This is a genomic window from Azospirillum himalayense (assembly GCF_042657465.1).
GTDB lineage: Bacteria > Pseudomonadota > Alphaproteobacteria > Azospirillales > Azospirillaceae > Azospirillum > Azospirillum himalayense.
In genome coordinates, this window is the sequence record NZ_JBHSLC010000109.1 from 2,520 (window position 1) to 60,190 (window position 57,671).

General features: G+C 68.9%; 44 protein-coding genes (1 of these 44 only partly in view). 25 read left to right on the top strand and 19 right to left on the bottom strand.

The genetic code is table 11. The annotated features are described in order from the left end of the window. Window positions 1-9,474 (bottom strand): SwmB domain-containing protein (locus ACFPMG_RS28770; protein ID WP_376998613.1); only part of this gene is annotated, 9,474 nt, incomplete at its 3' end. Window positions 9,475-9,581: 107 nt separating this feature from the next. Here ACFPMG_RS28770 and ACFPMG_RS28775 point away from each other — a divergent pair. Next, window positions 9,582-10,478, top strand: coding sequence for a LysR family transcriptional regulator (locus ACFPMG_RS28775; RefSeq protein WP_376998615.1), 897 nt, complete (start codon window positions 9,582-9,584; stop codon window positions 10,476-10,478). Window positions 10,479-10,737: 259 nt separating this feature from the next. Here the strand turns inward: ACFPMG_RS28775 and ACFPMG_RS28780 are convergent, their stop codons facing one another. Continuing rightward, the gene (locus ACFPMG_RS28780; RefSeq protein WP_376998616.1) at window positions 10,738-11,973 is read right to left on the bottom strand and encodes an amidohydrolase family protein; all 1,236 of its coding nucleotides are present in this window, start codon (window positions 11,971-11,973) and stop codon (window positions 10,738-10,740) included. A 79-nt stretch (window positions 11,974-12,052) separates the two neighbouring features. Here ACFPMG_RS28780 and ACFPMG_RS28785 point away from each other — a divergent pair, with 79 nt between their 5' ends. Then, window positions 12,053-12,451 carry a nuclear transport factor 2-like protein gene (locus ACFPMG_RS28785; protein WP_014198525.1) on the top strand — a complete coding sequence of 133 codons (399 nt, stop codon included), beginning with the start codon at window positions 12,053-12,055 and terminating at the stop codon, window positions 12,449-12,451. An 18-nt stretch (window positions 12,452-12,469) separates the two neighbouring features. Here ACFPMG_RS28785 and ACFPMG_RS28790 read toward each other — a convergent pair whose 3' ends face one another. Then, window positions 12,470-13,174, bottom strand: coding sequence for a GntR family transcriptional regulator (locus tag ACFPMG_RS28790; RefSeq protein ID WP_376998619.1), 705 nt, complete (start codon window positions 13,172-13,174; stop codon window positions 12,470-12,472). Between the two features lie 233 nt (window positions 13,175-13,407). Here ACFPMG_RS28790 and ACFPMG_RS28795 point away from each other — a divergent pair, with 233 nt between their 5' ends. The 3 genes from ACFPMG_RS28795 to ACFPMG_RS28805 are packed head-to-tail and all read left to right on the top strand — an operon-like array spanning window position 13,408 to window position 16,091. After that, complete coding sequence (locus ACFPMG_RS28795; RefSeq protein WP_137140062.1) at window positions 13,408-14,250, top strand: ABC transporter ATP-binding protein; 843 nt, start codon at window positions 13,408-13,410, stop codon at window positions 14,248-14,250. A 3-nt stretch (window positions 14,251-14,253) separates the two neighbouring features. Next, window positions 14,254-15,027 carry an ABC transporter permease gene (locus ACFPMG_RS28800; RefSeq protein WP_376998621.1) on the top strand — a complete coding sequence of 258 codons (774 nt, stop codon included), beginning with the start codon at window positions 14,254-14,256 and terminating at the stop codon, window positions 15,025-15,027. A gap of 26 nt (window positions 15,028-15,053) precedes the next feature. After that, complete coding sequence (locus tag ACFPMG_RS28805) at window positions 15,054-16,091, top strand: ABC transporter substrate-binding protein (protein ID WP_376998623.1); 1,038 nt, start codon at window positions 15,054-15,056, stop codon at window positions 16,089-16,091. On the opposite strand, the gene ACFPMG_RS28810 is transcribed toward ACFPMG_RS28805, so the two are convergent. After that, window positions 16,076-16,606, bottom strand: coding sequence for a hypothetical protein (locus ACFPMG_RS28810; protein WP_376998625.1), 531 nt, complete (start codon window positions 16,604-16,606; stop codon window positions 16,076-16,078). The genes ACFPMG_RS28805 and ACFPMG_RS28810 overlap by 16 nt on opposite strands. A gap of 116 nt (window positions 16,607-16,722) precedes the next feature. On the opposite strand from ACFPMG_RS28810, the gene ACFPMG_RS28815 reads away from it, so the two are divergent. Continuing rightward, entirely contained in the window at window positions 16,723-17,043 is a 321-nt protein-coding gene (locus ACFPMG_RS28815; protein WP_376998627.1) for a FadR/GntR family transcriptional regulator, read from the top strand. A 77-nt stretch (window positions 17,044-17,120) separates the two neighbouring features. Here the strand turns inward: ACFPMG_RS28815 and ACFPMG_RS28820 are convergent, their stop codons facing one another. From ACFPMG_RS28820 to ACFPMG_RS28835, 4 genes are all read right to left on the bottom strand, one after another. After that, window positions 17,121-18,242 carry an ABC transporter permease gene (locus tag ACFPMG_RS28820; RefSeq protein WP_376998629.1) on the bottom strand — a complete coding sequence of 374 codons (1,122 nt, stop codon included), beginning with the start codon at window positions 18,240-18,242 and terminating at the stop codon, window positions 17,121-17,123. 3 nt (window positions 18,243-18,245) lie between these two features. Continuing rightward, entirely contained in the window at window positions 18,246-20,996 is a 2,751-nt protein-coding gene (gene rbbA, locus ACFPMG_RS28825) for a ribosome-associated ATPase/putative transporter RbbA (protein WP_376998631.1), read from the bottom strand. After that, on the bottom strand, window positions 20,993-22,063 hold the full coding sequence (locus tag ACFPMG_RS28830; RefSeq protein ID WP_376998633.1) for an HlyD family secretion protein: 1,071 nt from the start codon (window positions 22,061-22,063) through the stop codon (window positions 20,993-20,995). The genes rbbA and ACFPMG_RS28830 overlap by 4 nt, the downstream gene beginning before the upstream one ends. Before the next feature lie 131 nt (window positions 22,064-22,194). Continuing rightward, a complete protein-coding gene (locus tag ACFPMG_RS28835; RefSeq protein WP_376998635.1) occupies window positions 22,195-23,373 on the bottom strand; it encodes an ROK family protein in 1,179 nt (392 codons plus the stop codon). Window positions 23,374-23,562: 189 nt separating this feature from the next. Between ACFPMG_RS28835 and ACFPMG_RS28840 the strand changes: the two genes are divergently transcribed. The 7 genes from ACFPMG_RS28840 to xylB all read left to right on the top strand — a co-directional run bounded on the left by ACFPMG_RS28840 (window position 23,563) and on the right by xylB (window position 32,208). After that, window positions 23,563-25,098, top strand: coding sequence for a sugar ABC transporter ATP-binding protein (locus ACFPMG_RS28840; protein WP_376998637.1), 1,536 nt, complete (start codon window positions 23,563-23,565; stop codon window positions 25,096-25,098). Next, on the top strand, window positions 25,076-26,080 hold the full coding sequence (locus tag ACFPMG_RS28845; RefSeq protein WP_376998639.1) for an ABC transporter permease: 1,005 nt from the start codon (window positions 25,076-25,078) through the stop codon (window positions 26,078-26,080). Before ACFPMG_RS28840 ends, ACFPMG_RS28845 begins: the two co-directional genes overlap by 23 nt. Window positions 26,081-26,107: 27 nt before the next feature. Next, complete coding sequence (locus ACFPMG_RS28850; RefSeq protein WP_109068972.1) at window positions 26,108-27,061, top strand: substrate-binding domain-containing protein; 954 nt, start codon at window positions 26,108-26,110, stop codon at window positions 27,059-27,061. Between the two features lie 78 nt (window positions 27,062-27,139). Further along, on the top strand, window positions 27,140-28,195 hold the full coding sequence (locus ACFPMG_RS28855) for a sugar phosphate isomerase/epimerase family protein (RefSeq protein ID WP_376998642.1): 1,056 nt from the start codon (window positions 27,140-27,142) through the stop codon (window positions 28,193-28,195). 13 nt (window positions 28,196-28,208) lie between these two features. Continuing rightward, window positions 28,209-29,384 (top strand): Gfo/Idh/MocA family protein, encoded by a 1,176-nt coding sequence (locus ACFPMG_RS28860; protein ID WP_376998644.1) that lies wholly within the window; start codon window positions 28,209-28,211, stop codon window positions 29,382-29,384. 11 nt (window positions 29,385-29,395) lie between these two features. Continuing rightward, window positions 29,396-30,703, top strand: a complete 1,308-nt coding sequence (gene xylA, locus ACFPMG_RS28865; RefSeq protein ID WP_376998646.1) for a xylose isomerase — start codon at window positions 29,396-29,398, stop codon at window positions 30,701-30,703. Window positions 30,704-30,732: 29 nt separating this feature from the next. Further along, window positions 30,733-32,208, top strand: coding sequence for a xylulokinase (gene xylB / locus ACFPMG_RS28870; protein WP_376998648.1), 1,476 nt, complete (start codon window positions 30,733-30,735; stop codon window positions 32,206-32,208). A 6-nt stretch (window positions 32,209-32,214) separates the two neighbouring features. On the opposite strand, the gene ACFPMG_RS28875 is transcribed toward xylB, so the two are convergent. The 3 genes from ACFPMG_RS28875 to ACFPMG_RS28885 form a co-directional block, all read right to left on the bottom strand. Further along, entirely contained in the window at window positions 32,215-32,892 is a 678-nt protein-coding gene (locus ACFPMG_RS28875) for a GntR family transcriptional regulator (RefSeq protein WP_094305867.1), read from the bottom strand. A gap of 112 nt (window positions 32,893-33,004) precedes the next feature. Further along, window positions 33,005-33,733, bottom strand: coding sequence for an amino acid ABC transporter ATP-binding protein (locus tag ACFPMG_RS28880; protein ID WP_376998650.1), 729 nt, complete (start codon window positions 33,731-33,733; stop codon window positions 33,005-33,007). Window positions 33,734-33,795: 62 nt separating this feature from the next. Continuing rightward, window positions 33,796-36,774 (bottom strand): FAD-dependent oxidoreductase, encoded by a 2,979-nt coding sequence (locus ACFPMG_RS28885; RefSeq protein ID WP_376998652.1) that lies wholly within the window; start codon window positions 36,772-36,774, stop codon window positions 33,796-33,798. A gap of 139 nt (window positions 36,775-36,913) precedes the next feature. On the opposite strand from ACFPMG_RS28885, the gene dapA reads away from it, so the two are divergent. The 11 genes from dapA (at window position 36,914) to ACFPMG_RS28940 (ending at window position 48,506) form a co-directional block, all read left to right on the top strand. Further along, entirely contained in the window at window positions 36,914-37,807 is an 894-nt protein-coding gene (gene dapA, locus ACFPMG_RS28890; RefSeq protein ID WP_114859251.1) for a 4-hydroxy-tetrahydrodipicolinate synthase, read from the top strand. Between the two features lie 34 nt (window positions 37,808-37,841). Next, window positions 37,842-38,684: an ABC transporter substrate-binding protein gene (locus tag ACFPMG_RS28895; protein ID WP_376998655.1), complete on the top strand. Its 843-nt coding sequence runs from the start codon at window positions 37,842-37,844 to the stop codon at window positions 38,682-38,684. A gap of 72 nt (window positions 38,685-38,756) precedes the next feature. Then, a complete protein-coding gene (locus ACFPMG_RS28900) occupies window positions 38,757-39,452 on the top strand; it encodes an amino acid ABC transporter permease (RefSeq protein ID WP_094305872.1) in 696 nt (231 codons plus the stop codon). Between the two features lie 10 nt (window positions 39,453-39,462). After that, complete coding sequence (locus ACFPMG_RS28905) at window positions 39,463-40,146, top strand: GntR family transcriptional regulator (RefSeq protein ID WP_376998657.1); 684 nt, start codon at window positions 39,463-39,465, stop codon at window positions 40,144-40,146. Between the two features lie 46 nt (window positions 40,147-40,192). Next, window positions 40,193-41,617 (top strand): dihydropyrimidinase, encoded by a 1,425-nt coding sequence (gene hydA, locus ACFPMG_RS28910; RefSeq protein WP_376998659.1) that lies wholly within the window; start codon window positions 40,193-40,195, stop codon window positions 41,615-41,617. Window positions 41,618-41,730: 113 nt separating this feature from the next. After that, a complete protein-coding gene (locus ACFPMG_RS28915) occupies window positions 41,731-42,147 on the top strand; it encodes a DUF3830 family protein (protein ID WP_040137713.1) in 417 nt (138 codons plus the stop codon). 217 nt (window positions 42,148-42,364) lie between these two features. Beyond that, window positions 42,365-42,940 carry an RNA polymerase sigma factor gene (locus tag ACFPMG_RS28920; RefSeq protein ID WP_376998662.1) on the top strand — a complete coding sequence of 192 codons (576 nt, stop codon included), beginning with the start codon at window positions 42,365-42,367 and terminating at the stop codon, window positions 42,938-42,940. Continuing rightward, on the top strand, window positions 42,937-43,989 hold the full coding sequence (locus tag ACFPMG_RS28925) for a FecR family protein (RefSeq protein ID WP_376998664.1): 1,053 nt from the start codon (window positions 42,937-42,939) through the stop codon (window positions 43,987-43,989). Before ACFPMG_RS28920 ends, ACFPMG_RS28925 begins: the two co-directional genes overlap by 4 nt. A gap of 187 nt (window positions 43,990-44,176) precedes the next feature. Continuing rightward, a complete protein-coding gene (locus ACFPMG_RS28930; protein ID WP_376998666.1) occupies window positions 44,177-46,666 on the top strand; it encodes a TonB-dependent siderophore receptor in 2,490 nt (829 codons plus the stop codon). Further along, complete coding sequence (locus tag ACFPMG_RS28935) at window positions 46,663-46,953, top strand: hypothetical protein (RefSeq protein ID WP_376998668.1); 291 nt, start codon at window positions 46,663-46,665, stop codon at window positions 46,951-46,953. Before ACFPMG_RS28930 ends, ACFPMG_RS28935 begins: the two co-directional genes overlap by 4 nt. Continuing rightward, on the top strand, window positions 46,950-48,506 hold the full coding sequence (locus ACFPMG_RS28940) for a PepSY-associated TM helix domain-containing protein (protein ID WP_376998670.1): 1,557 nt from the start codon (window positions 46,950-46,952) through the stop codon (window positions 48,504-48,506). The genes ACFPMG_RS28935 and ACFPMG_RS28940 overlap by 4 nt, the downstream gene beginning before the upstream one ends. Window positions 48,507-48,602: 96 nt before the next feature. Here the strand turns inward: ACFPMG_RS28940 and ACFPMG_RS28945 are convergent, their stop codons facing one another. The 6 genes from ACFPMG_RS28945 to ACFPMG_RS28970 all read right to left on the bottom strand — a co-directional run bounded on the left by ACFPMG_RS28945 (window position 48,603) and on the right by ACFPMG_RS28970 (window position 54,567). Continuing rightward, window positions 48,603-49,481 (bottom strand): TauD/TfdA dioxygenase family protein, encoded by an 879-nt coding sequence (locus ACFPMG_RS28945; RefSeq protein ID WP_376998672.1) that lies wholly within the window; start codon window positions 49,479-49,481, stop codon window positions 48,603-48,605. 10 nt (window positions 49,482-49,491) lie between these two features. Further along, on the bottom strand, window positions 49,492-50,535 hold the full coding sequence (locus ACFPMG_RS28950; RefSeq protein WP_376998674.1) for an ABC transporter substrate-binding protein: 1,044 nt from the start codon (window positions 50,533-50,535) through the stop codon (window positions 49,492-49,494). A gap of 23 nt (window positions 50,536-50,558) precedes the next feature. Continuing rightward, entirely contained in the window at window positions 50,559-52,163 is a 1,605-nt protein-coding gene (locus tag ACFPMG_RS28955) for a rhodanese-like domain-containing protein (protein WP_376998676.1), read from the bottom strand. Window positions 52,164-52,185: 22 nt separating this feature from the next. Beyond that, window positions 52,186-52,803: a cysteine dioxygenase family protein gene (locus ACFPMG_RS28960; RefSeq protein ID WP_376998678.1), complete on the bottom strand. Its 618-nt coding sequence runs from the start codon at window positions 52,801-52,803 to the stop codon at window positions 52,186-52,188. 48 nt (window positions 52,804-52,851) lie between these two features. Then, the gene (locus ACFPMG_RS28965; protein ID WP_376998680.1) at window positions 52,852-53,055 is read right to left on the bottom strand and encodes a hypothetical protein; all 204 of its coding nucleotides are present in this window, start codon (window positions 53,053-53,055) and stop codon (window positions 52,852-52,854) included. A 528-nt stretch (window positions 53,056-53,583) separates the two neighbouring features. Further along, window positions 53,584-54,567, bottom strand: coding sequence for an MBL fold metallo-hydrolase (locus tag ACFPMG_RS28970; RefSeq protein WP_376998682.1), 984 nt, complete (start codon window positions 54,565-54,567; stop codon window positions 53,584-53,586). 189 nt (window positions 54,568-54,756) lie between these two features. Between ACFPMG_RS28970 and ACFPMG_RS28975 the strand changes: the two genes are divergently transcribed. Beyond that, on the top strand, window positions 54,757-55,659 hold the full coding sequence (locus ACFPMG_RS28975; protein ID WP_376998684.1) for a LysR family transcriptional regulator: 903 nt from the start codon (window positions 54,757-54,759) through the stop codon (window positions 55,657-55,659). Here the strand turns inward: ACFPMG_RS28975 and ACFPMG_RS28980 are convergent. Next, window positions 55,644-56,765 carry a hypothetical protein gene (locus ACFPMG_RS28980; RefSeq protein ID WP_376998686.1) on the bottom strand — a complete coding sequence of 374 codons (1,122 nt, stop codon included), beginning with the start codon at window positions 56,763-56,765 and terminating at the stop codon, window positions 55,644-55,646. The two genes, ACFPMG_RS28975 and ACFPMG_RS28980, sit on opposite strands and share 16 nt — an antisense overlap. A gap of 230 nt (window positions 56,766-56,995) precedes the next feature. Next, window positions 56,996-57,671, bottom strand: partial view of a xanthine dehydrogenase family protein molybdopterin-binding subunit gene (locus tag ACFPMG_RS28985; protein ID WP_376998688.1) — the final stretch only. The gene runs 1,505 nt beyond the window's last position; 676 of the gene's 2,181 nt are visible here — the last part of the coding sequence; its start codon lies beyond the right edge, outside the window; the stop codon is at window positions 56,996-56,998.

Consider the following 57,671-nt stretch of genomic DNA (forward strand, 5'->3'; position numbering starts at 1 on the left):
GCCGATGGTGACGGTGACGGTGCTGTCGGCTTCCGCCGTACCGGTCAGGGTCGGCGTCGTGCTGTTGCTCAGGGCCGTGGTGACGATCGGTGCGTTCGGAGCCGAGCCGTCGATGGTCACCGTCAGCGTGCTGGAGGCCGACGACGTGCCGGTGGCGTCGCTCGACACGGCGGTCAGGGAATGAGCGCCGTCGCCCAGCGAGGCCGTCGTGACGGTCCAAAGCCCATTGGCATCGGCCGTCACCGTGCCCAGCGCTGTCGCTCCCTCGTACAGCACCACGGTCGTGAACGCCTTGGCCAGGCCGGTGATCGCCGGGGCCGTGACGTTGGTCAGCGTGTCCGTCGTCGAACCGCTGTTGGACGCGGTCGTCAGCGCCAGACTCGCCGGAGTCGGCGGAACGTTGCGGAACAGGGTGATGCTTGTGAAGGCGCCGACCAGGGCGTCGAGATCGCCGTCGCCATCAATGTCGACGATGCTCGGCGCCCCCATCATTCCGGCGTTGCTCAGCCCGAACGGGTTGGTGCCGACCAGCGTGAAGCTGGGCGCCGTCGCCGTCCCGACGTTGCGGTAGACCACCGTGTCACCGATGATGTTGCCGACCAGGATGTCGAGGTCGCCGTCGCCGTCGATGTCCACCATGGTCGGCGACGCCTGCCCCCCCGAATTGCCGAGGCCGAAGGGATTGGTGCCGACCAGGGTGAAGCTGGGTGCCGTCGCCGTTCCGACGTTGCGGTAGAACAGCGTGTCGCCGCCCTGGCTGCCGACCAGGATGTCGAGGTCGCCGTCGCCGTCGAGGTCCGCGATGCTCGGCGATGCGAGGGGGATGAAAGTGCTGAGCCCGAAGGGGTTGGTGGCCTCCAGGGTGAAGCTGGGCGCCGTCGCGGTTCCGACATTGCGCAGGAACAGCAGGGAGCCGGAGTTGCTTCCGACCAGGACGTCGAGGTCGCCATCGCCGTCGAGGTCCGCGAAGGCCGGGGTGGACATCGTCGTGCCGCTCAGCCCGAAGGGGGCGGTGGCGGCATCCAGGGTGAAGCTGGGCGCGGTCGCGCTGCCGACGTTGCGGTAGAATTGAAGATTGATGCCGATGTTTCCGACCAGGGCGTCGAGATCGCCATCCCCGTCGATGTCCACGAAGACCGGCTTGGCTTGGGGGAAGAGACCGTTCAAGCCGAAGGGATTGGTGGCTTCCAGGACGAAGCTGGGGTCGCCCGCCACGCGGACGGCCTGACCGGTCAGCGCGCCCGCGGCGTTGCCGGCGGCGTCCGCCGTCTTCGCGCCGGAGCCCGGCGGCGTGTAGTCCACCGTGACGCTCTGATAGGGCGTGGCCCCGGCGTCCAGCGTCAGGGTGACCGCCTTGCCGCTGGTGGCGACGGCGGTGACCGTCCGCGCCACGCCGCCCACCATCACCGAGAAGGCGCCGGCAGGAGTCTGGGCGCCGTCCAGAAGCTCCGAATAGGTCAGGGTCAGCTGCGTCCCGTTCAACGTCGCCGAAGCAAGCGTCGGCGCCTTGGTGTCGATGGTCAGCGTCAGGGCCGTCGAGGCCGCCGAGGTGCCGTTGACGTTGCTCGACGTGACGGTCAGCGAGTGTGTGCCATCGCTCAGCGACGCGGTGGAGAGCGTCCACAGGCCGGAGGAGGCGTCGGCCGTCACCGTGCCGATGGCCGTCGCGCCGTCGTACAGCACCACCGTCGACGAGGCGACGGCGGTTCCGACGATCGCCGGCGCCGTGACGTTGGTCAGCGTGTCGGTCGTCGAGCCGCTGTTGGAACCCGCCGTCAGCGTCGGGGTCGTGGGGGTGGCGGGTGGCGGGGCCGTGTTGCGGAAGAGGACCGTCTTGCCATCGGCCCGGCCGATCAGCGCGTCGAGGTCGCCGTCACCGTCGATGTCCGCGAAGGTCGGCTTCGCGTTGTCGCCAACGTCGCCCAGGTTGAAGGGGTTGGTGCCCTCCAGCGTGAAGGTGGGCGCCGTCGCCGTTCCGATGTTCCGGAAGAGGACCGTGTTGCCACCGTCGTTGCCGATCAGCGCGTCGAGGTCGCCGTCCCCGTCGATGTCCACGAAGATCGGTGTGGCGTTGTTTCCGGCATTGCCGAGGCCGAAGGGATTGGTGCTTTCCAGCGCGAAGGTGGGCGCCGTCGCCGTTCCGATGTTCCGATAGAAGAAGGTGTCGCCGTAGGTGTCGCCGACCAACGCGTCGAGATCGCCGTCGCCGTCGATGTCCGCCAGGGACGGCGCTGCAAAGCCCGTGGAGAGGCTGAAGCCGAAGGGATTGGTGCCGACCAGGGTGAAGCTGGGCGCCGTCGCCGTCCCGACGTTGCGGTAGACCACGATGCCGCCGCCCGCGTTGCCGGCCATCAGGTCGAGGTCGCCGTCGCCGTCGATGTCCGCGAGGACCGGCTTGGCGAAGGCGGGCATGCCGCCGCCGACGGTGTTCAGGCCGAAGGGGTTGGTGCCCACCAGGGTGAAGCTGGGCGCCTCCGCCGTGCCGACATTGCGGTGGACGACGATGTTGGCGTACCAGTCGCCGACCACCGCATCGAGGTCGCCGTCGCCATCGATGTCGGCGAAGACCGGGGCGGACTGACCGACGAAGCTGCCGAGGCCGAAGGGATTGGTGGCTTCCAGGGTGAATTTGGGATCGCCGCCCACGCGGACCGGCTGGCCGTTCAGAGCGCCGGCGGCGTTGCCGGCGGCATCCACGGTCTGGGCGCCGGAGCCCGGCGGGGTGTAGCTGACCGTCGCGCCCTCATAGACCGAGGAGGCTCCGGCATCCAGCGTCAGGGTGACCGTCCGGCCGGCGGTGGCGACGGCGGTGACCGTGCGCACCACCCCACCCACCGTCACCGTGAAGGCGCCGGCTGCCGGCGTCTGGGTGCCGTCCAGCGCCTCCGAATAGGTCAGCGTCAGCCGCGTCCCGCTCAGCACCGCCGAGGTCAGCGTCGGCGCCGTCGTGTCGATGGTCACGTTCAGCGTGGAGGACGGCAGCGACGAGTTGGTGCCGTTGCTCGCCACGGCGGTCAGGGAATGCGCGCCTTGGCTCAGTGAGGCCGCCGTGATGGTCCACAAGCCGTTGGCGTCGGCCGTCGTCGTGCCAAGCGCCACCGCCCCATCGTACAGCACCACCGTCGTGGATGCTCTGGCCAGGCCGGTGATCGCCGTCGCCGTGACGTTGGTCAGCGTGTCCGTCGTGGAACCGCTGTTGGACGCGGTGGTCAGCGCGAGATTCGCCGGTTGCTGCGGCAGGTTGCGGAAGAGGATGATGTTGTTGCCGGTGGTGTCGCCGCCGGCCAGCACGTCGAGGCTGCCGTCCCCGTCGATGTCCACGATGTTCGGGACGGACTTGAAGGTGACGTTGCCCAACCCGAAGGGATTGGTGCCCTCCAGCGTGAAGCTGGGCGCCGTCGCCGATCCCACGTTCCGGAAGAACAGCATGTCGCCGGCGAAATTGCCGATCAGCGCGTCGAGGTCGCCGTCACCGTCGATGTCCTGGAAGGTCGGCTGGGCGTAGCCGCCGATGTCGGTCAGCCCGAAGGGGTTGGTGGCTTCAAGGGCGAAGCTGGGAGTCGTCGCCGTTCCGACGTTCCGATAGAAGAGCGTATCGCCATCCGCATTGCCGACCAACGCGTCGAGATCGCCGTCGCCGTCGATGTCCACGAAGGAGGGGGTGGTGGCGGAGCCGACATCACCCAGCCCGAAGGGGTTGGTGCCCACCAGGGTGAAGCTGGGAGCCGTCGCCGTGCCGACGTTGCGGTAGACCACCGTGTTACCGTTGAAGTCGCCGATCAGCGCGTCGAGCGTACCGTTCCCGTCGATGTCCACGAAGGTCGGGGCGGCGTTCATATCGAGCGCGCCCAACCCGAAGGGGTTGGTGCCCGCCAATGTGAAGGTGGGGGCCGTCGCCGTTCCATCGTTCCGGTAGAACCGGATGGTGCCGTCGCTCATGCCGACCAGCGCGTCGAGATCGCCGTCGCCGTCAATGTCGGCGAAGGTTGGGATCGACCAGGGTCCGGTGGTGTCGAGACCGAAGGGGTTGGTACCCTCCAGGACGAGGTTGGGGTCGGCCACCTCCCGCACCGGCTGGCCGGTCAGCGCGCCCGCGGCGTTGCCCGCGGCGTCCGCGGTCTTCGCGCCCGAACCCGGCGGGGTGTAATCGACCGTAACGGCCTGATAGGCGGAGGTCGTCCCGGCGTCGAGCGTCAGGGTGACCGTCTTGCCGCTGGTGGCAACCGCGGTGACCGTCCGCACCACGCCGCCCACCATCACCGTGAAGGCCCCGGCCGGAACCTGGGCGCCGCTCAGCAGTTCCGAATAGGTCAGGGTCAGCTGCGTCCCGTTCAGCACCGCCGAGGTCAGCGCCGGCGGGGTGGTGTCGGGCGTGGTGTTGGTGACCGGCCGGGCGGTGAAGCTGGCGGCATCGTCACCGATGGTGGACTGGATGGCGTTGGCGTCGTTGCCCACGGTGGGGTCGGTGTAGGCGACGGTGACCGTGTCCGTATCGGTGACCGCCTGGGCGAGCGTCAGCGTGACCGTCTTGTTGGCGCTGTCCACGGCGACGTTGCTGACCGTGACCGTCGTGCCGCCGACCTTAACCTCGAAGGCGCCGGCCGTCGGCGGGTTGGCCGCGTCCAGCGCGCTGTCGTAAGTGAGCACCAGCGTCGCGCCGTCCACCGACGCGCTCTGCAGAACCGGCGGGATGGCGACCGTCACCATGACGGAACTGGAGACCACCGAACTGGTGAGGTCGATACCGGTGGAAATCGCGTGGACGCTGATGGGGAACGCGCCGGACGTGTCCGTGCCGGAGGACGTCACGTCGAAGGTCAGCGTGAAGACGTCGCCTTGATTGATGATTGCGGCGATCCCCGGAACGAGACTGACGCTTCCCACCGACCAGCCGCTCGGTGCATCGACCCCGAACGTGATGGAGGAACCGATCAGTGTCCTCATCTGCGTGGCCGTCACGGTGAAGGACACCTGCTGCGGCGTTCCCGGCGTGAAGGTGATGGTCGGGTTCGTCGGTACGACCGTCAGGAACGGGGTGTAGGTGGCCGTGTTCGCGATCGTGACCGTAGCGACCTTGTCGATCGCCGTGGTGTTGCTGGAGGCCCCGCTGTCGGTGATGGAGCGCAGAACGACCGAGCGGGTCGCGCTGTTGCCGTAGTTCGTGCTGGCCGCGTCCGTGTTCTTGTAGGCGATGCCGTCGATCAGCGTGTCCATGCCGCCGTTGCTCAGCGCCATGCCGCTCAGCGTCACCGTGGCGACGCCGTTCGCCAGAGTGACCGCGTAGTTGCCGCTGGCGAAGCTGCCCGAGGTGCCGTTGCTCAGCGCGATGTCGGTGCCGCCGATGCTCAGGAACTCGGTGCTGCCGGTGCCGCCGACGTTGTGGACGGTCAGCACCATGCCGGTGAAGGTCTGACCGTTGTCCACCGTCGAGGCGGTCACCCCGTCGAACAGGTCGGTGCCGCTGCTGCCTTGGCCGGACGAGAAGCCGCCGTCCTTCGTCGTCAGCGTCAGCGTCGGCGGCACGCCGTTCGGGTCAGGCGTGGTGTTGGTGACCGACCGGCCGGTGAAGCCGGCGGCGTCGAGGCCGCCGCCGAAGGACTGGATGGCGTTGGCGTCGTCACCCGCAGTGGGGTCGGCGTAGGAAACGCTGACCGTGGCGCCATGGGCGACCGGCTGGGCGAGCGTCAGCGTGACCGTCTTGTTCGCGGTGTTCACGGCAACGCCGCTGACGGTCACCGGGGAACCGCCGGCCAGGACGGTGAAGCTGCCCGCGGACGGAATGTTCACGGCGTCGAGCGCCGTGTCGTAGGTCAGCACCAGCGACGTGCCGTTGACCGCGGCGCTTTGCAGGACCGGCGCCGAGGGGGCGCCGATGTTGATGACGGCGGAGATGCCGGTGAGGGTGCCGATGTTGTCGCTGACGCCGCTGTCGGTGACGCTGGAGAGGGTGATGATGCGCTGGCCGTCGGACGGCGTGCCGGCGACGTTGTTGTAATAGAAGCCGTCCAGGAGGGACTGCATTTCGTCAGCCGACAACCGCAGGCCGCTGATCGTCACCGTCAAGGTGCTGCCGTTGAGCGTGGCGCCGCCGGTGACCCCAAAGGGGCCGTTCATCAAGCTGGCGCCGTCGGCCAGATTCATGATGGCGGCCATGGCCCCGGGAACCATGAAGATCAGGTATTCCGACGCACCGTCCAGGACGCCGGTCACGGTGAAGGTCAGGCCGGTGAAGACCTGTCCCAGATCATTGGCGTTCGCCGTGACCGACGAGAACAGGTCCGCCGGGCTCGAGGAGTTGGTGAAGGTCGTCGCGTTGCCTGTCGCCGTCAGGCTCGGGGCGTTGACCGCGCGGGTGGTCGTGACCATGGTGGCGAAGCGGGTGTCCGGAAGATCCAGGCCCGACAGGTTCTGCAGGACGTTGGCGGTGTCGTTGCCCGCGGTGGGATCGGTGTAGGTGAAGCGGACGTAATCCCCCTGAGCGAGCGGGCTCACCGTGGTCAGAATCAACTTGTTGCCGGAGATGACCGCCGAGCGCAGATCGACCTTCGTGCTGCCCACGAGGATGGCGTCGGTGCCCAGGTCCAGCGGAATATAGCTGTCGACGGCGCCGAAACTGGAAAGCTGCAACGGACTCTGGGCGTCAAGGGCCTGATCGAACGTCACGATGATGACGTTTTCGCCGACATAGGCATCGATGGCCGTGACGGACGGCACCGTGGTGCTCGGATCGGGCGAATTGTTGGTGACCGACTGGCCGGCGAAGCTGGCGGCGTCACTGCCGCCGGTGCCGGCCTGGATGGCGTTGGCGTCGTCGCCCGCGGTGGGGTCGGTGTAGGAGATGGCGACGGTGTCGCCATAGGCGACCACCTGGCTGAGCGTCAGCGTGACCGTCTTGTTCGCCCCGTCCACGGCGACGCCGCTGACGGTGACCGGCGTGCCGCCGACCGTGACGGTGAAGGCGCCCGGCGCCGGCGGGTTGGCGGAATCGAGCGCCACGTCGTAGGTGAGCACCAGTGAATCGCCGGTCACCGCGGCGCTTTGCAGGACGGGAGCCGGCGCCGGTCCGGTCACGGTCACGGTGGCGGAGACGCCGGTGAGGGTCGAGGTGTGGTTGTTGCCGCCGTCGTCGGTGACGCTGGTGACCGTGATGACGCGGTTGCCGGGCGTGACGTTGCCGGAGACGAGGGTTCCGCCGGTGTAGTTGATGTAGGACAGGCCGTCGATCAGCGTCGCGAGCTGGGCGTTGGTGTGGTTCAGCCCGGTCAGGGTGACGGTCACCGTGGTTCCGTTGACCGCCACGTTGGCGAAGACGCCCAGCCCGGACCCGGTGATTCCCGGCAGGGGCGTCGGGCCGCCGCCGGCGATCGACAGGGGCAGGGCGCTGCTCCCGATGCCGAGCAGCGCCTCGGCGTCGGACACGCCGGTGATCGTCAGGGTCAAGCCGGTGAAGACCTGCCCCGCGTCGTTTGTGTTCGCCGTGACCCCGGAGAACAGATCGGCGCCAACGGGCGAGCCCTGGCTGAAGGTCGGCGTGCCGCCCGTCGCCGTCAGGGTGGGCAGGGTCAGTGGCGGTGCGCCGACATTGATGGTGGCGGTGATGCCGGTCAGGCTGGCCGTGTTGTTGCTCGCCCCGTCGTCGGTGACGCCGGTGAGGGTGACGACACGCTGGCCGTTGGACGGCGTGCCGGCGATGTTGTTGTAGGCGATGCTGTCGATGAACGACTGCATGTCGGCGGCCGAGTACTGCAGGCCGCTGATCGTCACCGTGGCGGTGCTGCCATTGAGCGTGACGCCGCCGACAGCCGACCCGACGAAGGGACCCGTCAGGGTGCCGGCGCCGGTCAGCGCGATGGCGACGGGCCCCCCCATCATCCCCGGTATGGTGAAGCCCAGCATTTCCGACGCGCCGTCGACGAGGCCCGTCACGGTCAGCGTCAGGCCGGTGAAGACCTGCCCCGTATCGTTGGTGTCGGCCGTGACCGACGAGAACAGATCCACCGGATTGGAACTGTTGGCGAAGGTCGTCGTGCCGCCCGTCGCCGTCAGCGTCGGCAGGGTCGAAGACGCCGCACCGATATTGACGGTGCTGGAGACGCCGGAGATGCTGGCGGTGCTGTTGCTGCTGCCGTCGTCCGTGACGCTGTTGACGGTGATGACGCGCTGGCCGTTGGACGGGGTGGTGGCAGTGTTGTTGTATTCGAGGTCGTCGAGGAGCCACCCCATGTCGGCATCCGACGCCTCCAGGCCCGTGAGCGTCACGGTCGCCGTGCTGCCGGTGACGATAACGGTCGCGGTGACGACCGCTCCGCCCGGCATCGTCGGATTCGCGGTGCCTGTGCCGTTGACCAGGCTGAGTTGGAGCGGATTGGTCGCGCCGGGTATGTAGAAGGTCAAGGATTCCGCCGCACCGTCCTGGACGCCCGTCACGGTCAGCGTCAGGCTGGTGAAGACCTGCCCCGTGTCGTTGGTGCTGGCCGTGATCGACGAGAACAGGTCCACCGGGTTGGAGCTGTTGGTGAAGGTCGTCGTGCCGCCCGTCGCCGTCAGCGTCGGCGCCGTGGTCGGACGGGCTCCATAGACCGTGACATTGTTCTGAAAGGTCGCGACATCGTCACCGGACAGCGATGCCTGGAGAACGCCGCTGGTCTGATTGCCGGTCGGGTCCTCATACTTGATGGTGAGCACGTCACCGCTGGTGAACGTCTCCATTGGAAGCGTCAGCGTCAGCGTGTTGCCGGAGATCACGGCGGCCGTCAGGTTGGTCGCGGCACCGTTGATCTCCACGCTGCCTGGGGTCAGCATGTCGGAGGCGAAGTAACTCAGGTTCGGCTGGCTTGCGGCGTCCAGCGCCTGATCGAACGTCAGCACGATGGTATTTTCACCGGCGTAGGCGACGCCGCTCACGATGGTCGGAGCGGCCATCACCCCACAATACGAGTCGAACCGCAGCGCATCGGTGGTGACGGCGCCATGGCTCCAGTCGAGGTCCCAGTCGCCGCCCCGGTCCGCGGCACCCGTGGGCGTCCGCGAGGCCGCGACGTTGGCGCCCGTCGCCTCCGCCAGCGCGGTGAGGAAGTCGGCGCCCCGGCCCGACGCCACGTTGCAGCCGTAGAGCAGGATGTCGCCATCCGGGGCGAGGCTGGAGGCGATGGACGCCAGTTCCTCGACGCGCTGCGCCAGGGCCCCGGTATCGAACCGGCCGGAGCCGAGCTGGAGGCCGCCTTCGAAACCGTGGCTGAGCACATGAATGGCGTGAATGTCGCGGCGCCCCTCCAGCGCCCGCGCCATCGCCGCCATGCCATCCGCACGGCTGTCGATCAGAAAGACCTCAATGCCGGCCGGCGTCTCGGCCTTCAACGCCTGCCAGTCGTCGAGCGCCGTGTCGATGAACGCAACCTCGAGCCTCGGAGCCTTGGGCATACCCTCACAGCCCAGGATAGCGGGGACGGGCCGGGACACGGTCGAATGGAGCATGACGAGCATTCCTCGAAGGGGTTAGGCGCTTTGAGACCTCCTTTCGGCCTATACACACACAAGTTGCTTTAGTAAAATGCAGGGTTATAAAGTCCGGAATTCACGCCATGAATTTGAACCGCATCGACTTGAATCTGTTAGTGGTTTTCGACGCGATCGCGCGTACGGGCTCGGTGAAGGACGCCGCCCCGCAACTGGCGCTGAGCCAACCGGCCGTCAGTCACGCGCTGAACCGGCTTCGCGTTCTGATGGACGACCCGCTGTTCGTGCGCGCCCGCAACCGGCTGGTGCCGACAGAGCGGGCGCAATCGATGATTGGACCTGTGGCGGGCATCCTCCAATCCGTCCGCGTCCTGATGAGCAGCGACGGATCGGACATCGTCGAGGACAACCGCCATTTTCGGATCGGCATCAGCGATTTCGCCGCCCTGACCATCGTGCCAAGGCTCACCCGGAAGCTTCAGCAGATCGCCCCCAACGTGACGCTGGAACTGATCAATGTCGGGGAGAACACCCTGAACCAGCTGGCCGGCGGCGAACTCGACTGCACCTTCTGGGGGCTTCAGCCCCCGGAGTCACCCTATCTGTCGCAATTCCTTTTCCATGACAGTTTCGTCGGTTTCTGTTCCGCGGACCACCCTCTGATGGAACTGGGCGACCAGGGCGTTTCCATTGACGACTATTTGCTTTACCCACACGCCATCGCCCAGTTCCGCGCTTCGGGATCGAGCCCGATCGACGTCTTCCTGAAGGGCATCGGGCGTCACCGGACCATCGCCCTGCGTTCCCCGAGCTTCATGAGCAACATCACCGCCATCGTGGGAACGAAGATGATCGCAACCCTGCCGTCACTGCTGGAATCGATCGCCCTGTCGCAAGGCCTGCTGTCCTTCCCGTTGCCGTTCCTGATCCCGAATTTCAATTACTCGCTGGTTTGGCACCGCCGCACCGAGGCCGACCCTTCCGGCATCTGGCTGCGGCGCCTTCTGGTCGAGATGCGCTGACCGGTCAACTTTGCAACAGAGCCCAATGGCTCGCCCGCGCCGGCGATGCCGGGCAATCCGGCGATTCCGTGGAAGCCGAAACCTGTCGTCAACACGCGGAGCCCTGGATCCGTGAGGCTCCACGGACCCACCGATCGCGACCGGCCCGTGGCCGGGCGGTTCAGGCCAAGCGGCCTCCGGGAAGCGCGGAGCGGCTCACGGCCCGCGCAACGGAACTCGGCACGCTCCGACCCCCGACTGCGGGCAGCGGGGACGCCCGCTACCTCAGCAGGGTCGCTGCCGGTCGAAAGAAGCTTTTGCGGCCGCGCTTGAACCCCATGAGGGGTGTGGCTATTCCGCCGAAGGCATCGGCCGCGTCATCGGCGTCGAGCACGATCATGTCCGCCCGTCCGCCGACCGCAATGCCATAGTCCGCGATCCGCATCAGTCGGGCGGCCCCGGTGGAGATCATGTCGAGGCAGTCGCCGAAGCGTTCAGGCCCCAGATGCATGAGGTTCGCATAGAGATTGCCCATCCGCATCAGCGAGCCGTCGCCAAATGGCGTGAACGGATTCAGGACATTGTTGGTCGCGACCGAGACGGTCACGCCGCCTTCCGCCAGCCGATGAACCGGCGCCACCCCGCGCGGAGCGCGGTGGCTGACGTCGCGCCCATTGAGATAGAGATCCGTCGCGGGCAAGGCCGTCACCCCCACGCCGGCATCGGCCAGGAGCGCAATCATCCGCTCCAGCGCCGCATCATCGATGGCCGCGAGCTTGGTGGCATGGCCGACGGCGACCCGCCCCTGCCAGCCCGCCGCCATGGTCCGCCGGCAGATTTCCTCAAGGTGGGACCAGCTGGGATCGAGATCGAAGTCCAGATGGAAATCGAGATCGACGTCGTGCGCCACCGCCAGGGCGAATATCCGTTCCATCTGCAGGGAAGGATCGGCATCGGTGTAAGGACAGCCACCCAGGAGATCGGCCCCCTCCGCCAGGGCCTGGGTCAGCAGCCGTTCGACCGCCGGATCATGGGTCATCCCCTCCTGCGGGAAGACGCAGATCGACAGATCGATGGCGAAGGCATAATCCCGCTTGAGCCGCTTCATGGCCTCGAAACTGCGCAGGCCGACCAGCGGATCGAGCTCCACATGGGCCCGCATGTGCATGGTGCCCTGCGTGATCGCCCGCTCCAGGGTGCGGGCGCCGCGCTCGTAGACATCCTCGATCGTGAAATCCCTTTTCAGGCGGGACACCGCGGCGATTGCCCCCGTGAGTCCGCCGCCGGAATCGCGGCACCGGCAGAGCAGACAGGATTTGTCGAGATGGATGTGCGTATCGACCAGCCCCGGCAGGACGAGACGCCCGCCGGCATCCTCCTCGCGGACGGCGGTACCGGCCAAGGCAGGGCCGATGGCGGCGATCCTCCCCTGCCTGACCGCGATGTCCTGCAGGCCTTGCCCTCCCCACAGGCGGGCGTTGCGCAAGAGAAGGTCGAAATTCTGGTTCTGCGGCATTTCAGATCCGGCGTGACATTTGCATGCATAAACCGTATGCACTTTCGATGCCATCGTGACCACACTTGCGGAGTTCCCAATGAGTGAGATGACCGAACGCGATCTGCAGGCCGTGAAGGATTATCTGGACGCCTCCATGGCACCCGATCCCGTGCGCGCGGCGAAGCATGTGGCCCCGGGGTTCATCTGCCGCTTCACCGGGCATCGCGTGTTCGATACGCCGAGCGGGCCGACCGGCTTCAACGCCGCCCGCTACAAGTGGGTGAAGAAGCGGATCGAGCGCTATGACGTGGTGCCGGGCGAGACGGAAACCATCGTCTACAGCCTCGGCTACCTGTATGGCGCCTGGCCGGACGGCACGCCCTTCGACAACAACCGCTATGTCGACCGCTTCGTGGTGCGGGACGGGCTGATCGTCGAAACCGATGTCTGGAACGACAGCGCCGAATGGATCCTCGATCCGTCCTGCGCCCGCTGACCTCTAATCCTGGCGCCCTTACTCGGTATAGGGCGCCAGGATATCCATGAGGTCGCGGCTCCTGGCGCCCGAGCTTTGCAGCAGCGCGCGGGAAGCCACGGCCTCCAGATGCTCATCCATGAGGGCGCAGGCCTTGTCGGCGGGGCCGGTCCGGATCGCCTCGATCAGTTCCAGATGCTCGTTGACCGCGCATTCGGAGGAATGGGGACGGCTGAAGACCGCCAGCGACAATCCCGCGCGGTAGCAGATCTCCGTCACGTAGCGGATCAGGACGGGCTTGCCGGTCATTTCCGCCAGCCGGACATGGAATTCCGTCGCCAGGCGGATCGAAATCCCCTCGGCGCCATGCCGGGCCTGATGTTCGGCGTCGACGATGGCCTTCAACTGCTTCACCTGGGCCTCGGTCAGCTTGCCGGCCAGATGCCGGACGACCTGACGCTCGAGATCGACCCGGATGTCGAAGATGTCCCGCGCATCCTCGAAGGACGGCACGGCGACCACGGCGATGCGGTTCCGGCGCAGATCGACGAGGCCTTCCGCCGCCAACTGCCCGAGCGCGCTGCGGGCGATGGTCCGGCTGACGCCGAAGCGTTCGCCCAGCGAATCCTCCGGCAGCCGGTCCCCCGGCGACAGCGCACGCTCGATGATCGCGCGCCGCAAGGCCGTGCAGATCACCGCGACACGGTCGCCCCCGGTTTTCCTCGAACGCTTTTCCTCGGCCATCACCGCCCTCTCCCACTCCGCTCTGCATAAGGGAGGTCAGGCGGGAATTCAACTCGCCAAGTGCCGCATTTGAATGCAACAGCTTCACCACCCTGCACAAATGAAATGCATACATTGATTGTACACACTTTTCCTTGCCAAAAGCCTGTCACCCCCGACGTGAAGTGCGGCCGGCCCCGGAAGTTGGCGCACCTGTTGCATACAGTTGATCAGTCCGTCACGAGGTGCGCCGCATGTCCCCATCCCAAGCCATCCAGCAAGGCCGCTCTTCCATCGCCGTCGAGCTTTCGCAGGCCGCCGTTTCGTTCGGGAAGCCGGGCAAGGCCGTTCCAGCCCTGCAGGAGACGAACCTTCGGATCGCCGATGGCGAATTTGTCGCCCTGGTCGGCCCGTCGGGCTGCGGAAAGTCGACGATCCTGCGGCTGACCGCCGGCCTGCTGCAGCCGACCCGGGGGGCCGTCCTCGTCGGCGGGCGCGAGGTGGCGGCCAAGGCCCTGCGCATCGGCATGGCCTTCCAGAATCCGACCATGCTGCCCTGGCTCACCATCGAGCGGAACGTCATGCTGCCGCTGAAGATCGTGCGGCCCTTCCGCTCCGATTATCGCGCCAAGCGCAAGACGGAGTATCGCGACCGGGTGCACGCCCTGCTGGCCGATGTCGGGCTCGACAAGTTCGCCGGCCATTACCCCTGGCAACTGTCGGGCGGGATGCTGCAGCGCGCCAACCTCTGCCGCGCCCTCATCCATGAACCGAGCCTGCTGCTGCTCGACGAGCCGTTCGGCGCGCTCGACCAGTTCACCCGCGAGGAGCTGTGGGGGACGATGCAATCCCTGTGGCTGAAGCGCAAACCCACCGTTCTGCTCATCACCCACGACCTGAAGGAGGCGGGGTTCCTCGCCTCGCGCGTCTGCGTGATGAGCGCCCGCCCCGGCCGCATCATCAACGACAGCGCCGTCGACTTTCCCCGCCCGCGCACGATCCAGATGACCTTCGATGCGGATTTCGTCGCCCTCAATCAGCGCCTGCGCGACCTCATCATCGACGCGCGCACCGACACCGCCATCCGCGGAGCCTGAGCCATGAGCTACGAACTGCGCCGCCGCCTCTGGGCCGCCATCCTCATCCTCGGCTTCTTCGCGACCTGGGAATTCCTCTGCCTCGCCCTTCAGGTCTCCGATCTGGTCCTCCCCCGCCCGACCCAGGTCTTCGCGACGCTGGTCTCCCGCCTCGGCATCCTCTGGCCGCATGTGCTTCAGACCCTCTGGACCACGATGATCGGCTTCGCCCTGGGCGTCACCGTCGGGGTGGTCATCGGGGCGGCCGTCGGCGTCTCCCGCACCGCCTACGACACGGTCTATCCCCTGCTGATCGGCTTCTCCTCGATTCCCAAGGTCGCCGTGGTGCCGATCTTCGTGCTGTGGTTCGGATCGGGCGCGACGCCGGCCATCCTCACCGCCCTGGCGATGTGCTTCTTCCCGATCGTCGTCAACATCGCGACCGGCCTCGCCACCACCGAGCCGGAGCTGGAGGACGTCCTCAAGTCGCTCGGCGCCAGCAAGCTCGACATCCTCTGGAACGTCGGGTTGCCCCGCACCATGCCCTTCTTCTTCGCCTCGCTGAAGATCGCCGTCACCTTCGCCTTCGTCGGCAGCGTGCTGTCCGAAACCGTCGCCTCCAACAAGGGCATCGGCAACGTGATGATGACGGCCTCCTCGAACTTCGACGTGCCGCTGGTCTTCGCCGGCCTCTTCCTGCTCGCCGCCCTCGGCATCCTGCTCTACGTCGCCTTCTCGCTGGTCGAGGCGCGCGTCACCGGCTGGGCCACCCGTCGCCAGGGCTTTGCTTCCGCCTGAACCGTCATCCCGAAACGGAGCCTACCATGTTGAAAAAGCTTCTCTCGACGCTCGCACTCGGTCTTTGCCTGAGCGGGCCGGGCCTGAGCGGACCGGCGTTGGCCGAAACCAACATCAAGTTCACCCTCGGCTGGAAGACCCAGGGCTCCGACGCTCCCTTCCTGCTGGCGCAGCAGAAGGGCTACTTCAAGGCCGAAGGGCTGAACGTCACCATCGACCAGGGCGAAGGGTCGGCGGCCACCGTGACGCGCATCATGTCGGGCGCCTATGACGCCGGCTTCGGCGACATCAACGCGATCATCCAGAACGCGGCGACCCGCCCCGGCGAGGTGCCGATCATGGTCTATCAGCTCTGGAACAAGCCGCCCTTCGCCATCGTCTCGAAGAAGGCGACCAACATCACCAAGCCCGCCGATCTCGTCGGCAAGAAGCTGGGCGGCGCCCAGGGCACCCCGACCACCCGCCTCGTCACCGTGCTCGGCACGCTCAACAAGGTCGATATGACCAAGGTCGCCCTCGAGAACATGGGACCGAACCTGCAGGAGCCGATGCTGATCAAAGGCGACATCGACGGCGCCCTGGTCTTCAACATCACCAGCTGGTTCAACCTGATCAACAACCGTCAGGACCCCGCCAAGGACTACAACTGGCTGCTGTTCGGCGAATTCGGCCTCGACCTCTATTCCAACGGCATGATGGTCTCCCAGAAGCTGATCAAGGAGAACCCGGACGCCGTGGCCGGCCTCGTCCGCGCGGTCAACAAGGCGGCGGTGGAGATCGGCGCGGATGCCGAGGCCGGGGTGAAGGCGGTCCTCGCCTACGACAATCTGGCCAAGGAGGAGCTTGAACGCGCCCGCATGAAGTTCTCCTACGAGCAGCTCATCCTGTCGCCCGAAGTCGAGCGGCTCGGCCTTGGCGACGTGGACGACGCGCGCCTCGCCCGCTCGATCGGCATCATGGTCGAAGGCTACCAATTGACCGCCACGCCCAAGCCGGAACAGGTGTTCACCCGCCAGTTCCTGCCGCCGGCGGCCGACCGCAAGCTCGCCTACAAGGCTGACTGATCGCGGGCAGCAAGGCCCGGCCGGAACAGCGGCCGGGCTTCATTTCGGCGAGACTCGCCGATCTTCTTCAGATAGGACACCAGCCTGCCGATGTTCTGGTCCAGGGAATCGACCATGGCCGCGTAAACCGCCATCCGGCGCGCTTCGACGTCCTTCTGCTGCTGGAAAAGCTGCTCCCATTTCGGCCAGAGCGCGGGCGGCTCGGACGGCGTCATGTTTGCCGGGATCAGCCCTGCCGCCTGCATGCGCTTGAACCGCTCGTTCCGAATGGCCTCGTATCCCGCCTTGCCTCGTATCCCGCCTTGTAGGTGTCCTTGTACTTCTCGATGAGGTGGTCGGGCGCCTGCAGGGGGAAGTGCGGCGCCGTGTACAACGGCCGGGTCGGGTTTGGTTTCAGACGCGCTCGCGCGCGGGGCCGGGGCTTCCGGCGCCTTGTGGAAGATGCCGTCCTTCATGATCGCCAGGAGGCGCTTCCGGTCCTGCAGGATGGGTGACGTCCGCGAGAGGATCGCCATCGACCAGCAGCAGGTCGGCCAGACAGCCCGGCGGAAATCATGGAACTGCGGCTGATGGTCGAGCCGCAGGCGGCGGAGCTGGCTGCCGTCGGGCCACCGCGGCGGATCTCCACCGGATGGAGGAATGTTTGGCCCATGCCGAGCGCGCCCAGGACGTTCCGGAATTCGAGCGCTGGGACGGCATGCTGCATGTGGCGATCATCGGCGCGGCCAAGAACGGCTTGCTGGCGGACGTCTGCGACGCGATCAACGCCATCCGGAACCAGCCGGAATGGGCACGGCTGAAGGTGCGCAGCCTCACGCCGGCGCGGTGCGCCGTCTATGAGGAGCAGCACCGGCGCATCGTCAGCGCGCTCAAGGACCGTGACGGGGATCAGGCCCGTGCGGACCTGCAGGAGCATCTGCTGCAGGTCCGCACCAATCGTCTGGGAAGCTGAACCGCACCACGAATGTGAGCTGGCCCCATCTCCCGGGCGGTTTGGCGGCTGAAACAGGTTCTGCCCCCGGCGACGGCTCACGACATCTGGTTGATGGCCTTGCGGAACCGCGCCAGCGACAGGCTGAACAAGGCCACGCCGATCCCGATGAGCGCCAGGAATTGCGGCCAGACCACATCGAGGCCGGCACCGCGGTACAGGATGGCCTGGGCCAGCGTGACGAAGTGCGTCGTCGGCGCGGCGAGCATCACGTCCTGAACGAGTGCGGGCATGCTTTCGCGCGGCGTCATGCCCCCCGACAGCATCTGCAGCGGCACCATCACCAGGATCAGCAGCATGCCGAACTGCGGCATGCTGCGGGCCACCGTCCCCAGGAAGACCCCCATCGACGTGGCGGCGAACAGGTGCAGCGCGGCCCCGGCGAGGAACAGGGTGACGGAGCCGCCGATGGGAACCGCCAGCAGCCCCTGAACGACAATGACCAGCGAGACGGCGCAGGCAACGAGCACGACCAGGGCCATCGACCAGATCTTGCCGACGATGATCTCGAAGGGTGTGACGGGCATCACGAGCAGATGCTCGATGGTGCCGTGCTCGCGCTCCCGGATCAGGGCGGCGCCGGTCAGGATGATCGACAGCATCGTGACCTGGTTGATCACCTCGATCACCGATCCGAACCAGCCCTTGTTCATCTCGGGGTTGAAGCGGACCCGCAGGGCGAGATCGACCGGAAGGGCCTGTTCCCCACGGTAGCGTTGCACGAAGGCGTTGACCTCCCCGCCGACGATCTGCTGGACGTAGCCGCTCCCGGAAAAGGCCTGGGTCATCCGGGTCGCATCGACGTTGAGCTGGATCGCCGGCTGGCGCCCGGCGAGGACGTCGCGCTGGAAGTCGGGCGGAATGTCGAGCGCGAAGGTGTCGAGCCCGGCATCCATGCGGGCATCCATCTCGGCGGGCGTGATCAGGACCGGCGGCAGGAAGAAGGGCGGGTAGAAGGCGCCGACGATGCGGGCCGACAGGGGTGAGCGGTCCTCGTCGACGACGGCGATCGCCGCCTTGTTGAGCGTCTCCGGTATGGCGGTCGCCGCGGTGTAGATCGCGACGGTGAAGGAATAGACGATGAGGATCAGCAGCATTGGGTCGCGGGCGAGGCTGCGCAGCTCCTTGATGCCGAGGTTCAGGATGTTGGACACCTGCATCGGTCAGGTCTCCTGCTTCTTCAGCAGCAGCGCGCTCACGCCGATCAGGACCGGCGCGGCGATCAGCAGCGCGACGAAGGCGGCGTGCAGATCCCCGAAGCCCAGGGCTTTCGAGAAGACGCCCCGCGACACGGTCAGGAAATGGGTGGTCGGGTAGACCTCCCCGATGAGCGCGGCGGCTCCCCCCAGGGACGAAACCGGATCGATCATCCCGGAATACTGGGTCGCCGGGATCAGCGTCGCGATGGTGGTGCCGAAGATGGCGGCGATCTGGCTGCGCATGAAGCTGGACATCAGGAGCCCCATGGCGGTCGCCGCGATGGTGTAGAGCAGGGCGCCGGCGGACAGGGCCAGCAGGTTCCCGGTCAGCGGCACGCCGAAGACGGTGACCGCCAGCGCCACCATCAGCAGGAAGTTGAGCATGGCCAGCCCGACATAGGGCAGTTGCTTGCCGAGCAGGAACTCCAGCCTGGTGACCGGCGTGACATAGAGGTTGATGATCGAGCCGAGTTCCTTCTCGCGCACCACGCTGAGCGCCGCCAGCATCGCCGGGATCAGCAGCAGCAGGATCGGGATGACCGCCGGCACGATGGCCTTCAGGCTCTCGACGTCCGGGTTGTAGCGGAAGCGGGTCTCTATGGTGGCGAGGCTGGGCGTGCTGGTTCGGGAGGCCAGCCATTGGCTGTGCATGCCCTGCACGTATCCGTTGACCGTCTCGGCCCGCGTCGGCATGGAACCGTCGATCCACGCCCCGATCTGGACTTGGCGCCCGCGGGCGACGTCACGCCCGAAGCCCGGCGGGATTTCCAGCGCCAGGGAGAGATCCCCCGCCCGCATGCGCCGGTCGAGATCCTCGTAGTCGATGATCGGCGCCCGTTCGACGAAATAGCGGGAGCCCGCGAGGTTGAGCGCGTAGTCGCGGCTCACCGTCGTCTGGTCCCGGTCCAGGACCGCGAAGGACAGGTCCTCCACATCCATGTTGATGCCGTAGCCCATGATGACCATCAGCAGGAGGCTGCCGACCAGGGCGAGCGTTGCCCGGATGGGATCGCGCCGCAACTCCAGCGCCTCCAGGAGCGAGTAGCTGAGCATGCGCCGCGGGTTGAAGAATCGGCCTTCCGCGCGTTCGCCGGGAGGGGCGGCGGGCGAGGGAAGCTGTCGGCGATCGTCAGGAGCCGCTGCCGCGTCGCTGTCCCGGCGTTCCGCCACGGCGTCCTCCAGATAGCCGATGAAGGCCTCCTCCAGCGTCGCGGCGCCGCGCTTCGCGACGAGCGCCGCCGGCGTGTCGCTGACCAGCACGCGGCCGGCGTGCATCAGCGAAATGCGGTCGCAGCGTTCGGCCTCGTTCATGAAATGGGTCGAGATGAAGATCGTCACCCGGTCCCGGCGCGCCAGCCCGATCATGATCTCCCAGAAGGCGTCGCGCGCGATGGGGTCGACGCCCGACGTCGGCTCGTCCAGGATGAGCAGGGCGGGCTCATGGACCATCGCGACGGCGAGGGACAGGCGCTGGCGCTGGCCGAGCGGCAGCCGGTCCGGCAACGCCTCCATCGCGTCGGCGAGGCCGAAGCGTTCCGCCACCGCCGCGACCCGGCGGGGCAGGACGTCCTCCGGCACCTGGAACAGGCGGGCGTGCAGTTCCAGGTTCTGCCGGATCGTCAGCTCCGAATAGAGCGAGAAGGACTGGGACATGTAGCCGACGCGCCGCCGGGTCTCGATATTGCGGGCCTCCACCGGCTGCCCGAACAGCCGGGCCTCGCCGTCGCTCGGCTGGAGCAGGCCGGTCAGCATCTTCATCGTCGTCGTCTTGCCGCAGCCGTTGGAGCCGAGGAAGCCGAAGATCTCGCCGCGCGGTATGCGGAAGCTGACATGGTCGACCGCCACGAAACCGCCGAAGCGCATGGTCAGGCCCTTCGCCTCGATGGCGATGTCGCTTGCGTCTCCCGTGCGCGGCACGATCGCGACGGCCTTGTGGCCGCGGCGCTTCTCCTCGGGCATCAGCGCGACGAAGGCCTCCTCCAGCGTCGCGGTTCCGGTGCGGTCGAGCAGCTCCCGCGGGCTGCCGGTGGCCAACACGCGCCCCTCGTCCATGGCGACGAGCCAGTCGAAGCGCGCCGCCTCTTCCATGTAGGCGGTGGCCACCACCACGCTCATGCCGGGACGGTCCGCCCGGATGCGGTCGATCAGTTCCCAGAACTGCCGCCGCGAGAGCGGGTCCACGCCGGTGGTCGGCTCGTCGAGGATCAGCAGGTCCGGATCGTGGATGAGCGCGCAGCACAGGCCGAGCTTCTGCTTCATGCCGCCGGACAGCTTGCCGGCAGGCCGGTCGAGGAACGGCGCCAGACCGGTGCTGCGCGTCAGGTCGGCGACGCGGCGCCCGCGTTCGGCCCGGTCCTGACCGAACAACCGCCCGAAGAAGTCGAGATTCTCGGCGATCGACAGCGTCGGGTAGAGGTTCTTGCCGAGGCCCTGCGGCATGTAGGCGATGCGGGGACACACGGCGCGGCGGTGGCGCGCCTGGGCCATGCTGCCGCCCAGCACCTCGACCGTCCCTTCCTGCAGGGCACGCGCGCCCGACATCAGCGACAGCAGGCTCGACTTGCCGACCCCGTCGGGACCGATCAGCCCCGAGACGCGCCCCGCCGGAACGTCCAGACTGACCCCGTCGATGGCCCGGACCTTTTTGTACATCAGACGAACGTCCCGCAGACGCGCGACGGGTGATGCGGCGGAGCGGTCGGCGGCACCGCTCATGGCACGAGGTTCTGCAGGTTGGCCGGCCATTCGGTGTCCGGATCGATCCGCACATAGGCCACCCCCGGCAAGCCGGTCTTCACGTCACGGATGTATTTCTTGAGCAGCGGGGGCGGGATCTGGGCCTTGATCCGGAACATCAGCTTCTGGCGTTCGCTGGCGGTCTCCACGGTCTTCGGGGTGAACTGGGCGACGTCGGCGACGAAGGTGGCCTTGGCGGGAATGACGTATTGCGGGAAGGCGTCGAGCGCGATCCGCACCTCGGTGCCGATCCTCACCCGCCCGGCGGATTCCGTCGGCAGGAAGAAGGTCATGTAGACGTCGCTGAGATCGACCATGTTCAGCACCCGCCCGCCGGCGCCGAGCACCTCGCCCGGCTGCGCCACCCGGAACTGCACCCGGCCGTCGCGCGGCGAGCGGAGGGTGCTGTCCTTGATGTCGGCCTGGATGCGCTCGATGGTGGCCGCGGCGGCGTCGACCGCCGCATGGGCGTTGACGACCTGGGCCTCGGCCGTGGCGATGGCGGCGTCGGCCGCGGCGACCTGCGCCTTGGCCGCGCTGACCGCGGCGTTCGCGCTTTCGAAGCGGGCGCGGTCGGTGTCGAGGACCTGCCGCGATGTCGTGCCGCGCGCTTCCAGCTCCTCGGACCGGGCGAGCTGCTTCTGGGCGACGTCCCGCTCGGCCTCGCGCTGGGCCACCAGGGATTGCGCCGACTGCCGTTCGGCTTGGCGCTGGAGCACCTGATGGCGGGCGGTCTCGACGCCGATGACCGCCTGTTGCTTCTGCGCTTCGGCCTGCTTGGCCTGGGCCTGGAGCACGTCGGTGTCCATCCGGGCGAGCACCTGCCCGGCGGTGACGAAATCACCCTCATCGACCAGGATGTCCTCGACCCGCCCGGCGGTTTTCGTGGCGATGTCGATCTCGACCGCCTCGATCCGGCCGTTGCCGCTGGCCAGACCGGCAGGCAGGCCTCTGGGTTGCAGAAGCGACCACACTCCATACAGGATCACGGCGACGGACAGAGCGATTGCGGCCTTGAGCAGCCACCGGCTTGGCTTCCTCATCATCCACCAGTCCATTCGCTTGCAGGCAACGCCTTCAAGGGCATCCAGCCTATCAGACCGGCCGCGCGCCTCCACAGGGATTTTCAGCTTGAGGTGGAAAGCTTTTTGCCGCATCGGCGCGTTCGCGCACGTCCCTAAAGGATCGGTCCGGGCACCGACAGAAAGCCATCCATGGCCAGCGCGATTCCCCCCATGGGCACGGCGTCCGGACCGAGCGGCGAGACCAGAAGCCGCAGATCGCGGCGCAACGGTTCCAACGCGTGCTCGTCGAGGGCGGCGTTCAGCGTCGGAAGGACCAACTCCGCGACGATCGACAGATTGCCGCCCAGCACCACCAAACCCGGATTCACCAGATTGACCAGATGCGACAGCGCGAAGCCGAGGTGCGAGCCCGCTTCTTCCAGAAGGGTCCGCACAACCGTGTCGCCATCGCGCGCGGCGGCGGCGGCAGCCCAGAGGTCGGGCAGAGCGCGCGCCCGCTCGCCGGCCTGGGCGAGGATCGAGGTTTCCGAGACGTAGGTTTCCAGGCAGCCCCGCTTGCCGCAGCCGCAGGGACGGCCGCCCGGCACGACGGTCAGGTGCCCGATCTCACCGGCGAAGCCCTGCGCGCCGCGGTACAGCCGCCCGCCGAGGAACAGCCCGCCGCCGACGCCCGAATGGCCGGTCAGATAGACGAAGTCCTCCACGCCCCGGCAGGCGCCGAACAGCCGCTCGGCCATGGCGGCGGCCTTGGTGTCGTTGTCGACATGGACCGGCGCGCCCAACGCCTCCTCCAGCAGCGGGCGGATCGGCGTGTCGCGCCAGCCCAGGTTGGGCGCCAGCACGAGCCGGCCCTCGCGGTCCATCAGCGCCGGAATGCCGATGCCGATGCCGCGCAGGGGCGGCGGTGCCGCCCCGCCCTCCGGCCGGCTCGCCGCCACGACCGCGTCGATCCCCTCGTGCAGCCGGCGCAGCGCCGTGGCGAGGTCGGTGCTGCCGGGGATCTGCGACTGCTCCACCACCGTGCCGGCCAGCGTGGTGGAGACGATGCGGATCGTTCCCGGCTCCAGCCGGGCGCCCACCAGCAGCCCGGCCGACGGGGCGATGCCGAGCGCCGTCTCCGGCCGGCCGATGCGGCGGGCGCGCGGCGCCTCGCTCCGCTCGACCAGCCCCTCCTCGATCATCTGCGCCACGATGGCCGAGGTCGTCGCCTTGTCCAGGCCGGTCAGCCGGCTGAGGTCGCGCTGCGCGCAGCTCGGGTTCTCCCGCAGCGCGTGGAAAACGCGGACCATGTTGAGGCGGCGGATCGCGGCCGAGTTGACCCTTGGCAGCATGCGGATTCCTGTCTCGCGCGTCTGGCGGCAATCGTCGGGCGCCGGGCGGGGCATACACCGAAAAGGTGGGGAATGTCGCCCCGACATGGCTTGACGCGGGCTGATTCGAATCATACGCTTCCATTTGTTAGACCGTCTATCTAATTCGCGGCCACACGAGAAGCCGCAATCCAGGGAGGGGGCGACCCCATGGCCGAGCCGCTTTTGGCAGCGTTCGGCGTCACGAAGAGCTTTGGGCCCGTCGAGGTCCTCCATGGCGTGGATTTCACCGTTCGGCATGGTGAGGTGCACGCCCTGGTCGGCGAGAACGGGGCCGGCAAATCGACGCTGATGAAGATCCTGTCCGGCTTTCACCAGCCGACCTCGGGCGCCGTGCGCGTGGATGGGCGCCCGGTGAGCTTCTCCGGCATCGGCGCCGCCGAGGCGGCGGGCGTCGTGCTGATCCACCAGGAATTCAACCTCGCCGAACACCTGACGGTGGAGGAGAACATCTTTCTCGGGCGCGAGCTGCGGCGCGGCCCCTTCCTCGACAAGCGCGCCATGCGCGAGCGGTCCCGCGCCGTCCTGGCGGAGCTGGAATGCCCGGTGGACCCGCGCGCGCGGGTGCGCGACCTCGCCGTGTCGGAGCGGCAGATGGTCGAGATCGCCAAGGCGATGTCGCGCGAGGTCCGCGTCCTCATCATGGACGAGCCGACGGCGGTGCTGACCGGCACCGAATCCGCCGTGCTGTTCGGCCTGATCCGCCGGCTGCGCGAGCAGGGGGTGGGGATCGTCTACACCTCGCACAAGCTGGACGAGGTGCGGGCCATCACCGACCGGGTCACGGTTCTGCGCGACGGCCATCACATCGCCACCCGCCCGACCGCCGAGCTGACGGAGGACGGCATCGCCCAGCTGATGGTCGGGCGGGCGATCAGCGACCTGTTCCCGGCCAAGACCCCGCCGGCGCCGGACGCTCCCATGGTGCTGGAAGCACGGGGAATAGACGTTCCCGGCTGGGTGCGGGGCGCCGGCTTCGACCTGCGCCGCGGCGAGATCCTGGGCTTTGCCGGGCTGATCGGCGCCGGACGGACGGAACTGGCGGAAGGGCTGCTCGGCCTGCGCCGCCGCACCGCCGGCACGCTGTTCCGCAACGGGGAGCCGCTGCGCGTCCGCCGCCTGGAGGACGCGGTGGCGGCCGGCATCGCCTACCTGACCGAGGACCGCAAGGGCAAGGGCCTGCTGCTCGCCAAGGGTTTGCAGCCGAACCTGACGCTGCTGGCGCTGGACCGCTACGGCCGGGTCTTCGTCGACGAGCGGCGGGAGGCCGCGGCGCTGGAGCGCGCGGTGACGGAGTTCGACATCCGCGTCCGGACGCTGGACGTGCCGGTCGGCAGCCTCAGCGGCGGCAACCAGCAGAAGCTGCTGCTCGCCAAGACCATGCAGGTCGATCCGGAGATCCTGATCGTCGACGAGCCGACGCGCGGCATCGACATCGGGACCAAGCAGCAGATCTACCAGTTCCTGCACGAGTTCGCCCGCCGGGGCGGGTCGGTGATGCTGATCTCCTCGGAAATGCCCGAGATCATCGGGCTGTCGCACCGGGTGGTGGTCATGCGCTCGGGCGTGGTGACCGGCATTTTGGAAGGTGACGAGGTCGAGGAGGGCGAGATCGTCCGCTACGCCACCGGCCTGAAGGGCTTCACATCAAAAGGAGACGCGCATGACGCCGTCGGTCATGCCTGAGGCCGCGCGGAAGCCCTCCTCCGGCTTCGATCTGAAACTCTACGGGCCGTTCCTGGCGCTGGCCGCGCTGATCGTGCTGGGCACCATCGTCAACCCGGTGTTCCTCAGCCCCGGCAACATCGGCAACGTGCTGACCCGCACCGCCTTCATCGGCATCATCGCGGTCGGGGCCACCTTCGTCATCACCGCCGGCGGGATCGACCTGTCGGTCGGCTCGCTGGCCGCCTTCGCGTCGGGCGTCATGATCGTGGTGATGAACGCGCTGGTCGGCTCCATGGGCGCCGGGCTGCCGGTCATCCTGATCGGCGTCCTGGTGGCGCTGGGGCTCGGGCTGGCGGCGGGGCTGGTCAACGGGCTGCTGGTGACCAAAGGGAGGATGGAGGCGTTCATCGTCACGCTGGGGACCATGGGCATTTTCCGATCCCTGGTCACCTACATCGCCGACGGCGGTACGCTGTCGTTGAATTCGGAGATCCGCACGATCTACCGGCCCGTCTATTACGGCGGCGTCTTCGGCATCTCCTACCCGATCCTGGCCTTCGCGGTGGTGGCGCTGATCGGCGCGCTGATCATGTACCGCACGCGCTTCGGCCGCTACTGCGCCGCCATCGGCTCCAGCGAGGACGTGGCGCGCTATTCGGCGATCAACGTGGACCGGGTCAAGCTGCTGGCCTTTGTCCTGCAGGGCATCTGCGTCGCCATCGCGGTGGTGATCTACGTGCCGCGGCTGGGCTCGGCCTCGGCCACCACGGGCCTGCTGTGGGAGCTGGAGGCCATCGCCGCCGTCATCATCGGCGGCACCATGCTGAAGGGCGGTTACGGCCGCATCTGGGGCACGGTGGTGGGCGCCGTCATGCTCACGCTGATCGACAACATCCTCAACCTGACCGGCGCCATCAGCGTCTACCTGAACGGCACCATCCAGGGGGTCATCATCATCGTCGCGGTGCTCCTGCAACGGGGGACCGTGGCGCGTCGCTGAAAAAACACGAAGAGGGAGGAATCGACCATGACGTTCCGTTTCGGTCTGGCCGCGGCGCTGGCCGCGGGCCTGATGGTGGCACCGGTCGCCGGCTGGGCGCAGCAGAAGATCAAGATGGGCGTGTCCATCCCCGCCGCGACGCACGGCTGGGCCGGCGGCCTCAACTGGCACGCCCAGCAGGCCGAGAAGCGGCTGGAGAAGCAGTACCCGAACCTCGACGTGGTGATCGTCACCGCCCGCGACGTCGGCCGTCAGGCCAACGACCTGGAGGATCTGGTCTCGGTGCAGCGGATCGACGCGCTGGTCATCCTGCCCTTCGAGTCCGCGCCGATGACCGACCCCGTGCGCGCCGTCAAGCAGGCCGGCAAGTTCGTCACGGTGGTGGACCGCGGCCTGACCGACCCGTCGATCCAGGACCTCTACGTCGCCGGCAACAACCCGCAGATGGGCGAGGTCTCCGCCCGGTTCATGAAGGAGAAGATGGGCGGCAAGGGCGACATCGTGGTGCTGCGCGGCATCCCGACCGTGATCGACAACCAGCGCGTCGACGCCTTCATGAAGGAGATCGAGGGCACCCAGATCAAGGTGCTGGGGATGCAGTACGCCAACTGGAACCGCGATGACGGCTTCAAGGTGATGCAGGACTTCCTGTCCCGCTTCCCGAAGATCGACGCGGTGTGGGCGCAGGACGACGACATCGCGCTCGGCGTCATCGAGGCGGTCAAGCAGGCCGGCCGCGAGAAGGAGATGTTCATCCTCGGCGGCGCCGGCATGAAGGACATGATCAAGCGCGTCATGGACAAGGACGTGCTGGTCCCCGCCGACGTCCTCTACCCGCCCGCGATGATCGCCGAGGCCATGGAGATCACCGCCAGGCATCTGGTGGAGAAGGCGCCGATCCAGAAGGAATACATCATCGAGGCGACGCTGGTGACCCCGGAGAACGCCGCGAAATACTACTACCCGGACTCGCCGTTCTAAGAACCTCTGCCCCCTCCCTGGCCCTCCCCCGCCTTTGGCGGTGGAGGGAACACCAGCACACTCATGGGGAGACCCATCATGAAGACGATCAAGGGGCCGGCGATCTTCCTCGCGCAGTTCGCGGGGGACGCGGCGCCGTTCAACAGCCTTCCGGCCATCGGCTCCTGGGCCGCCGGGCTGGGCTTCAAGGGCGTGCAGATCCCGTCCTGGGACGGCCGCCTGTTCGACCTCGCCCGGGCCGCGGAGAGCAAGGGCTACTGCGACGAGGTGAAGGGCGTGCTGGCCGAGGCCGGCGTGCAGATCACCGAGCTGTCCACCCACCTCCAGGGGCAGCTCGTCGCCGTGCACCCGGCCTATGACGAGGCCTTCGACGGCTTCGCCGCACCGGAGGTGCGCGGCAACCCGAAGGCCCGCCAGGAATGGGCGGTCAACCAGTTGCTGATGGCGGCCAAGGCCTCGGCCAACCTGGGGCTGACGGCGCACGTCACCTTCTCCGGCGCGCTGGCCTGGCCCTACGTCTACCCCTGGCCGCAGCGCCCGGCGGGGCTGATCGAAACCGCCTTCGACGAGTTGGCGCGGCGCTGGCGGCCGATCCTCGACGCCTTCGACGCGGCGGGGGTGGACCTCTGCTACGAGATCCATCCCGGCGAAGACCTGTTCGACGGCGCCACCTTCGAGATGTTCCTGGAGCGCGTCGGCAACCACCCGCGCTGCAACATCCTCTACGACCCCAGCCACTTCGTGCTGCAGCAGCTCGACTATCTCGGCTACATCGACGTCTATCACGAGCGGATCATGATGTTCCACGTCAAGGACGCGGAGTTCAACCCGTCCCCGCGCCAGGGCGTCTATTCCGGCTACCAGCCCTGGATCGGCCGGGCCGGGCGCTTCCGCTCGCTCGGCGACGGGCAGGTCGATTTCGGCGGCATCTTCTCCAAGCTGACCCAGTACGGCTTCGACGGCTGGGCGGTGCTGGAGTGGGAGTGCGCCATGAAGCACCCCGAGCAGGGGGCCGCCGAGGGCGCGCGGTTCATCGACGCGCACATCATCCGGGTGACCGAGAAGGCCTTCGACGACTTCGCCGGGGCCGGCACCGACGAGGCGGCCAACCGGCGCATGCTCGGCATCGGCTGAGCGGGAGGAGATCATGACCATCGAAGGGAAGACGGCCTCCGGGCCAAACCGCCGGCTGCGTCTGGGCATGGTCGGCGGCGGGCGGGGCGCCTTCATCGGGGCGGTGCACCGCATCGCCGCGCGCCTCGACGACCGTTACGAGCTGCGGGCCGGGGCGCTCTCGTCCGACCCGGAGCGCTGCCAAGCCAGCGGCGCCGACCTGTTCCTGCCGCCGGAGCGCTGCTACGCCAGCTTCGCGGAAATGGCGCGGGCCGAGGCGGCGCGCGACGACGGCATCGACGTGGTCAGCATCGTCACGCCCAACCACCTCCACCACGACGCCGCCAAGGCGTTCCTGGAGGCGGGCATCCACGTCATCTGCGACAAGCCGCTGACCACCACGGTGGAGGACGCGGAGGATCTGGCGGCGGCGGTGGAGCGCAGCGGCCTCGTCTTCGCGCTGACCCACAACTACACGGGCTACCCGATGGTGCGGCAGGCCCGCGCCATGGTGGCGGCCGGTGACCTGGGCGCCCTCCGCGTCGTGCAGGTCGAATACCCGCAGGACTGGCTGAGCACCCGGCTGGAGGAGAGCGGGCAGAAGCAGGCGGAATGGCGGACCGACCCGGCGCGCAGCGGCATCGCCGGCTGCGTCGGCGACATCGGCACCCACGCCTTCCAGCTGGCGGAGTTCGTCACCGGCCTGCGCTGCACGCGGATCGCCGCCGACCTGACCGCCTTCGTGGAGGGGCGCCGGCTCGACGACAACGCGCATATGATGCTGCGCTTCGGCAACGGCGCGCGCGGCATGCTGTGGGCGAGCCAAGTGGCGCCCGGCCATGAGAACGGGCTGCGCCTGCGCGTCTACGGCGACAAGGGCGGGCTGGAGTGGTTCCAGGAGCAGCCGAACCACCTGCGCTTCAGCCCGCTCGGCGAGCCGCCGCGCACCATCACCCGCGGCGGCCCCGGATCGGATGAAGCGGCGGCGCACGCCACGCGCATCCCCTCAGGCCATCCCGAAGGCTATCTGGAAGGCTTCGCCCAGATCTACCGCGACACCGCCGACCTGATCGTCGCCCGCATGGGCGGTGCCGCCGCCGGTGAGCAAACGGCCCTCGTCCCCACCGTCCGGGACGGCGTGCGCGGCGTGCGCTTCATCCACGCCGCCGTGGAATCGAGCCGCCGGGACGCCGCCTGGGTCGAGATTTGAAAGGATTTGCCATGACCGAAGCCTATTTCACCGGCGTCGAGCGCATCCGCTACGAGGGGCCGGACAGCGACACCCCGCTCGCCTACCGCTGGTACGACCCCGACCGCATGGTCCTGGGCCGGCGGATGGCCGACCACCTGCGCGTCGCCGTCTGCTACTGGCACAGCTTCTGCTGGCCCGGTTCCGATCCCTTCGGCGGCGGCACGCTGGACCGGCCCTGGATGCGCGCCGGCGATCCGGTGGCGCTGGCCGAGACGAAGATGGATGTGGCGTTCGAGCTGTTCGAGAAGCTCGGCGCACCCTTCTTCACCTTCCACGACCGCGACGTGGCGCCCGAGATGGGCTCCCTGCGGGAAACCCAGGCGACCTTCGCCCGCCTGACCGAGCGGTTGCAGGGCTGCATCGAGCGCAGCGGTGTCAAGCTGCTGTGGGGCACCGCCAACCTGTTCTCGCACCCCCGCTACATGGCCGGCGCGGCCACCAACCCCGACCCGGAGGTCTTCGCCTGCGCCGCGGCGCAGGTGCGCGATGCGCTGGAGGCGACGCACCGGCTGGGCGGCGTCAATTACGTGCTGTGGGGCGGGCGCGAGGGCTACGACACGCTGCTCAACACCGACATGGCGCGCGAGCTGGACCAGCTCGGCCGCTTCCTGACGATGGTGGTCGAGCACAAGCACAAGATCGGCTTCACCGGCACCATTCTGATCGAGCCGAAGCCCATGGAGCCGACCAAGCACCAGTACGACCACGATGTGGCGACGGTCTACGGCTTCCTGAAGCGCTACGGGCTGGAGAGGGAGGTCGCCGTCAACATCGAGGTCAACCACGCCACCCTGGCCGGCCACAGCTTCGAGCACGAGGTGGCGACGGCGCAGGCACTGGGCATCTTCGGCTCCATCGACATGAACCGGGGCGACCCGCAGAACGGCTGGGACACCGACCAGTTCCCCAACGACCATGTGGAGCTGGCGCTGCCCATGGCGCGCATCCTGGAGGCGGGTGGTTTCACCACCGGGGGCTTCAACTTCGACGCCAAGATCCGGCGCCAGAGCGTCGCGCCGGACGACCTGCTGCACGCCCATGTCGGCGGCATCGACACGCTGGCCCGCGCGCTGTTGGCCGGGGCGCGCCTCGTCGAGGACGGCCGGCTGCGCAGCCTGCGCGCGGAGCGCTACGCCGGCTGGAAGGGCGATCTCGGGCAAAGGCTCCTCGGCGGGCTGGATCTGGCCGGCGCGGCGGACGCCGGCCTCGGCCTCGATCCACGGCCGCGCTCGGGCCGCCAGGAGATGCTGGAGAATCTGGTGAACCGCCTTGTCTGAGGCTGCCGGCTGATTGGGGGGGAGGGTCCATGTATCTCGGCATCGACCTGGGGACGTCCGGCGTCAAGGCGGTGCTGGTCGACGAAGCACAGCGCCTCGTCGGCCAGTCCACCGCGCCGTTGGAGGTCAGCCGCCCGCACCCGCTGTGGTCGGAGCAGGACCCGGAGGACTGGTGGGCCGCCACCGGCCGCGCCGTCGCCGGACTGCGCGCCGCCCATCCCGACGCCATGGCGGCGGTGCGGGGGATCGGGTTGTCGGGGCAGATGCACGGGGCGACCCTGCTCGACAAAGGCGACCGCGTGCTGCGCCCGGCCATCCTGTGGAACGACGGGCGCAGCGGCGCCGAATGCGCGGAGCTGGAGCGCCGCGCGCCCAACCTGCGCGCCATCGCCGGCAACCGCGCCATGCCCGGCTTCACCGCGCCCAAGCTGCTGTGGGTCGCGACGCACGAGCCGGACCTGTTCACGGCGGTCGCCAAGGTGCTGCTGCCCAAGGACTGGCTGCGCCTGCGCATGACCGGCGACCACGCCTCGGACCTCTCGGATTCCGCCGGCACGCTGTGGCTGGACGTCGGCCGACGCGCGTGGTCGGACGAGCTGCTGGCCGCCACGGGGCTCGGCGAGGCGCACATGCCGAGGCTGTACGAAGGATGCCAGCCCACCGGCGCGCTGCGGGCGGAGGTCGCCGCCGAGTGGGGCGTTCCGCCGGGAACCGTGGTGGCGGCCGGGGCCGGCGACAACGCCGCCGGTGCCGTGGGGGTCGGGGTGGTGGCGCCGGGCAGCGCCTTCCTGTCGCTGGGCACCTCGGGCGTGCTGTTCGTCAGCGGCGAGCGCTTCGCCCCCAATCCCGAGCGCGGGGTGCACGCCTTCTGCCACGCCCTGCCCGGCCGCTGGCACCAGATGTCGGTGATGCTGAGCGCGGCGAGCTGCCTGTCCTTCGCCGCCCGCCTGACCGGCGCCGTGGACGAGGCGTCGCTGCTGCGCGAGGCCGAGTCTCATGGCGGCGACCCCGGCGCGCTGGTCTTCCTGCCCTATCTGTCGGGGGAGCGCACACCGCACAACGACCCGCACGCCAAGGGCGTGTTCTTCGGCCTGACCCATGACACCGACCGCGGGGCGCTCGCCCGCTCGGTGCTGGAGGGGGTGGCCTTCGCCTTCGCCGACGGGCTGGACGCCCTGGAAGAGGCCGGCGGGCGCGTCGAGCGGTTCCTGGTGATTGGCGGCGGCGCGCGCAGCGCCCTGTGGGGCCGCATCCTGGCCAGCGCGCTCGGCCGGCCGCTCGACTACCCGGCAGGGGGCGAGGTCGGCCCGGCCTTCGGGGCGGCCCGACTGGCCCGCCTCGCGGTGACCGGCGAGGAGCCGGAAACCGTGTGCCGACCCCTGGAGATCCGCCACACCGTGGAGCCGGACCCGGCCCTGGCCGCTGCCTTGGCACCGCGTCGCCGCCTGTTCCGCCGCCTCTACGGGGACCTGACGGCGGCCTTCCGCGAGGCCGACGGGGCCTGACGCTGCTCAGCTCTTGGCGATCTCGCCCAGCACGTCCTTGGCGAGGCTGCGGATGTGCCCCTCCATGGCGGCGCGGGCCTGCGCCGGGTCGCCGGTTTCCAGGGCGGCGATGACGTCGAGATGCTCGTCGCAGTCGGGACGGATGCGCGACGGCAGGCCGGACAGCTCGAACAGCCGCGTGGTCACCCGCAGGTCGCGGATGATCTGCGCCAGCACCGCGTTGCCGGACGCCTCGGCGATCAGGGTGTGCAGCTCCTCGTCGGCCGCCCAATGGTCCTCGAAGCGGATCTTGGGCTCGTCGCGCAGCCGCAGCATCTCGGCCTTGATCGCCTGCAGGCGGGCCGGGTCGACCCGCGACGCGGCGGCGGCGATCGCCTCCCCCTCCAGGATCTCGCGCAGGCGCATGCTCTGGAAATACTCGCGGTTGGAGACCTCGCGCACCCGGTAGGGGCGATTGAACTCCTTGCGGATCAGCCCCTCGCTGGCCAGCCGGACCAGCGCCTCGCGGATCGGCGTGCGCGAGATGCTGAGCGCGGTGGCCAGCCGGTCCTCGACGATCACCTCGCCGCTGGGGATGCGGCGGTCGAGGATCATCTCCAGGATGGTCCGGTAGGCCATGCTCGCCAGATTCACGCCGGCGGTTGCCGGGCTCGCGGTTTTCGGGCCGTCCATGTCCGTGCTCATACCAAGTCCTGCCACCTGACGCTGATTGCTTCCTAACAAAGCAGACGAATCGTTGTCCTGCAAAGGTTCTGAGCGATCCGTCCGGATGGCGGGATGCGGTGCGGCGCTCTCCTCAGTGTTGCAGGATCTTGGCGAGGAACTGGGTGGCGCGCTCCGAGCGCTGGGTCTCGAAGAATTCGGTCTTGGTGCAGTCCTCGATGATGCTGCCATGGTCCATGAAGATCACCCGGTGGGCGACCTTGCGGGCGAAGCCCATCTCGTGGGTGACGCAGATCATCGTCATGCCCTCGTTGGCCAGCTCGACCATGACGTCGAGCACCTCGTTGATCATCTCCGGGTCGAGCGCGGAGGTCGGCTCGTCGAACAGGATGGCGATCGGGTCCATCGCCAGCGCGCGGGCGATGGCGACGCGCTGCTGCTGCCCGCCGGAGAGTTGGCCGGGATACTTGTGCGCCTGATTGCCCAGCCCGACCCGCGTCAGCAGCGCCTCGCCCTTGGCCTCGGCCTCCGCCGTCGGGCGGCCCAGCACCTTGCGCTGCGACAGGGTCAGGTTCTGCATGATGGTCAGGTGGGGGAACAGCTCGAAATTCTGGAACACCATGCCGACGCGGGCGCGCAGCGCCGTCATGTTGGTGCCGCGCCCGCCGACGTCGATGCCGTCCACCTGGATGCGGCCGGACTGGAAGGGCTCCAGCCCGTTGACGCACTTGATCAGCGTCGACTTGCCCGAGCCGGAGGGGCCGCAGACCACCACGACCTCCCCCTTCCGCACGGTGGTCGTGCAGTTCTTCAGGACCTGGAAGGTGCCGTAGTGTTTGCTGACGTTCTCAATGGCGATCATGCGGCTTCTCTTGCGGATGGGCGGCGCCGCTGCGGCGCCGGGCGTTGGATGGGAAGGGGCGCTCAGCGGAACCGGTCGAGCAGGAAGGGCGTCGGGTCGATGTCGGTGCGGCCGTCCAGCAGCAGGTCGGCGGTCATGCGGGCGACGACCGGGGCCAGCGTGTAGCCGTTCGAGGTCACCGTGTTGAAGAATCCGGGCAACCCCGGCACCGGGCCGATGATCGGCGCCCCGTCGATGTTGATGTTCATCGCCGCCCAGGCGCGCACCACATGCAGCCCGGCGATCTGCGGCAGCACATGGCGGGCGACCCACAGGTTGCCCTCGATGCTGGAGCGCGACACCGTGTTGAAGCGGCGCGCCGGGTCGAAGACGGCGGTCCAGGCGCCGCCGATGATCAGCCCGCCGGTGACCGCCTGCTTCAGGCTGAGATGGCGGTCGGCGTGGGCGACGAGCTGGCCGACCAGCTTGGGCGCCGGCTCGGTGACGATCATCTGCAGCGGCGCGCTGTGCACCGGCACGTCGATGCCGACCAGCCGCCCGGTCTCGCGCGCCCAGGGGCCGCTGGCGTTGATGATCTGCTTCGCGCGGATGCGGCAGCGCGGGGTGTCCACCCGCCAGCCGCCGCCCTCCACCGCGGGCGCGGCGGCGATGCCGGTGACGTTGACCCCGCGCAGGAAGCGGGCGCCCTGGCGGCGCGCCTGCTCCAGCACGGCGTAGGTCGCGCGCAGCGGGTTGATCTTGCCCTCCTGCGGGGCGTATTCGGCGCCGACCAGTTCGTCGGACAAAGCGGGGGCGAGGCGGCGCAGCTCGGCCGCGTCGATGATGGCGTTCTCGACGCCGTACCGCCGCTCCAGCGCCGCCTTGGCGCGCAGGAACTCCATGCCGGCCGGGCTGTCGGCGACCATCAGCCCGCCGGTGACGGCCAGTTCGAAGTCGGCGCCGCAGGCGCGCTCCAGGTCGCGCCACAGCGCGATGGAGCGCGGGCCGAGCGCCAGCGTCGCCGCCGCCGGCCCGCCGCCCGCCTCGGCCTTGGCGCCGAAGTCGAAGGACAGCAGCTGGACGTGCAGGCTGCCGGCGTTGGCGCCCGAGGCCTGCAGGTTGGTGTCGCCGCGCTCGACCACCAGCACGTCGCGGCCGGCCTGGGTCAGGTAGTAGGCGAGGCAGGCCCCGACCACGCCGCCGCCGACGATCAGGATCTCGGCCTCCTGGTCGGGCAGCGGGCCGTCCTCCAGCGGGCGGGCAAGGTTGGGGGTGATGGCGCGCTGGTGGCCGCCCCACTCCGGCTTCTCGAAGGCGAAGGCGCCGGCCGGGGTCGGCTTGGCCGGCAGGCGCGGCGCCAGATACTGCTCGGCGGCGCGCGGCCGGCCGGTGGCCTGCTCCAGCAGCAGGGCGGCGGTCGCGGCGCAGTAGCGGCCCTGGCAGCGCCCCATGCCGAGCCGGGTGTTGCGCTTCAGCGCGGCGAGGCTGTCATGGCCGGCGGCGATCTCGGCGCGGACCTGCCCGAAGGTGACCTCCTCGCAGCGGCACAGCATCGCCTCGTCGGGCACGGCGTCGAGACGCGGCGGCGGTGCCTGGTAGATCGACCACAGCGCGGCCTGGAAGCCCTCGGCCCGCCGCAGGTCGGTCCGCGCCCGCCGGCCCTGCTCCGGGTCGGTGTCGGCGAAGCCGAGCTGGGCGGCGGCGGCGATCCCGGCGAGGGTTCCGCGCGCCTGCGCCACCTTCGACCCGCCGAGATCGACGCCGTCGCCGACCGCAAAGACGCCGGGCAGGCTGGTGGCGCCGTCCTCCGCCGTTTCGGTGGCGAGGTAGCCGAGATGGCGGTCGACCAGCCGGTGGGCGCAGCCGAGCGCGCGGGCGATCTCGGTGGAGGGAATGAAGCCGTAGCCCAGGCACAACGCGTCGGCGGGGACGGCGACCGCCTCGCCCAGCCGCGGCGCGCCGTCGGCGCCGAGCGGGGCGTAGCGCACATGGTCCAGACGCTCCGCGCCCTCCGCTGCGCCCTCTGCCGCGCCCTCCGCCGCGACGACCCCGTGCGACCACAGCACCGGCACCCCGGCGCGCCGCAGCCGCAGCAGATAGCGGGCGCCGTCGCCGATCAGGCCGGGGGCCGAGCGGACGGCCGTCCACAGGGCGCGCCACTGGGCGGGCGACGGGCGCGGCGCGCTTTCCAGCACGGCGGCCACCGTGACGCCGCCCTCCACCAACTCGCAGGCCAGTTGCAGGTTGAGCGGGCCGTTGCCGGCGATCACCACCCGGCGGCCGGGCGCCACCCGGTAGGCGCGCGCCAGGGTCTGCCCGGCCCCGGTCGTCATCACGCCGGGCAGCGTCCAGCCCGCAAAGGGCGCCGGCCGTTCGTAAGCGCCGCTGGCGATCACCAGCCGGCGCGGCCGGAAGACGGTCTCGCGCCCGGCGACGACGGCGACCACCTCGTCCGGCGCGTGGGCGCCCCACACCGTCGCCTCCTGGACGATCGTCGCGCCGGCCAGCCGCGCCGCGTCGACCAGGGCGCGGCCGGCGCGGAACTGTCGGTCGGTCGGCCGGTCTGCGCGGTGCGAGGGGGCCAGCGGCTTGAAATACTGCCCGCCGCTCTGCGGCCGTTCGTCGAGCACGACCACATCGGCGCCGCGCCGCGCCGCTGCTTCCGCCGCCGCCAGACCGGCCGGGCCGGCGCCAAGCACCAGCAGGTCGGGCGCCCGCTCCTCCGGAGCCGCACCCTGCGGCGGCGGCACCAGCGGGACCAGCGGATCGGCGGCGGTGCCGGCCGGCGGCTGCGAACGGACGACCTGACCCTCGGCCACCTTGGTCAGGCAGGCGCGCTGGCTCGCCTTGCCGTCCACCGTCACCAGACACTCGAAACAGGCACCCATCCCGCAATAGAGGCCGCGCCGCCCGCCGTCGCGGGTGTGGCGGTAGGCGGCGACGCCGTGCGCCGCCAGGGCGGCCGCCACGGTCTCCCCAGCCAGCGCGGGAATCCGCTCGCCGTCGTAGGTGATCTCGATGAGGGCGCCGTCGCGGCGGACGCTTGGATGTTCGAGGCGCATGGGCGGGCGGCTGTGTCCGGATTGCGGTGGGAAGCGGCTTTTCGGGGGTGCGTCAAAATGCGCTGGATTCCTGTATACAGATAGTATACGAGTAGTATTTAGGCAAGGTCAAAAATTAGGCAGGAGCTTGGGGGAACCCATGACGGCATTGCGCGGCACCTACACGGTTCTCATCACCCCCTTCACCGCCGACGGTGGTGCGGTGGACGTTCCGGCCCTGAAGAAGCTGGTGAACTGGCAGATCGAGCAGGGCATCCACGGGCTGATCCCGCTCGGCAGCACCGGCGAGTTCCTGTCGATGACCCCGGAGGAGCGGGCCCAGGTCATCGAGATCTGCGTGCAGGAATCGGCGGGCCGCGTGCCCGTGCTGATCGGCACCGGCGCCGAATGGACCCGCGACGCCGTCGCCCACGCCAAGGAAGCGGAGCGGATGGGTGCCGACGGGATCATGGTGATCCCGCCCTATTACAGCTCCCCGACCCCCGACGAGCTGTTCGAGCATTACCGCCGCATCGGCGAGGCGATCTCGCTGCCGGTGATGATCTACAACAACCCGGCGACCGCCAACGTCGACCTCACCCCGCCGATCGTCGCGCGGCTGAGCGAGATCGACAACGTGCTCTACATCAAGGAATCGACGCTGGAGGTGACGCGGGTCCGCGACATCATCGAGCTGTGCGGCGACCGCATGACGGTGTTCGCCGGCATCCTCGGCTACGAATCCTTCTGGCTCGGCGCCCAGGGCTGGGTCGCCGTCTGCTCCAACCTGATCCCGCGCGATTCGGCCCGGCTGTTCGAGCTGGTGGCCGACCACAACGACAAGGATCAGGCGCTGGCGCTCTACAAGAAGATGCTGCCGATCGTCCGCTGGGTCGGCGGCCACCGCTACGTCGCCGCGTCGAAGACCGGGCTGGGCATGATGGGCCTTCCCGTCGGCGACCCGCGCGCGCCGCGCCTGCCGCTGCCGGCGGGCGATGCCGAGGCCCTGCGCGCCGATCTGGCGGCTTACGGGCTGATCAACTCCCTCGCCTGATCACTTCGCCTGAACACGAGAGAAGGTGACCACGATGACCATTCGTACGCTGCTGATCGCCGCCGGCCTGACCCTGTTCGCGCTGCCGGCTGCCGCCCAAACCGCCGCCCAAACCGCCGGCTGCAAGCCGGCGGTCGCCGATTCCGAGCTGATCAAGCCCGGCACGCTGGTGATGTCGACCAACCCGACCCTGCCGCCGATGCAGTTCGTCGATTCCAACGGCGTGCTGAAGGGCATGCGCATCACGCTGGGCAACGAGATCGCCAAGCGTCTCTGCCTGACGCCGGAGTATGTCCGCATCGAGTTCTCGGCGATGATCCCCGGTCTCCAGGCCGGCCGCTGGGACCTGATCAACACCGGCATCTTCTGGACCGAGGAGCGGGCCAAGATGATGCCGATGATCAACTATGAATCCCAGGCGATCAGCATCTCGGTGTCCAAGGGCAACCCGCTGAAGATCACCAAGCCGGAGGACCTGTCGGGCCGCCCGGTCGGCGTCGAGCTGGGCGGCTTCGAGGAGCGCAAGCTGCGCGAACTCGACAAGATGATTGTCGCCAAGGGCCTGAAGCCGATCGAGATCAAGACCTTCGACAACTTCGCCACGGCCTATCAGGCGCTGCGCGCCGGCCAGACCGAGGCGTCGGTGGCGATCGACCCGACGGCGGCCGAATACAGCAAGCGCGGCGACTTCGACCGCGCCCTGCACGGCCTGTTCCCCACCCCCGTCGCCCTGGCGATGAAGAGCAAGGCGCTGAGCGAGGCCGTGGTGGCCGTCCTCAACGACATGCAGAAGGACGGCTCCTACAAGGCCCTGATGGAGGAGTACGGCCTGCTGCCCAACGACGGCGCCTTCAAGGTCAACGGCCCGGGCATGTGAGTGGGTGCGGGCGGCGGCGGGGCGCGTCCCGGCCGCCGCCCGCGCGACGGATAAGAGCGAAAGGTTGACGGAATGACCAGCGGCTGGAACTGGGACGGCTTCTTCGACTACCTGTTCAACGGTTACCTGCTCAGCGGAGCGATCACGACCCTGTGGCTGACGCTGGCGGGCATCGCCGGCGGTCTGGTGGTCGGCTGCCTGCTGGCGCTGCTGCGGCTGTCGCCCTACCGCTGGGTGTCGGCGGCGGCGCAGGCCTACATCTGGGTGTTCCGCGGCACGCCGCTGCTGGTCCAGCTCATCATCATCTACACCGGCCTGCCGCAGATCGGCATCAAGCTGTCGGTGACGGAATCCGCGCTGATCGGTCTGATCCTCAACGAGGCCGCCTATCTGGCCGAGATCATCCGCGGCGGCATTCTCGGCGTCGCCGCCGGGCAGAGCAACGCCGGCCGCGCGCTCGGCCTGAACTCGGCCCAGGTGATGGTCTACATCGTGCTGCCGCAGGCCATCCGCATCATCATCCCGGCGCTGGGCAACAGCGTGAACGGGCTGCTGAAGACGACCTCGGTCACCTCCGTCATCTCGATGGAGGAGCTGCTGCGCAGCACCCAGCTGCTCATCCAGGAGCGCTTCATGGTGCTGGAGCTGTTCACGGTGGCCGCCCTCTACTATCTGCTGATGACCTCGCTGTGGGACATCGTCCAGCGCCGCATCGAGCGCCATTTCGGCCGCGCCTACCGCAACATCGCGATCGTCGACGGCCAGTGAGGCTCCGGTCATGACTCCCCCCCTGCCCGACCCGCTGTTCCCCCGGCCCGCCAACCTCGGCGACCAGACCTACGGGCATCTGCGCGAGCTGATCCTCAGCCGCCAGATCCCCGGCGGCGCCGAGGTGCCGGAGGGGCGGCTGGCGGAGCGGCTGAGCGTGTCGCGCACGCCGATGCGCGAGGCGCTGGTCCGGCTGGTCGGCGAGGGGCTGCTGGAGCGCACCAGCGAGCGCAGCTACCGCGTCCGCGTCGTCTCGGCCCGCGAGTTCTTCGAGTGCATGCAGATGCGCGAGCTGCTGGAGTGCCACGCCATCGAGACGGCGGTACCGCTGGTCGGCGACGCCGACCTCGCCGAGCTGCGGCGCGGGCTCGAATCGCTGGACGGCAGCGAGGACGACATGCAGCACTGGCTCTACGACAACCACTTCCACAGCTTCTTCGCCCGCGTCAGCGGCAACGCGACGCTGGCCGAGACCATCACGCGCATGCGCGTCGTCGCACGCCTGTTCCGCATCTCCAGCACCTTCCACCGCAAGGGCGAGATCGACACGGAGCACCGGGCGGTGCTGGAGGCGGTCGAGCGGCGCGACGTGGCCGCCGCCAAGGCCGCCATGCTGGCGCATCTGCGCAACCTCCAGGACGACGCCCGCCGCGCCATCGCCGCCGAGGCCAATCCGGGCGGCTATTTTTTGTAATCCGGACCCGACCAGCACCGCCTCTTAAAGGACCAAGGAGAGTTCTATGCCGCAGTTCGACACCGTGATCCGCCATGGCACGCTGGCCACCGCGTCCGACGTGTTCGCCGCCGACCTCGGCGTGATCGGCGGCCGCATCGCCGCCATCGGCATTGGGCTCGGGCCGGGCGCCCGCGAGATCGACGCGACCGGCAAGCTGGTGCTGCCCGGCGGCGTCGACGGCCATTGCCACCTCGACCAGCCGACCAGCGACGGCTCGCAGTCGGCCGACGATTTCGAGACGGGCACGCGCTCGGCGGCCTGCGGCGGCACCACGACGGTCATCCCCTTCGCCTGCCAGTTCAAGGGCCAGTCGCTGCGCGACGCGGTGACCGACTACCACCGGCGGGCCGATGGCAAGGCGGTGATCGACTACGCCTTCCACCTCATCGTCAGCGACCCGACCGACCAGCTCCTCGGCCATGACCTGCCGGCGCTGATCCATGACGGCTACACGTCGTTCAAGATCTACATGACCTACGACGACATGAAGCTGAACGACCGGCAGGTGCTGGAGCTGCTGAGCGTCGCCCGGCGCGACGGCGCCATGGCGATGATCCACGCCGAGAACGCCGACTTCATCGGCTGGCTGACCGACAAGCTGCTCGCCGCCGGCCACACCGCGCCACGCTACCACGCCGATTCCCGGCCGATGCTGGTGGAGCGCGAGGCGACCCACCGCGCCATCGCCATGGCCGAACTCGCCGACGTGCCGATCCTGATCGTCCATGTCTCGGGCCGCGAGGCGATCGAGCAGATCCACTGGGCGCAGGGCCGCGGCATGCGCATCTACGCCGAGACCTGCCCGCAATACCTGGTGCTGACCGAGCACGACCTGCACGGCCACGGGATGGAGGGGGCCAAGTGCATCTGCAGCCCGCCGCCGCGCGACAAGGCCAACCAGGCGGCGGTCTGGGACGCGCTGGCCGGCGGCACCTTCCACATCGTGTCGTCCGACCACGCCCCGTTCCGCTACCAGGACCCCAAGGGCAAGATGCTGCACGGCGCCAACACGCCCTTCAACTGGATTCCCAACGGCGTGCCGGGCATCGAGACGCGGCTGCCCATCCTGTTCTCGGAAGGCGTCAAGAAGGGCCGCATCAGCCTGCAGCGCTTCGTCGAGCTGTCCGCCACAAACCCGGCGAAGATGTACGGCCTGCACCCGCGCAAGGGCAGCCTCGCCATTGGCGCCGACGCCGACATCGTGATCTACGACCCGGACCGCAAGGTCACCATCACCAACAGCATGCTGCACCACAACGTCGACTACACCCCCTACGAGGGGCTGGAGGTGACCGGCTGGCCGGAAACCGTGCTGTCGCGTGGCGAGGTCGTGGTGGAGGGCGGCACCTGCGTGGCGCAGCCCGGCCGGGGCGCCTTCCTGCGCTGCGACACGCCGGATCTGGCGCGCCCGAAGGTGACGGCGGTCTGAGAAAGCACATTCCCCCCACAAAGCATTTTCCCCCAACCCTAACCCTCCCCCGCCGGGCCGGAGAGGGTTAGGGTGGGGCCTATAAGAACCCAGGACACGAGGACCACGACACCATGGACGCCCTGACCATCACCGCCGGCCCCTTCACCTTCGGCGCCCGCTTCGAGTCGGCGGCGGCGCCGAAGACCTGCGCCAAGTTCCGCAGCCTGCTGCCCTACGAGGGCCAGATCGTCCATGTCCGCTGGAGCGGCGAAGGCGTGTGGATTCCGCTGGGCGACACCGATTTCGGCCTCGGCTACGAGAACCACACCAGCCACCCGGCGCCGGGCCAGATCATCCTCTATCCGGGCGGCATCAGCGAGACCGAGATCCTGCTGGCCTACGGCGGCGTCCAGTTCTCCAGCAAGATGGGCCAGCTCGCCGGCAACCACTTCATCACCATCACCGAAGGGCTGGAGAATCTGGCCGAACTCGGCAAGCGCACCCTGTGGCAGGGCGCGCAGCCGATCCGCTTCGAGCTGGCCCGCTGACGCGCGGGGAACCGCCGTGCCCCGGTGCACGGCGGTTCCCCAGGCGGAACATATTATTGCGAATGATACGCATTCTAAGTATATTGCCGCCGTCATGCATCGGTCATGGCGCGGCCAAGCCGCTTTCCTGTGGAGCAACGGGGCGACGCCATGCCCGATCAGCATCGCATCCCCGAGCAGCACCGCGTGAAGGCGCCGGTTCCTCGTCCGGTGGTGCATGGCTGACACCGCCAAGCCGTCGCTCGACGCTCTGTTCATGGGACACCGGAGCACGCTGGTCCGCCTGCTGTCCCGCATGGTCGGCAGCGCCACCACCGCCGAGGATCTGGCGCACGAGGCCTATCTCAAGGTAAGGGCGGCGGAACGCGACCGGCCGGTGGACCATCCCCTGCCCTTCCTGTTCCAGACGGCGCGCAATCTGGCCTTCGATCATCTGCGGCGGGAGCGCCGGCTCGCCGGGGTGGTCGTGCAGGACACCACCGTCGAAGGCGTGGAGGAGGTTGCCGCCCCCCTGCCCTCTCCGGAAACCCAGGCCGGCGACCGCCAGCGGCTGGCCCGGATGAACGCCGCGCTGGCGACCCTGTCCGAGCGGCAGCGCCGCATTCTTCTGCTGAACCGGATGGAGGGGCTGTCCCACGCGCAGATCGCCGAGCGGCTCGACGTCTCGGTCAGCACCGTGCAGAAGGATCTGAAGGCCGCCCTGCTGGCCTGTCTGGAGGTGTTCGCCCGGCTCGACCGGGAAGGATTGCGGGTTTCCGCCGGCCCGAACGTCTTACACAGAGACAAACCGTGACGGCACCACCCGCAACACCCATTCCCGGCCCCATGCCTGACGACACCGACCCCTCCTTACCGCTGGAGCAGGCGCTCGACTGGTTCATCCGTCTGCAGGCGGAGGACGCGGGAGACGAGTGCCGTCGGGCCTGCGCCGACTGGTGCGCCGCCGATCCCCGCAACGCCCGCGCCTGGGCCCTGGCGCAGGACATGTGGGCCTCGCCCCTCCTCACCGAAGCGCTGACGGCAACAGCGATTTCGGCCACAACGGTTCCGGCCACAACGGTTCCTGACAGCCCGCCACGCAGCCAAGCGCCCGCCGTTCCGCTCCGGCAGCCACGCCGTTCCCGGCCGTTGGGTCGCCGGGCGATGGCGTGGGCGGCGGGACTCCTGGTGGCGGTCGGGCTGGGGCTGGCCGCCGACCTGCCGCTGCGCCTGCAGGCCGACCACCGCACCGCCACCGGCGTGCAGGAGCGTCTGCAACTCGCCGACGGATCGCGGGTGCTGATGGACACCGGGACGGCGCTTGCCACCGACGTCGAGGGGGGCGAGCGGCGGACCCGGCTGCTGCGCGGGGCCGCCTTCTTCGAGGTGACGCCCGACCCCGCCCGCCCCTTCCGGGTCGCGGCCGGTCCCGCCGTGGTGACCGTGGTCGGCACCGCCTTCGCCGTCCGTTACCTCGACGACCGGGTGACGGTGACGGTGCGCCACGGCACTGTCGACGTGGCGCGGTCCGGCGGTCCCGCCGTCCGTCTGCGCGCGGGCGAGGAGGTGGTGGTCACGGCGTCGGGCGTCGGCGCGGAGCACCCCGCCGACCTCTCCGCGGCGCTCGGCTGGGTCGATGGCCGGCTGGTCTTCGAGGACCGCCCCCTGGGCGAGGTTCTGGATGAGCTGGACCGCTATTATCCGGGGCTGATCCTGGTTCCCGACTCCCTCGCCGACCGCCGGATCACCGGCAATTACCGGTTGGACGATCCGGTGCGGACGGCGACGGCGCTGGCCGGGCTGGTGCGGGCCGAGACGCTGCGGGTGTCCGACGCCCTGCTGATCCTGCGCCCGCGCCCCTGATCCGACGGCTTCGATCCGCTGGCTGTTTCGGCCCGCGAAATGGCCCCCGAAAAAATTTCCGCTTTTCACGATCCCCAAACGTCAGGTCGGCACGGCTATCGGGAATGCGTCGCAATTGCAATGAGCGGCGCGCTCCGGCCGGTCGATACGTCGCGATCATGGGGAATGCGTTACGATGGGTGCGGGGATGATGGATCGGGGTGCGCGGGGGCGTCGGGGGACGGCCCTGCTGCGGGCGGCGCTGCTGTCGTCGGCGGTGGTCGGCATCGGTGTGGCGGCGGGGGGCTACGCCCTGGCGGCACCGGCGAAGACCGGCGGGCAGGTGGCCCAGGCTTCCGGGCCGATGGGCGGACAAACGGCGGGGCAGCGCTTCGACATCGCCCCGCAGGGGCTGGTCACCGCTCTCAACGCCTTCAGCTCGGCCAGCGGCTGGGAGGTCGGCTTCCCGGCCGAGGTGGCGCGCGGCCTGTCCTCGCCCGGCGTGTCGGGAACCATGAGCGCCGACGAGGCGCTGCGCCGCCTGCTGTCCGGCACCGGCGTGTCGTACCACATGACCGGCCCCGGCCGTGCCGTGCTGTCGCGGCCGCAGACCGGTGGGGTGGTGCTGGACCCGGTGACCGTCGAAGGCACGCGCGAGCGGGCGACCGGCCCGGTCATGGGCTACGCCGCCCGCCAGAGCGCCACCGCCACCAAGACCGACACGCCGATCCTGGAAACGCCGCAGTCGATCTCCGTCGTCACCCGCGACCAGATGGACGCCCAGGCGGTGCGGAGTCTGGCCGACGTCCTGAACTACACCTCCGGCGTCACCACCGCCCGCAACGGCGGCTCCTCCTCCTTCGGCGGCGACGGCATCTCGGTGCGCGGCTTCGGCGGCAACGGCACCACCGGCGTGTCCTTCAATGAGTATCTCGACGGGCTGCGGCTGAAGGGCAGCGGCTTCCTGACCTCCGGCATCGACCCGTACCTGTTCGAGCGGGTCGAGGTGCTGAAGGGCCCGGCCTCGGTGCTGTTCGGCCAGACCAGCCCCGGCGGTCTGGTCAACATGGTGACCAAGCAGCCCTCCCCCGACGCCCGGCATGAAATCCTGCTGCAGGCGGGCAACCAGGGCCGCAAGCAGGCCGCGCTGGACGTCGGCGGCGACGTGACCGGCGACGGCCGGCTCTCCTACCGCTTCGCCGGCGTCGCGCTGGACAGCGACACCCAGACCGACATCGCCGAGCGCCGCCGGCTGGCCGCCGCCCCGACCGTGACCATCCGGCCGACCGACGACACCAGCCTGACCCTGATCGGCCTCTACCAGCGTGACAATTACGACGATTCGCCGCTGAACTACCTGCCGGCCCAGGGCACCGTGCTGCCCAACCCCAACGGCACGCTGCCGACCAAGCTCTTCACGGGCGATCCCAACTTCAACGACTGGGACCGCAAGACCATGAGCGTCGGCTATCGCTTCGAACATCGGTTCGACGAGCGCTGGACGGTGCGGCAGAACGCCCGGTACCTGCACAACGACCTCGACCTCAAGCAGGTCTACGCGTCCGGCCTGCTGCCCGATCTGCGCACCACGCGGCGCACCACCTTCTCGGCCCGCGAGCGCGCCTACGACCTGACCGTCGACAACCAAGTCCAGGTGACGGTCGACACCGGTCCGCTGCGCCACACCGTGCTGGCCGGCGTCGATCACCAGCGGCTGCGGAGCGACACGCTGCGCGGGCAGGCGGCGGCGCCGAACCTCGACCTGTTCAACCCGGTCTACGGGCTGCCGATCGCCACCCCGCCGATCTATCAGAGCACCGCCACCCGCATCACCCAAACCGGCGTCTACGCCCAGGACCAGATCAAGTGGGGGGGCCTCGCCGTTCTGCTGGGCGGGCGGAAGGACTGGGCCGAGACGGGGCAGCGGAACCGGCTGAACCAGGCACGGGCTTCGCAGCAGGACGATGCCTTCACCGGCCGCGTCGGGGCGCTCTACCTGTTCGACAACGGCCTGGCACCCTACGCCAGCTACTCGGAGTCCTTCGAGCCGACCGCCGGCAGCGATTTCTTCGGCAACCCGTTCGAGCCCACCACCGGCCAGCAGTACGAGGCCGGGCTGAAATACGAGCCGCCGGGGTCCGGCAGCCTCTTCACCCTGTCGGCCTTCACGATCACCCAGCAGAACGTCACAACCGCCGACCCGCTGCACACCAACTACAACATCCAGACCGGCGAGGTCCGCTCGCGCGGCTTCGAGGCGGAGGCGCGCGTCAGCCTCGCCGCCGGGCTGAACGCGGTGGCCAGCTACACCTTCCTCGACGCCGAGGTGACGAAGAGCAACGGCGCCGACCGCGGCAAGCGGCCGGTCGCCGTGCCGACCCATTCGGCGGCCGCCTGGGGCGACTACACGGTGCAGGACGGCCCGCTGGCGGGCCTGGGCGGCGGCGTCGGCCTGCGCTACGTCGGCTTCACCTACGGCGATCCGGCCAACAGCTTCAAGGTGCCGTCCCACACGCTGGTCGACGCCGCGCTGCGCTACGACCTGTCCTATCTGAGCCCGCAGCTCCAGGGCGTTCAGGCGGCGATCAACGCCAACAACCTCTTCGACAAGGAGTATGTCGCGGCCTGCTCGCGGGCGACCAACTGCTACTACGGCCTGCGCCGCACCGTGATCGGCTCGCTGAAGTACTCCTGGTGACGCGAAAGACCGAGATCGCGCTGCGGGTCGTGACCGCCGTCGGCGGCGGCTACGCCCTGGCGGCGGGAACGGCGGCGGCGCTGTCCCTGGCGCTGCCGGCGGTGCAGGACCGGGCGGAGGCGGTGCTGACCGCCACCATGGCGGCGCTGCTGCCCTGCGTCCTGACCGTGGTGATGGTGTTCGCCGCGGCCAGCGCCCTGCGCGCCCTGGCCTGGACCGCCGGCCTGACGGCGGCGGTCTGGGCGGCGGTCTCACTGTTGAAAGGCATGACGGGGATCGGCTCATGAACGGCAGTTTCCGCCTGTCGATGACGTGGCTGCACAATTGGGGTGGGCTGGTGGTCGGCTGGCTGCTGTTCTGCGTCTTCCTGACCGGAACCACAGCCTACGCCCGCTTCGAGATCACCCGCTGGATGCAACCCGAGCGGGTCGAGGCCACCAACAGCCCCGACGCGGCGGCGGCGGCGATCGCCTCCCTGTCGCGCGAGGCGCCGCAGGCCCGCCGCTGGCTGATCACCATGCCCGACGAGCGCAGGACCGCGACCCAGGTCTACGTCTACAACCCGCCGGGGATACAGCCCGCCTTCCGCAAGCTGGCGCTGGAGCCGGCCGACGGCCGCCCGGTGCAGGCGCGGGCGACCTTCGGCGGCGATTTCCTCTATTACTTCCACTTCGACCTGCGCGTTCCCGGCCTGGTGGGACGCTATCTGATTGGCGCCGCCGGGGTGGCCCTGCTGGTGGCGCTGATCACCGGCTTCGTCATCCACCGGCGGGTCTTCTGGGACTTCTTCACCTTCCGCCCCAACCGCTCGCGCACGCGGCTGTGGATGGACGTGCACAACGCGCTGGGCATCATCGTGCTGCCCTACCACGCGCTGATCACCGTGACCGGGCTGGTGCCGCTGATGCTGCTCTACATGCCCTGGGGGCTGCAGGCGGCCTTCGGCGACCGGCCGGCCGAATTCAACACCGCGGTCTACGCCGAACCGGTGCCGCCGGCCGCCTCGGGACGGGCCGCCCCCCTCACCGCCATCGAACCGCTGCTGGCCGAGGCGGAGCGGCGCTGGGACGGCGGGCGGCCGGGGTGGATCGTCATCGACAACCCGGGCGACGCCGCCGCCACCATCCTTCTCAAGCGCACCGACTCCGACCGGGTGGTGATCACGCCGGAAGCCATCCTGTTCGACGGCACGACCGGTACGGTGCGCGAGGTCTGGGAGGGGACGGGCGGAGCCGCCGCGACGCGGGCCGGCGCCTACGGCCTGCACATGATGCGCTTCGCCGACACGCCGCTGCGGCTGGCGATGATCCTGTGCGGGCTGGCCGGCACCGCGATGATCGGCACCGGTCAGGTCTACTGGGTCATCAAGCGGCGCAAGCGCGAGGCGACCCCGTCCTTCGGGCTGCGTCTGGCCGACGGCGCCAATCTGGCGGTGATGGTCGGGCTGCCCATCGCCATCGCCGCCTATTTCTGGGCCAACCGGCTGCTGCCCGCCGGGATGGCCGGCCGGGAGACCTTGGAGGCCGTCGCCTTCTTCGCCGCGTGGTTTCTGGCGGCCCTGCACCCGGCGCTGCGCGGCGTCCAGAGGGCCTGGGGCGAGCAACTGGCGACAGCGGCGCTGCTGTGGACCGCTCTGCCGCTGATGAACGCCCTGACCAGCCAAGCCCATCTCGGGATGACGCTGTCCCGCGGGCTTTGGGGGGTGGCCGGCATCGACCTGACCGCCCTGGCGACGGGCGCCCTGTTCGGCCTGCTGGCCTGGCGCCGCGTGCGTGCAGGGGGGTGGCGGACTTCTCCTGGGCAGGGTCCCCTACGGGACGCCACGGCGCGCGTCAAGTGACACTCGGCACCACACCGATGTGACCGATGCGCCCGCGGCCGCGCCACCACCTCCGAACACCGACCGGACCATCGCGCTGACGCATGGTGAGGATGCTCACACCGCCTCCAGGCGCCGCGATCCGGCAGGAACGGCGATCTGGGTGCGGTGCATGCGGCGGCGCTGGTCCTCGGGAAAGGGATCGCGGCGGTGCATGGTCCAGCGGTTGTCCCACATCACGAGGTCGCCAACCCGCCAGCGATGATGCCAGGACAGCTCCGGACGCACCGCTGCCGCCCAGACCGCGTCGAGCAGCGCCTCGCTCTCCGCCAGCGGCAGGCCGGGGATGCAGGCGTGCGGGCGGCGCCCGAGAAGCAGCGCCTTGTGCCCGGTCACCGGATGGGCAATGACCAGCGGGTGCACCGTGCCCGGCGACGTGGCGAGGTCGGTCGGGGGTGCGAAGCCCTGCCGCAGATAGCCGCCGCTGTTGGTGGTGCTGTCGTGCTTGATCGAAAGCCCGTCGATCCGCCGCTTCAGATCTTCCGGCAGCGCGTCGTAGGCGGCGAACATGCTGATGAAGCCGGTGTCGCCGCCCTCCGCCGGCACCTCCAGCGCGTAGAGGCTGCTGGCGTAGGGCGGCGTCTCCAGATAGGTCATGTCGGCGTGCCAGACCGACTCCCCCGCCCCCAGCGCGCCGATGGGGCGGCCCTGCTCCGTGACGTTGGAGATGACGTAGACCTCCTCGAAGCCCGGCGCGTGCAACCGGCCATGCTCGGTGATCGGCGCCTTGTCGAGCGGCCCGAAATGGCCGGACACCCGGACGAGGTCGGCGTCGGACAGTGCCTGGTCCCGGAAGACCAGCACCAGATGACGGTCCAGTGCCGCGGCCAGCGCGGCGGCGGTGGCACCGACCAGCGGCTGCGACAGGTCGATCCCGCGGATCTCGGCCCCCAGCGCGGGGGAGACCGGATGGGCGGTGAAGGCGTGATGGGTCATGAGTTCGCCCTCAGCTTCCGGTGCGGTCGTGGATGTCGGCGAAGAACAGGTCGCGCCAGTCGGCGGGCCGGTTGCGGATCGAGCCGATGCGCGCCATGAAGTCGGTGAAGATGCCGATGCCGCGCGGGGCGAGGTCGTAGGACACCTCCGGGTGCGCGATCATCGCCGCGACCTCCTCCTCGCCCAGCTTGGATTTTTCGATGCGGATGTAGGCGCGGGCGGCCTCCCTGGGGTCGGCCTTGATGAGGACCACCGCGTCCTCCAGCGCCGCCAGCACCGCCTTGGTCAGCCGCGGGTTGGCCTCGTGGAAGGCGGCGGAGGTCCACAGCGCGCTGAAGGAGGCCGGCCCGCCCAGCACGTCGTAGCTGCTCAGCACCTTGTGGATCTTCGGGTCGCGGAGCTGCTGGTCCTGGAAGGGCGGGCTGGTGAAGTGGGCGGTGATCTCCGTCCGGCCGGACAGCAGGGCGGCGGTGCCGTCGGGATGGGCCAGCGACACGGTCAGCGGGTCCAGCCGCGCGTGCTGGCCGGGGCCGAAGACCTGCTCGGCGGCGATCTGGAGAACGATCGCCTGATAGGAGGCGCGGACCGACGGCACGACGATGCGGTCTTTCTCGGTGAAGTCCGTCAGGCCCTTCACCTCGGGGCGGTTGGTGTTGAGGTAGGCCGGCTGGGCGTTCAGCGCGGCCAGCCCGCGCAGGTTGGCGTTCCCCTTCGTTTTGTCCCAGGCGATGATGAACGCCGGCACGCCCGCCGCCCCGAAATCGGCGTTGCCGGACAGGGTGGCCTCGGTGATCGTCGTCGGGTTGCCGAGCGGGGTGTAGCTGGCCGTCACCGCGCCCAGCCCGGCGGCGCGGGCGTGCTTCTCCACCAGCCCCTTGTCCTCCATGACGTAGAGCGGCAGGTAGCCGAGGCCGAGGTTGCGGGCAAAGCGGACCTGCGTCGCCTCGGCCTGCGCGGGGGCCGGCGTCAGGCCGGCGAAGCCGGCGGCGAGCAGCAGCGCGGAGCCGAGCAGCGCCCGGCGGCCCAGCGTGGAGAAGCGCGTGGAAATGGGCATGGCGTGTCCCGTTGCGGAGTTCGTCAGATGACGCGGAAATTGTGGGCGCCGTCGCGCTTGAGCTGGTCCACCAGCTCAAGCTCCCAGTCGATGTAGCCCTGCATGGCGGCGGCGCTGTTGTCGGTGCCCTCGTAGGGGCGCTTGTAGACGTCGTCCGGCTCCGGCCCCAGGCGCTCCAGCCCGGTGCTGAGCGGCAGCCCGGCCGCCACCCAGCCCTTCGTGCCGCCCTCCAACAGCAGCGGGACCGCTCCCGCCGGGAAATCGGCGGCGGCGTAGCGGGTCAGCGTGCCGTCCCAGCAGGTCAGCACCGGGCGCACGCCCTTCGGCAGGCGGGCGATGGTGCCGCCCAGACACGCGCGGGTCGAGAAATACGCTCCCGGAATGTGGCCGGCGCGGTAGCGCGGGCTGCGGGTGATGTCGATCACCGCCGCCTCGCCATTCTCCAGCAGGGCCAGCAGGTCGCGCGGCGCCACGGTGTCCGCCCCGGCTTCCGGGACGGGCGGCAGGCGGCGGCGGTCGGGGCCGCTCTCGCGGCCCAGAGACGCCGCATCGCCCTCCAGCACATGCACCTCCCAACCGAGCTGCGCCAGCCAGGAGGCGGTCATGTCGGCCCGCGGCCCGCCGCCGCCCGCCGGGTCGTCGGCCAGCACAATGCGGGCGCCGCGCACCGCGACATACTCGTCCGTCGCCTGGACGAGCTGCCCGCCCGCCGCGTGGCGGAAGCCCGGCAGATGGCCGGCCTCGTACTCCTCCGGCGTTCGCACGTCGAAGAGATGCAGGGTGCGGCGCTGGTCGCCGCGGAAGGCGTCCAGCGCCGCAGGGCCGATGCGCCCGACGCCGGCCCGGTCGGCCACCGCGCGGGCCGCCTTGCGGCCCTTGGCGTCGCCCTCCGGCGACACCGCCGGAAAGCGCCCGTCGCGCCCGCGGTCCAGCTCCAGCCCGGCCAGGGTCCAGCCGATGGTGCCGTTGCGCAGCGCCGCCACCCGGTTGGGGATGCCGGCGTTCACCAGCGACTGCGCGCCGATGATCGAGCGGGTGCGGCCGGCGCAGTTGACGATCACCAGCGTCTCCGGGTCGGGCGCAACGTCGTGGACGCGCTTGACCAGCTCGGCCCCCGGCACGCTGATGCCGCCGGGTATCGCCATGGTGCGGAACTCCTCGTAGCGGCGGGCGTCGAGGATCACCAGATCGGCCCCGGTGTCGACGAGCGTCTTCACCTCGTCGGCGGACAGCGACGGGGTGTGGCGGTGGTGTTCCACCCACTCGCCGAACGCCTTGCTTGGCACGTTGACGTCCCGATAGACCTCGAACCCGGCGGCGGTCCAGCCGGCCAGCCCGCCTTCCAGCAGCGTCACGTCGCGGTAGCCCAGCGCCTGGAGCCGCCGCGCCGCCGGCTCGGCATAGCCCTCGCCGTTGTCGTAGACGGTGATCGGCACGTCGCGCCGCGGCAGCAGATCGTAGGCCGGCAATTCCAACCGGCTGAGCGGCAGCGACACCGCGAACAGCGGGTGGGCCAGCGAATAGGGCCCCTCCTCCCGCGCGTCGAGAAGGGCGACCTCCCTGCGGTCGATCCAGTCGCGGCGGATCTCCGCCGGCATGCGGGTGGCGAGCGGTGCGGTGTCGGGCATGGTTGCTTTCCGGACCCTGCTGTTATGCGGCTTGCGGAACGGGCTTCGAGCGGTCCCACAGGTTGGGCAGGGCGCTGTTGGCGTAACCGGAGATGAAAGGCTTGCGCTCGCCGGTCAGCGGATCGAAGACCGAGCGCCGGATGGCGCCGATGTTGCCGCCATAGACATGGATGCTGATCGACGGCCGGTCGGCCAGCGCGTTGGAAATGGCGTGGACGTCGCCGATGCGCGGCGACACCGCCTCCACAGATCCGACCGGCAGCCGGTCAGCGGCGGTGGGAATGGGCGGGCCGTCCCGGAGTTCGTAGCGTTGGGAATGCTCCGCTCCGCGCAGCACGCCGACGAGGCCCCAGACGGTGTGGTCGTGGATCGGCGTGCGCTGCCCCGGCCCCCAGACGAAGCTGACGACCGAGAAGCGCTCATGGGGATCGCAATGCAGCAGATACTGCCGGTAATGGACCGGATCGGGCTGCGCGTAGGCGTCGGGCAGCCAATCGTCCAAGGCGACCAGCCCGGCCAGGAGACCGCGACCTGAGTCAAGAATGGCGGCCTCGTCGTCACCCCGCCGCTCCACCAGACGGGTGAAGTCGCCGATGAAACCACGCAGGCGGGACAGGTTGGGAAGGGTGGGATCGGTCATGGCATCCATCCAGAATGGTATGCGGTCAAGGCGGGGGGCGGCAGCGGATCAGGCCAGCGCGGCCACCAGCACCGGAAGGACGGCCAGGACGACGCCGGCCCCCAGGGCCAGCCGATGGCTGAGCGGTGCCCGGCCCATATGCGTCCGGTCCGGCATGCTGTCCGGCGAGTCCGAAGGCAGCGGCAAGGGCACCGCGCAGGACGGGCTGAGCGACGCGATCAGCATCCATTGGAAGTCTTCCGAAGCCGTCATGCCGGATCTCCTGTTCGAATGGGGAAGGCGGGGAGCCTCCACCCGGACCGTGGTTGCAGCAGAAACAACATTCCTGGTCAGTAGTATTATGTACTATTCCTATAGGAAAATAGGATTTATGCCCGACGTCAAGCGCGCGTTTCGACCCGAGCGCAGATTTTGAGGCATTTGGAATCGGTGGAGACGTCCTCATGCAGCCGTTCGAGACCGGCCGTTCGCCGGCCGCCTTTGCCCCCGACGAGAACGGCCTCTTCTCTCCTGCTGCAGGGCTGCCGTCGCGAGGTATCGAAGCACAGGTCATCCACGCCAGCAGCGTGCGTCGCGCGACCGTCGGCACGCCAAGGCGGATCGGCTCGATACGGCGCTGCTCATGCGCGCCCTTTTGGAATGGCTGTGCGGAACGCCTTGGACAGCGCCGCCTTGAGTCCCTCATGGGCATCGGACATGGGCATCGGAGGACCAGCCGCTCCCCACAGAACTCCCACACCAAGCCCAGGGACGTGACCACACCACGCTCGTATGGGGATCTCAAAACTGCCAGTTCGCGGGGATCCAGGCGTAGCCATCGTCGGTCTTGAGCATCCGGCCGAGGCCAGGGAATGGAAAATGGAAACCCAGCACCTGAATGCGGTCGGCGGCCGCCCGGTCGAAGATGCGCCGGCGCGAAGCGAGCGCGGTTTCCTTGTCGCGATCGGGCCCGGGACGCCAGGGATTGTCGATGTTGACGATCGGGTGGTAGGCGAGGTCGGCGGTCAGCAGCAGCTGGTCGTTTCCGGAGTGGACGAGGAACGTCGCCATGCCCGGCGTGTGGCCGGAGGCAACGATCGTCGTGAGGCCCGGCACGATCTCGGCGCCCGCTTCATAGAGTTCGACCTCGTTGCTGACCGGCTCCAGGCTGCTCTTGATCGCGGCGGCGAAGCGCAGGCGGAAATCCTGCGGAACGGGCATGTAGGACAGATCCGGATCGTTGCGGACGAAGAAATCCCAGTCCGCCCTCGGCACGAAGACGGTGGCCCTGGGGAACGCCCTACCACCGCTCGCGGTCCTGAGATTGCCGACATGGTCGGGATGGGTGTGCGAGATCACGATGGCGTCGATGTCCGCGGGACCGAGCCCGATCGCCGCGAGGTTCTGGAATATCCGTCCGCCGTTCGGCCCCATCGTCGCGCCCGCGCCGGCCTCGACGAGGATGCGCCGTCCGCCGGTTTCGATCAGAAGGGTGTTCAGGTTCAGAGTCATGTGGTCCGTCGGCAGGAAAGCGCGCCGCAGCACCTCCTGAAGCTCCGCTTCTGGCGCATCGCTCGCGTAGACGCGGGGCGGACCGCCAATCACGCCGTCGCTCAACACCACAGCACTGATGTCGCCGACCCGGAAACGGTAGTGGCCGGCGTTGCCGGTCGCGGGCGTCGTCTGCGCAGACGCGGCCCCACCATCGCCGGGAAGGAACAGGGTCGATGCGCCGACGGCCGCGGACAGCATGATCCTGCGTCGGTTCACAGTGGGGGGATTCATCGGCGTTTCCTTCCGAGTGGGGCGCCCGCGCGCCGCATCCAGCCACGGAACTGGGAGTGACCGGTGACGGACGGCGATCCGGGCGCGACGATCAACCGCAGATCGACCATGACACGGCAAGATTGCGCTGATAAGCTCGGCAAATGTGATCGGCTTGATTAGGCCTGCTTCGCAATGAATCCGATTCGCTTGGACAGCTTCGATGTGTTCGCCGCAATCGTGCGCTGTGGCGGCTTCCGCGCGGCAGCGCTTGAACGGGGCGTCTCGTCATCGGCCTTGAGCCAGACGATGAACGCCTTGGAGGAGGCTCTCGGCATCCGGCTGCTCAATCGGACGACGAGGAGCGTATCGCCCACGGAGGCCGGGCAACGCCTCCTCGATCGCTTGGCCCCGGCGTTGAGCGATATCCAGCTTGCGATTGCCGAGGTCGACGAGCTGAGGGACAGCCCATCGGGAACGCTGCGGATCAACGCGCCGGCGCCCGCCGTCGATCATCTCCTGTGTCCGCTGGTCTTCGACTTCATGGACGCCTATCCCGAAGTGAAGATCGAGATCATCAGCGATGCCGCGGTGATCGACATCGTGGAGCAGGGATTCGATGCCGGCGTCCGGTTCGGCAAGCAATTGGCACAGGACATGATCGCGGTTCCGTTTGGGCCATCGCTCAGATACGCGATCGTTGCCTCACCGGACTACATCGCCCGGCACGGGCGGCCGGAGACACCGCATGCCCTTGTCTACCATGACTGCATTCGGCGGAGATTTCCCGGCGGCACCCTCGTCACATGGCGGTTTGCCCGTGGGAACGACGCGTTGGAGGTCACGCCCGCCGGGCGCCTGACGGTCAGCACGGTGCACAACGAGCTTCAGGCCGCCCTGGCCGGCCGGGGCATCGCCCACGTCCTGGATGACTACGCAAAGCCTCTCGTCAATGACGGTCGGCTGGTGGAGCTTTTCCCGGAGTGGAGCCCCACCTTGCCGCACTGGTATCTGTATTATCCCAACCGACGCCTTCCGAGTGCGGCCATGCGGGCGTTCCTCGATCACATGAAGGGCTACGACTGGCGGGCCGGGGATCAGGCCAGCTTCTGAACGACAGTCGCGATGCTGGAGCCCAGGTCCCCCAGCGTCTTGACCGTCGAGCCGTACTCATCCGCGTATTTCTTGAGGATCGTCTTCCAGTCGGCGTTTGGAATCGCGTCGTAGGTGGACGGGTCGAACGCCCGTCGCGCTCCGTCGATCATCGCGTCCAGACGCTTGAGGTCGGCGCGGGCTCCGTTCAGCAGGGGGGTGAGGCGGTCGATCAGATCCTTGTACTGCTTCACCTTCTTGACGAGAGCCAGGATGGAGGCATCCTCGGTGACGGCGATTCCATCGATCTTCTTCTGATTGAGGATCCGCTCCACGTCTTCGTATTTGGCCTCCGCCGCCCGAAGTTGCCGTTCCAGCTTGTTCACCGACTCCGCCATGAGGTAGCGCCGGCTCTCAGCCCGCTCGACCACCTTCATCGCCTCCTGCGCGCTGCTCCGGTGTTTCGCCACGGCGCTTTGCAAGGCGACCACCTCGTCCGCGCCGTCGTTGAAGCTGTCGTAGGCGGCCTTCCCTTCCTTGACCACGTCGAGCGTGATCTTGGCGCCCGCCACGACCAGCGGCAGCGCCGCGCCCCCGGTCAGCACCGTGGCCGTGATGGCGAGGGCCGTCGCCGTCAGAGCGAGGGCGATCTTTCCCACCGTCTTGGCGTAGACCTTCCACTTCATGTCTTCGAGCATCTTGCGCACGGCCGCGTCCAGGCCGGCGAAGGCCTTCTTCACGATCAGTTTCATGACCGTCGCGATGCCGCCGACGATTCCCCCGAAGCGGTCGGCGGCCCGCTGCTCCATGGTGTCGTTGATCGTGTTCAAAAACAAAAACAGGTTGCGGCCGTCGATCTCGTGCTTCGCGATCTTTTGATCCCACGCCTGAATTTGCTTCTTTATTTCGGCAACCGTCTTCTCTTCGGTCTTCATCAACTCCTGAATGGCCTCGCGCACATTCTTGTTGAAAAGATCGACCACCTTCTTCGGTATCGGCTTTCCCGACGGGTCCGTTTTCGGAGAGTCCCAGGAAAACTCGACATCCACCTTGTTGTTGTTTCCGGAAAATTCGAAATATTTGTATTTTCCGTACTCGTAGGAGAACTTTATCGACTGGTCCGCCATGCTGTCCATCCTTCCACCGCAAAATGCCGCAAGGCGTCGCCCAGTCGGGAAGACGACCATGCCACCATGGTGATGTTCCGATGAAAACTGCGGAAGAAGAATTGCCTCCAGTTGGGATCAAATATGTCCGCGACCCCAGCAATTTTGCACGGGATGATATCTCGGGGCATGGTTGATCCGCTGGCCGGCGGTCCACCGGGTGGATCGCCGGCCATGGACCGGAGCGGACCCTAGAGCAGGTCCTCGATCCGGATCGGCAGATGCCGGATTCGTTTGCCGGTCGCGTTGTGGACGGCGTTGACGATGGCCGCCGCCGCACCGACCATGGCCACCTCGCCGAGCCCTTTGACGCCCGACAGGTTGAGGCGGGTGTCCGGCTCGTCGATGAAGTCGACGTCGATGGCGCCGACGTCGGCGTTGACCGGCACGACATAGTCGGCAAGGTCGTTGTTGAGAACGCCGCCGAACCTGGGATCGCTTTCGCCGGCCTCGCGCAGGGCGGCGCCGATGCCCCAGACCACGCCGCCCCGGACCTGGCTTTCCGCCGTGCGGCGGTTCATCACCCGTCCGCAATCGGCGACGCTGACGACCCGCCGGACCCGCACGCGTCCCGTCGACGGCTCGACATGGACTTCGGCTAAATGCGCGATCCAGCTGAAGGCCAGGAAGTCGGGGTATTCGGGGCCGGTCGTCACCGGCATGCCCCGGCGCAGCTGCTCGATCGCCTGCCGGTCCTTGCCGAGCGGCACGGTATCGACCGTCACCTCCAGATAAGGACGCCGGGTCCGGGCAAGCTGGACAGGGACGGGCTCGTCCGACAGCGCCGCTCCGGTCAAACGGCTCAGTTCCTCGCGCAGCTTCAAGGCGGCGGCCCGCGCCGCCGGGGCCGCGCTTCCCGCGCCCCAG

What these genes read in the sequence shown, in the direction of transcription:
- ACFPMG_RS28775 (WP_376998615.1), top strand. Translation starts at nt 9,582, where the DNA reads ATGAATTTGAACCGCATCGACTTGAATCTGTTAGTGGTTTTCGACGCG.
- ACFPMG_RS28780 (WP_376998616.1), bottom strand. Translation starts at nt 11,973, where the DNA reads ATGCCGCAGAACCAGAATTTCGACCTTCTCTTGCGCAACGCCCGCCTG.
- ACFPMG_RS28785 (WP_014198525.1), top strand. Translation starts at nt 12,053, where the DNA reads ATGAGTGAGATGACCGAACGCGATCTGCAGGCCGTGAAGGATTATCTG.
- ACFPMG_RS28790 (WP_376998619.1), bottom strand. Translation starts at nt 13,174, where the DNA reads ATGGCCGAGGAAAAGCGTTCGAGGAAAACCGGGGGCGACCGTGTCGCG.
- ACFPMG_RS28795 (WP_137140062.1), top strand. Translation starts at nt 13,408, where the DNA reads ATGTCCCCATCCCAAGCCATCCAGCAAGGCCGCTCTTCCATCGCCGTC.
- ACFPMG_RS28800 (WP_376998621.1), top strand. Translation starts at nt 14,254, where the DNA reads ATGAGCTACGAACTGCGCCGCCGCCTCTGGGCCGCCATCCTCATCCTC.
- ACFPMG_RS28805 (WP_376998623.1), top strand. Translation starts at nt 15,054, where the DNA reads ATGTTGAAAAAGCTTCTCTCGACGCTCGCACTCGGTCTTTGCCTGAGC.
- ACFPMG_RS28810 (WP_376998625.1), bottom strand. Translation starts at nt 16,606, where the DNA reads ATGGCGATCCTCTCGCGGACGTCACCCATCCTGCAGGACCGGAAGCGC.
- ACFPMG_RS28815 (WP_376998627.1), top strand. Translation starts at nt 16,723, where the DNA reads ATGGAGGAATGTTTGGCCCATGCCGAGCGCGCCCAGGACGTTCCGGAA.
- ACFPMG_RS28820 (WP_376998629.1), bottom strand. Translation starts at nt 18,242, where the DNA reads ATGCAGGTGTCCAACATCCTGAACCTCGGCATCAAGGAGCTGCGCAGC.
- rbbA (WP_376998631.1), bottom strand. Translation starts at nt 20,996, where the DNA reads ATGAGCGGTGCCGCCGACCGCTCCGCCGCATCACCCGTCGCGCGTCTG.
- ACFPMG_RS28830 (WP_376998633.1), bottom strand. Translation starts at nt 22,063, where the DNA reads ATGATGAGGAAGCCAAGCCGGTGGCTGCTCAAGGCCGCAATCGCTCTG.
- ACFPMG_RS28835 (WP_376998635.1), bottom strand. Translation starts at nt 23,373, where the DNA reads ATGCTGCCAAGGGTCAACTCGGCCGCGATCCGCCGCCTCAACATGGTC.
- ACFPMG_RS28840 (WP_376998637.1), top strand. Translation starts at nt 23,563, where the DNA reads ATGGCCGAGCCGCTTTTGGCAGCGTTCGGCGTCACGAAGAGCTTTGGG.
- ACFPMG_RS28845 (WP_376998639.1), top strand. Translation starts at nt 25,076, where the DNA reads ATGACGCCGTCGGTCATGCCTGAGGCCGCGCGGAAGCCCTCCTCCGGC.
- ACFPMG_RS28850 (WP_109068972.1), top strand. Translation starts at nt 26,108, where the DNA reads ATGACGTTCCGTTTCGGTCTGGCCGCGGCGCTGGCCGCGGGCCTGATG.
- ACFPMG_RS28855 (WP_376998642.1), top strand. Translation starts at nt 27,140, where the DNA reads ATGAAGACGATCAAGGGGCCGGCGATCTTCCTCGCGCAGTTCGCGGGG.
- ACFPMG_RS28860 (WP_376998644.1), top strand. Translation starts at nt 28,209, where the DNA reads ATGACCATCGAAGGGAAGACGGCCTCCGGGCCAAACCGCCGGCTGCGT.
- xylA (WP_376998646.1), top strand. Translation starts at nt 29,396, where the DNA reads ATGACCGAAGCCTATTTCACCGGCGTCGAGCGCATCCGCTACGAGGGG.
- xylB (WP_376998648.1), top strand. Translation starts at nt 30,733, where the DNA reads ATGTATCTCGGCATCGACCTGGGGACGTCCGGCGTCAAGGCGGTGCTG.
- ACFPMG_RS28875 (WP_094305867.1), bottom strand. Translation starts at nt 32,892, where the DNA reads ATGAGCACGGACATGGACGGCCCGAAAACCGCGAGCCCGGCAACCGCC.
- ACFPMG_RS28880 (WP_376998650.1), bottom strand. Translation starts at nt 33,733, where the DNA reads ATGATCGCCATTGAGAACGTCAGCAAACACTACGGCACCTTCCAGGTC.
- ACFPMG_RS28885 (WP_376998652.1), bottom strand. Translation starts at nt 36,774, where the DNA reads ATGCGCCTCGAACATCCAAGCGTCCGCCGCGACGGCGCCCTCATCGAG.
- dapA (WP_114859251.1), top strand. Translation starts at nt 36,914, where the DNA reads ATGACGGCATTGCGCGGCACCTACACGGTTCTCATCACCCCCTTCACC.
- ACFPMG_RS28895 (WP_376998655.1), top strand. Translation starts at nt 37,842, where the DNA reads ATGACCATTCGTACGCTGCTGATCGCCGCCGGCCTGACCCTGTTCGCG.
- ACFPMG_RS28900 (WP_094305872.1), top strand. Translation starts at nt 38,757, where the DNA reads ATGACCAGCGGCTGGAACTGGGACGGCTTCTTCGACTACCTGTTCAAC.
- ACFPMG_RS28905 (WP_376998657.1), top strand. Translation starts at nt 39,463, where the DNA reads ATGACTCCCCCCCTGCCCGACCCGCTGTTCCCCCGGCCCGCCAACCTC.
- hydA (WP_376998659.1), top strand. Translation starts at nt 40,193, where the DNA reads ATGCCGCAGTTCGACACCGTGATCCGCCATGGCACGCTGGCCACCGCG.
- ACFPMG_RS28915 (WP_040137713.1), top strand. Translation starts at nt 41,731, where the DNA reads ATGGACGCCCTGACCATCACCGCCGGCCCCTTCACCTTCGGCGCCCGC.
- ACFPMG_RS28920 (WP_376998662.1), top strand. Translation starts at nt 42,365, where the DNA reads ATGGCTGACACCGCCAAGCCGTCGCTCGACGCTCTGTTCATGGGACAC.
- ACFPMG_RS28930 (WP_376998666.1), top strand. Translation starts at nt 44,177, where the DNA reads ATGATGGATCGGGGTGCGCGGGGGCGTCGGGGGACGGCCCTGCTGCGG.
- ACFPMG_RS28940 (WP_376998670.1), top strand. Translation starts at nt 46,950, where the DNA reads ATGAACGGCAGTTTCCGCCTGTCGATGACGTGGCTGCACAATTGGGGT.
- ACFPMG_RS28945 (WP_376998672.1), bottom strand. Translation starts at nt 49,481, where the DNA reads ATGACCCATCACGCCTTCACCGCCCATCCGGTCTCCCCCGCGCTGGGG.
- ACFPMG_RS28950 (WP_376998674.1), bottom strand. Translation starts at nt 50,535, where the DNA reads ATGCCCATTTCCACGCGCTTCTCCACGCTGGGCCGCCGGGCGCTGCTC.
- ACFPMG_RS28955 (WP_376998676.1), bottom strand. Translation starts at nt 52,163, where the DNA reads ATGCCCGACACCGCACCGCTCGCCACCCGCATGCCGGCGGAGATCCGC.
- ACFPMG_RS28960 (WP_376998678.1), bottom strand. Translation starts at nt 52,803, where the DNA reads ATGACCGATCCCACCCTTCCCAACCTGTCCCGCCTGCGTGGTTTCATC.
- ACFPMG_RS28965 (WP_376998680.1), bottom strand. Translation starts at nt 53,055, where the DNA reads ATGACGGCTTCGGAAGACTTCCAATGGATGCTGATCGCGTCGCTCAGC.
- ACFPMG_RS28970 (WP_376998682.1), bottom strand. Translation starts at nt 54,567, where the DNA reads ATGAATCCCCCCACTGTGAACCGACGCAGGATCATGCTGTCCGCGGCC.
- ACFPMG_RS28980 (WP_376998686.1), bottom strand. Translation starts at nt 56,765, where the DNA reads ATGGCGGACCAGTCGATAAAGTTCTCCTACGAGTACGGAAAATACAAA.